Here is a 55,234-nt window from a genome sequence, read left to right as displayed (position 1 = left end):
CGATCGCGGTGCCGCAGTCCGGCGTCTGGTTCCGTCGCCTGTTCGCCTTCATGGGACCGGGCTACATGGTCTCGGTCGGCTATATGGATCCGGGCAACTGGGCCACCGACCTCGCCGGCGGCGCCCAGTTCGGCTACACGCTATTGTTCATCATCATGCTGTCCAACCTGATGGCGATCCTGCTGCAGGCGCTTGCCGCCCGGCTTGGCATCGCCACCGGCCGCGACCTCGCCCAGGCCTGCCGCGCCTATTATCCGCGTCCCGTCAGTTTCGTGCTGTGGATCGCCTGCGAACTCGCCATCATCGCCTGCGACCTCGCCGAGGTGATCGGCACGGCGATCGCGCTGCAGCTTCTGTTCGGCATTCCGCTGATCGGCGGCGCGTTGCTGACGGCGCTCGACGCCTTCATCGTGCTGCTCTTGATGAACAAGGGTTTCCGCTATCTCGAAGCCTTCGTCATCGCGCTTTTGATCATCATCTTCGGCTGTTTCGCCATCCAGATCTTTGCCGCTGCCCCTCCGGTCGGCTCGATCCTGCATTCGATGTTCGTGCCGTCGACGGAGATCGTCACCAATCCGGCGATGCTCTACATCGCCATCGGCATCATCGGCGCCACGGTGATGCCGCACAATCTCTACCTGCACTCCTCGATCGTACAGACACGCGCCTATGAACGGACCGAAAAAGGCAAGCGCGACGCCATTAAATGGGCGACGACGGACTCGACCATCGCGCTCGTCCTGGCGCTGTTCGTCAACGCCTCGATCCTGATCGTCTCGGCGGTGGCCTTCCATGGCACCGGCCATCAGGATGTCGCCGAGATCGGCCAAGCCTTCGAGCTCTTGTCGCCACTGCTCGGCCTCGGCATCGCCTCCATCCTGTTTGCGGTGGCGCTGCTGGCCTCCGGCCTCAACTCGACGGTTACGGCTACGCTTGCCGGCCAGATCGTCATGGAAGGCTTTTTGCGCCTGCGCATTCCGCAATGGGCGCGCCGGCTGCTGACGCGCGGCATCGCCATCGTCCCGGTGGTGGTCGTGACCGCGCTCTATGGTGAAAAGGGCACCGGCCAGTTGCTGGTCTTCAGCCAGGTGGTGCTGTCGATGCAGCTGCCCTTCGCGGTCATCCCGCTGGTGCAGTTCGTCTCCGACAAGAAGAAGATGGGCGACCTTGCCATTCCCCGTGGCGTGGCGGCCCTCGCCTGGGTGGTCGCGGCGGTCATCCTGGTGCTCAACTTCAAGCTGCTCTACGACACCGTCTTCGGCGTCGGCTGATTCTCATTCCCGACCGCGACAAACCGGCGGCTTGCGCTATCTTGCTCGCCATCATGACAAGTGTCGAAGACGCCAGGAAATTTTACGCGCAGCTGATGGCGGCCAATGCCGGCTCGGCCGATCCGCGCCTCGAAGAGGCGTTCGCCACCGTTCCGCGCGAGGCCTTTCTCGGTCCCGGACCCTGGGCGGTAGTCGCCGGCAGGGCGCTCACCACCGGCAACGGCAAGATCATGACGCCGAGCGCCGATCCTGTTCACATCTATCAGGACGTGCTGGTGGCGCTCGATGCCGACAAGGGCATCAACAATGGCGAACCCTCCTTGCACGCGATGTGGATCGGCAGGATCGCCCCCAGACCGGACGAGGCCGTCACCCATATCGGCGCCGGCACCGGCTACTACACCGCCTTGCTGGCGCGGCTGGTTGCGCCCGGCCCGGTGACCGCCTTCGAAATAGAGGCAGATCTTGCTGCCAGAGCAACAAAGAATCTCGAAACCTACGGCAATGTAAGCGTCGTCCACGGCGATGCCGTCACCGGCGATCTGCCGCCGTCCGACATCATCTATGTCAATGCCGGTGTCGTCGCACCGCCGGCTGCCTGGCTGAGGGCGCTGAAACCCGGTGGCCGCATGATCTTTCCCTGGCGTCCGTCTCAGGGCGTCGGCCTGGCCGTGATGGTAACCCGCACCGACAAGGGCTTTGCCTGCGACCCCTTCATGCGCTCGTGGTTCATCCCCTGCGTCGGCGCCTCGGCGGCCGGTTCGGCGGCCAAAATCCCCGACCTCCAGAAGGCGGCGCGCAGCCGTTCGATCTGGCTGACGTCAGACAGGGCGCCGGACCGGACCGCCACCGCCATCATCGGCGACGTCTGGTTTTCGTCGCAGGCGCTTGGCGGCGGGCGACGGCGGTAGGTACCCTTGTCGGCCGGCAGCGTTTTTTTGCCAACGCCTGTCGGGCGGCCGCCGGCCTGTCCGTCCTTAGATCGAAATCCGGCCCTGACGGCGCGGATCCTGGAAAAGGAAAATCCAATGCGAAAGATCATCGCTTCCACCTTCGTCAGCCTCGACGGCGTCATGCAGGCGCCAGGCGGCCCGGAAGAAGACCCGGTTGGCGGCTTCGAATTCGGCGGCTGGACGTTCCACTACTTCGACGAGGTGGCGGGGGTGGCCATGGAGGAAATGTTCTCCAAACCCTTCGCCCTGCTGCTCGGCCGCAGAACCTACGACATCTTCGCCGCGTACTGGCCTTACCAGAAAGATCCGATCGGAGACGTCTTCAACCCTGCGACCAAATATGTGGCCACGCATCGGCCGGACAGCCTGACCTGGGAGAACACGCAATGGCTTGGGGACGATATCGTCGCCACGTTGCGCAACCTCAAAAAGGAAGATGGAGCTGACCTGCTCATCCAGGGTTCGAGCGAGCTGATCCAGACTTTGCTCGCCAACGGTCTGATCGACGAGATCCGGTTGATGATCTTCCCGCTGCTGCTGGGCAAGGGCAAGCGGCTGTTCGATGGTGGTGCGATGCCCGCCGCTTTCAAGCTGGTCAAGTCGCAGGCCACTACCACAGGCGTCATCATGGCGACCTACGAACGCGGGGGTGAGGTCAAGGTCGGGTCGTTCGCTACGCAGAAGCCGTCAGAGGCCGAGCTCGAGCGGCGTAAGAACTCGAAGTGACAGGGACAGGCTTGGCACCTTTCCTCTCCCCCGATCGACGGGGGGAGAGGAAATCCAAGTTCTGTCAAGCCGCCACAGCCCGCCGTGCCAACCCACCCCGGATATACCGCGCGAACTCCTGCGCTGCCGGCGCCGTGCCGTACTTCGGCAAATGCAGATTGATGGAAAAATTCGGCAGCGGCGGCAGCCCGGCATCGAAAGGCAGGATGTCGAGGTCGGCGGGCACGGTGGAGGCCAGCCAGGCGGTGACGGCAAGGTCGGAGCGCACCGTCGCGGTCGTGGCGTCGATGTTGCCGTTCTCGAACACGGTGCGCCATTCCAGCCCGTGCTCGTTCAGCGCCGACAGCACCACCGGGCGGAAGGCGCAGGTGTCGGCGACGATCGACACCGGCAGCGGCCGCTTGGCGCGGGCGACGCCGCCCTTGGCCCCCACCCAGACCAGCCGGTCAATGGCCAGGCACTCACCGGCCGACGGGCCGACCCGTTCCTCGATGACGGCAAGGTCGATGGTGCCGGCCGCGAGGGCCGCGGCAAGGTCCGGCGAAGCCGCACAGAGCAGTGAAATCTCGACCTGCGGATAGGTCTCGGCATAGGCCTTCAGCACCGGCGCCAGCAAAGTGCCGACAAGGTCATAGGGAACACCGAGCCGCACCTGGCCGGCGACCTCGGTGCCCGCCATCTCGGCCCAGATCTCGTCATTGAGGCCAAGCAACCGTTTGCCCTTGCCGAACAGCCGCTCGCCGGGCCGCGTCAGCCGCAAGCCACGCCGGTCGCGCTCGAACAGGCTGCAGCCGAGCGCTTCTTCCAGCCGCTTGATCTGCTGGCTTACGGCGCCTTGCGTCAGATGCAGCGCGTTCGCCGCCGCCGTCATGCTGGCCTTGTCGGCTACAGTGACGAAGGTGCGGATCAGCGCTGTGTCGAGGTTGCGGATCATGGTTGGCATTATATCTGCTAATGCCAACCATCGCAAACATTGCATTTACTGAAGTATGCAGAAGTCTACCGTAGGGCCTTCGATGGAGGACGCCTCATGTTGCAGCCCATCTTTCCGCTCATCCTGTTTGCCTTCGTGGCCACCGTCACGCCCGGCATCGCCACCACCCTGTCGACTGCCTCAGGTGCACAGTTCGGTTTTCGCCGTTCCGTTCCCCTATTGGTCGGCAGCGCCGCCGGTCTCGCCACCGTGACCGCTGCTGCCGCCGCCGGGCTCGCCGGTCTGCTGCTGGCCATGCCTTCGCTGCAACTGGCGATGAAAATCATCGGCTCGCTCTATCTCATCTGGCTGGCAATCAAGATCGGCCGCGCCGGGCCGCCCAATCTCGATGTGGCGATGGCAAAACCCAACAGCTTCTTCGGCGGCGCCGGCATTCAATGGATGAACCCGAAGGGCTGGGCGATGGGACTGGGGGCGGCGGCCTCGTTCGCGGCCCTTGCCGACGGGCCGGGACAACTCGCGCTGCTGCTCGGCTCGACCTTCGGCCTCACTGCAGCCGTCTCGCTGTCGATCTGGTGCGTGGCGGGCATGGTGCTGGCACGGCTGCTCGAGACCGAATGGCAATGGCGCGCGCTCAACATCGTGCTGGCGCTGGTGCTGGCTGCATCGATCATACCGATGTGGCGGGGAGCGTAAACGCAGAGGTTGGCGCCAGTACCCCCACCCGGACCTGCGGTCCGACCTCCCCACAAAGGGGAGGTAGGGGAGCGCGCACTTTACCCTCCCCCTTGTGGGGAGGGCCGCGAACGAAGTGAGCGGGGTGGGGGTCCTGGTTAGCGAAGCGAACCAGCTCTCTCCTCAGGCCGCGTAGCGGGCAGCCGGCTTGTCGGCGTGCAGGTTGCCGTAGAAGACTTGCCTTGCCCCGAGGAACGTGTCCAGCTTGGCTGTGTCGGCAAGTGCCGGCACGGTGACGGCTTCGCCCCTGGATAGGCCCACAAGCGCGGCATCGACCATATCGTCGGCGGACATGATGATCTCCTTCGGCAGATTGTCGATGTCGCCGCCGGCAAGCTCCCAGAAATCGGTGCGGGTCGCACCCGGCAGCACCGCCTGCACCTTCACATTGGTGCCGGCGACTTCGCGGTGCAGCGCCTCGGTGAAGTTGACGACGTAGGCCTTGGTGCCGCTGTAGATGCCGCCGAACGAGGTATCATAGGCGAGCACGGAGGCGATGTTGACGATGGCGCCGCGGTTGCGCGCAAGAAGCCCCGGCAGAACGGCGCGGGTCAGGCGGGTCAAGGCGATGACGTTGACCTTGATCATGCGCTCGGCCTCGTCGGCGTCGGCCGTTGCCACCACGGCCTGGCCACCAATGCCGGCATTGTTGACCAGCAGCGTGACGCTGTCGTCGGCTGCGATCGCCTGCTCGACGCGGCGCACATCATTGTCGTCGGCAAGATCGGCTGATATCACGCTGACCTTGCGCTTGTAGGCATAACGCAGCTTTTCAGCCAGTTCCTCCAGCCGGTCGGCGCGCCGCGCCACCAGCACCAGATCGTAGCCCTGCCCGGCCAGCCGGTCGGCATAGACAGCACCTATGCCGGCCGATGCGCCGGTGACGACTGCGGTACCCTTGTTGTCCTGTCCACTCATTGTCCTGTTCCTTTTTTGCCCGGCGAGACAGGTCGATGACCCTCGCCTCGCCCTGATTTCAATTAGTGGCATGTACCACTTTCCGGAAGTAGGCTTATACCACTATCTTGTCAACGGAGGCGGCAGAAACTATTTCTGCGACAGGCCGGCAGCGGTTTTGCCGGCAAGGGGTCGTGATGAGCAAGACCGTGCTGCCGGGATTCAGCCTTTGCAACAACGCCACGCTGCGGCGCGCCGCGCGCAAGCTCGGCCGCTTCTATGACGATGTAATCTCGCCTTCGGGTCTGAAGGGCACGCAGTACGGCCTGCTCTACCAGATCCATGTCAGCAACGAGCCGGCGATGGGCACGATAGCCGAAGCGATGGTCATGGATCTCTCGGCGCTCGGCCACACGCTGAAGCCGCTGATCCGCGACGGCTATGTCGACACCTTCGCCGACAAGGACGATCGCCGCGTCAAGCGGGTGCGGCTGACGCCGCAAGGCCAGACCAAGCTCGAGGAGACGACGCAATTGTGGAGCACTGCTCAGCAGCGCTTCGAGACGCTGTTCGGCCCGCAACGAGCGGCAGATCTGCGCGCTATGCTGGATGAAGTCGCGGCGCTGGACTACGACGTGCCGGCGGCCGCCCCTTCAAGCTGAAAGAACGGCCGCCGGTCCTTTGCAAAGATCTATTCCGCCGGCATGGCGACCGGCCGGGCCGCCCAGCGGCCGGCCAGCACCACGCCAAGCCCGATCAGCGGGAAGATGGCGGCGACCAGGCCGAGGTCGGCCGGCACGCCGTAGCGAAGCACGGCGCCGCCGGCCACAGCGCCCAGCGCCACGCCGAGATAGAGGGCCGAAGCGTTGAGCGACAGCACGATCGGGGCGGCGTCGGGCGCCAGCTTGATGATGCGGCTGGCCTGCGCCGGCGGAAATGCCCAGCCGACCATGCCCCACGGCACCATCATGGCCATCAATGCCGGCCCGGCGAGATGCTGCGGCAGGAAGGTCGGGATGACCGAGAGCATCACCAGCATGACGGCGCTCAGCGCCAGCGACCAGCCGACGGTGCGCGTCGCACCAAAACGGTCGGCCGCTTGGCCGCCGGCTATGTTGCCGATGACGGCGCCCACACCGAAGGCGAGCAGCATGCCGGGCAGCGCAATCGGGCTGAGGCCGCCGCTCTGGATGGCCAGCGGCGCGATATAGGAAAACACCGAGAAGGCGCCGATCAGGGCAAGAGCGGTGGTCAGCAGGATCGGCATGACGCCGGGGCGCAGCGCCGCAGCCAGCCGCCGCCTGAGCGGCAGCTTGGTGCCGACAATTCCGCGCGGCAGCCGGTACCACAGAATGGCGCCGACCAGCGCGCCGAGCCCGGCAATGGCAAAGAAGGTCCCGCGCCAGCCGGCTATCGTGGCAACCAGCGCGCCGAGCGGTGCACCCAGCGCAACCGCCACCGTGGTTCCGCCGACGACGACTGCAATGGCCCGCGCCCGGTGGTGGTCATCGACCAGCGCCACCGCCGTGCCTTGAGCGGTCGCGGCAAACAGGCCTGACGACAGCGCCATGATGATGCGGGCAATGAGCAGCAGCTCGAAGGACGAGCTCAGCGCCGCCACCACATTGCCGATGACGAAGAACGCCAGCGTCCACAAGATGACGCGGCGCCGGTCCCATTCGCCGGTCAGCGTTGCCAGGATCGGCGTGCCGATGGCGTAAGCCAGCGCGAAGGCGGTGATCAGCGTGCCGGCGAGCGGAATGGAAATGCGGGCGTCGGTGGCGATATCAGGCAGCAGGCTGGAGATGACGAAGCCTTCGGTCGAGATCGTGAACGATCCGAGCGCAAGCCAGAAGAGGCGCTTGTCCATAGGGCGTGTCCTTAGTTCAAAACTTATTGAACAATTGGACATAACAGGACATGATGTCAATGAAGCCAGGTGAAAATAGCTGAAGCCTGCTGACAGCCCTGTGTCAGGACAGCCATTGGGCCAATCGCGAAACGGACTGTGCATGCCCGCGAAAGATCGACGCGTTGAAATCGCCACCGACTGTGCTTAGTTTCGGGCCATGACTTTGCCGCACCCCAATACAGACCAGATCAGCCTGCCGGTCGTGCTCGGCGTGCTTGGCGACCCGACCCGGCTCGCCATCGTGCGCTATCTCGCCAGCAAGGAAGGCGTGCCGCTGAACTGCAGCCGGTTCCTCGACCTCGGCTCCAAGACCAATCTCAGCTATCACCTGGCCAAACTGCGCGAGGCCGGCGTCACCCGCGCCGAAGTGGCCGGCACCAACCGGATGATCACGCTGCGCCGCGCCGACCTCGACGCCCGCTTCCCCGGCCTGCTCGACAGCGTGATTGCGGCGGCCGGAGATGACCCGGCTCTACCCATCGTCGGCGGCCACGACATCGAAATGCCGGCGTAGCTGGTGCCGAAGTCAGGCCGCTCCTAGCGCTGCCAAAAACCGATATGCGGGGCGAGGAGTTCCTCGTCCATCTCGGGGAAAGGGCCGTGGACCTCGACCGGCTTCTGCCCGGAGCCGAGGACTGTGCGCGACGAGAGGTTCATCGTCGGGTTCTCTGCGTGATTGCCGGTCAGCGCGAGAAGCTTGGTTTCCTCGAAGCCGTAGACCAGCCGGCCGATATTCGCCCAGTACAGCGTTCCCGTGCACATCGCACAGGGCTCGCCGGTTGTGACCAGCGTGCAGGACCAGAGGAAATCCGGCGGATAGGTGTCGGCGGCACGCCGGGAGAGCTCGGTTTCGGCGTGGCGCACGGTGTTGATGTTGCCTTGCCGCATCAGGATGCGATCGTCGGGGCCGACGAGCACGCAGCCGAAAGGATGGTGCCCGTGCGCGGCAGTCTCGCGCGCGACGTCATTGGCGGCGCGAAGGTGGGCAACCATCTGGTCGCGGGTCATCGCCTGTCCTCCCCCGGATGAACTCTGGAGCGGCGTGGACGCTAGCAGATGGAGTGCTTCCGCGATAGGCGGGGCTCCCGGCTGTCTCGAACGATCTCAAGGGCTTGATAATGAAGGCAGGGGCTTGATAACGAAGACCGGCCGCAAGCCTCAACGGGCTGCACCAAGGAGCCCGCCGCATGCGCATTGCCGTTCTCGCCGACATCCATGGCAATGTGCTGGCGCTGGATGCCGTGCTCGCCGATCTGGCGCGGCGCGGCGGCGCCGATCTCACCGTCAACCTTGGCGACTGTGTCTCCGGCCCGCTCTGGCCGCGCGAGACGTTCGAGCGGCTCGAAGCGCTCGACCTGCCGACGGTGCGCGGCAACCATGACCGCCGGGTCGCGGTCGATCCGGCCGACGATGTGATGTGGGCTTCAGACCGCTATGCGCAGGAACGGCTGACATCAGCGCAGCGCGAAGCCCTGCTCGCCCTGCCCTTCACGCTGGAGATTGTTCCCGGCGTGGTCGCTTTCCATGCGCGGCCCGACCATGACGAGAAATACCTGCTCGACGCGATCGTCGATGGCCAACTGGTGCGCGCGCCGCTTGCCGCTATTCAGCGGCGGTTGCAGGCGCTGGACCCGGCCTGCCGCATCGTGCTGTGCGGCCACAGCCACCGCGCGGAACTGGTCCGTATCCCCGGCGGCCCCTTGCTCTTCAATCCCGGCAGCGTCGGCGCCTCCGCCTATGAAGATGACACGCCCCCGGCGCATGTTTCGGAGCAAGGCAGCCCGCATGCGCGCTACGGCATCCTCACCTTGGATGGCGAAGGACCCGACCGTTTCGAGACCATCGCCGTCGACTACGACCACGAAGCGGCGGCGAGACAGGCCGCACAGGCGGGCCGACCGGAATGGGCGCATGCGCTGAGGACCGGCTTCATGCCCAAACCCTCTTGGCAAGGCTCCGCTTGACCGCACGGCTGCGCCCTGCTTCCGCCTCGCGGCACCAAACATCGGACGCATTTTCAGACTTACATGGCCGCGTATCGTCCCTTATAAAACCGCCTTGGCATACGGCAGGACTGCTGCCGCAAGGGTAATCGGCGCACGGCCAAATGATGAGGCGCACAATCCGAACCATTTTGCATCGACTGACTGGCGCTCCGCTCCTGCGGGCAGCCCGGTTGTTGGCGGGTCCGTTGGTGGTGGGCCCGTTGTTGGTGAGCTTGCCGGCCAATGCCGAGGACGCGCCTGCCGACATCGTTTCCATAGTGACCGAGCTCGGCCCAGGCGATCTCCTCAACATCCGCGCCACGCCGTCGCCGGTCGGCAGAACCCAGGCGCGTCTGCCGATCGGCTCGAGCGTCAGGAATTTCGGCTGCAACGAAGTGGACGGCCACCGCTGGTGCAAGGTCGAGGAGATCGACAATCCACTGGTCAAAGGCTGGGCGCCCGCGCGCTATCTTATCCCCGACAATCCGACCGTGGTCGAAGTTGACGCCGTGCCGCCCCAGGTGACCGCCAGTGCTGAAGCCGGCGGCCCGGCGCTCGCGCCCGACATGCCGACGCAGCCGGCCAACGTGGCCGCAACACCCCCAGCAACTGCACCTGCCGCCTCTGCCGCTCCGCCTGTACCCACTCAGGCTCCACCCACCCCGGCTGCACCCGCGCCGGCTCCACTCGACCTGACGGAGCGCCTTGGCAGCACGGATCCGGGCGCGCCGAAGTCCGCCGCCGAGATCGGCAGGACCGCCATGCAGGATGCTTATGGCCTCGCCTTCGCAGCCAATGAAAGCCCGAGGACGGGCGAGATCCCCGCCACGGAGGCTCCGGCGACGGAGGCCACGGGGACGCCGGTACAGGATTCCGCCGCGTCTGCGGGAGCAGCGCCGGATACGGCGTCCGCGCCGGGGGTACCATCCCCGACGCCACGGCCAGACCAGGCCAAAGCTGCGACCGCTACGCAAACCGTTGCACGGCTGGAACCCCCGCCCGCCCTCGGCGCCACCGCCGAGATCCCCTGCGCCCGCTATGTCGGACAACCGATGACCCGCTGCGCCGTCAACATCGTCCACAATGGCGCCGACAAGGCAGACATCACCGTGACCTGGCCCGACGGCGGCACCCGCGTCATCTCCTTCTCTGCCGGCATGCCGGCCAACTCGGATTTGGGCAAGGACTTCCGCTTCACAAGGGAAGGCAGCCTCAACATGATCCGCGTCGGGGTATCAGAGCGGTTTGAGATTACGGATCAGCTCGCGCTGGGGGATTAGGTGTCAGGCAGTAGGGAATGGGCAATAGGCGCCTTAACCTCGCTCCTGCCTAATCCCCACTGCCTGATCCCTACTGCCTAATCCCTACTGCCTAGCCTCATTTTCGGGGTTACATCTCCCAAAACTCTTCCCTATAAGGCCCTCCTAGCCTGATACCAGAATCGCAAGCACAACCGGCCGGGTCTTCCCGTCCCGGTTTTTCGTGCAAGCCGCTCGCCGAACGGAACTCACAACGATGCCAAGACGCACCGACATCAAGTCGATCCTGATCATCGGGGCCGGCCCCATCGTCATCGGCCAGGCCTGTGAGTTCGATTATTCCGGCACACAGGCCTGCAAGGCGCTGAAGGAAGAGGGCTTTCGCGTCATCCTGGTCAATTCCAACCCGGCCACCATAATGACCGACCCGGAACTGGCCGACGCCACCTATATCGAGCCGATCACGCCTGAAGTCGTCGCCAAGATCATCGCCAAGGAGCGGCCCGACGCGCTGCTGCCGACCATGGGCGGCCAGACCGCGCTCAATACTGCTCTGTCGCTGCGCCGCATGGGCGTGCTCGAACGCTACAATGTCGAGATGATCGGCGCCGACGCCACGGCGATCGACAAGGCCGAGGACCGGGCGCTGTTTCGCGAGGCGATGAAGAAGATCGGCCTGGAAACGCCGAAGTCGATGCTTGCCAATGCCACCGATGTCAAGAACGCCGACCGCAAGACGCACGAGGCCGAGCGCGCCGCCGTAAAGGCCGAGGCGCCTGCCGACCTCGATGCCGCGCTCGACGCGCTGGAAACCCGCTGGAACCTCGGCGAAGGCGACCGCAAGCAGCGCTACATCAGCCATGGCATGGCGATTGCCGCCCAGGCGCTCGACCATGTCGGCCTGCCCGCCATCATCCGCCCGTCTTTCACCATGGGCGGCACCGGCGGCGGCATCGCCTACAACCGCGCCGAATTCTACGACATTGTCCAGTCCGGCCTCGACGCCTCGCCGACCACCGAAGTGCTGATCGAGGAAAGCGTGCTCGGCTGGAAGGAATATGAGATGGAGGTCGTCCGCGACAAGGCGGACAATTGCATCATCGTCTGCTCGATCGAGAATATCGACCCGATGGGCGTACACACCGGTGACTCGATCACCGTCGCGCCCGCGCTGACCTTGACCGACAAGGAATACCAGATGATGCGCAACGCCTCGATCGCGGTGCTGCGCGAGATCGGCGTCGAGACCGGCGGCTCCAACGTGCAGTTCGCCGTCAACCCGGCCGATGGCCGCCTCGTCGTCATCGAGATGAACCCGCGCGTCTCGCGCAGTTCCGCCTTGGCTTCGAAGGCGACCGGCTTCCCCATCGCCAAGATCGCGGCAAAACTCGCCGTCGGCTACACGCTGGACGAGCTGGAGAACGACATCACCGGCGGCGCCACGCCCGCCTCCTTCGAGCCGAGCATCGATTACGTCGTCACCAAAATCCCGCGCTTTGCCTTCGAGAAATTCCCCGGCGCCGAGCCGGTGCTGACCACCGCCATGAAGTCTGTCGGTGAAGTCATGGCCATCGGCCGCACCTTCCAGGAGTCCCTGCAGAAGGCTTTGCGTGGATTGGAAACCGGCCTCACCGGCCTAGACGAGATCGAGATCCCCGGCCTCGGCCACGGTGCCGTGGCTGCCAACCACGCCGACGACCGCAACGCCATCCGCGCCGCGCTCGGCACGCCGACGCCCGACCGGCTGCGCATGGTGGCGCAGGCGATCCGCATGGGCACCTCGCTGGAAGACGTGCACGCCATGTGCAAGATCGACCCGTGGTTCCTCGAACAGATCGCCGGCATCGTTTCCATGGAAGCCCGCATCCGCGAGCACGGCATTCCGCAAGACGCCGTCAATCTGCGCATGCTGAAGGCGATGGGCTTCTCCGATGCCCGCCTCGCCTCGCTGACGAAGACCGACGCCGAAGTGATTGCGAAGATTCGTGAAAAGCTCGACGTTCATCCGGTTTATAAGCGCATCGACACTTGCGCGGCCGAGTTCGCCTCGCCCACCGCCTACATGTACTCGACCTACGAAGTGCCCTTCGCCGGCGCGCTGGCCAATGAAGCGCAAGTGTCAGCGCGGAAAAAAGTCGTCATCCTTGGCGGCGGTCCGAACCGCATCGGCCAGGGCATCGAGTTCGACTATTGCTGCTGCCATGCCGCCTTCGCGCTGCGCGACGCCGGCTATGAAGCGATCATGATCAACTGCAACCCCGAGACCGTCTCGACCGACTACGACACCTCCGACCGGCTCTACTTCGAACCGCTGACGGCGGAGGACGTGCTGGAGATCCTGCGCGCCGAACAGGCCTCGGGCGAACTGGTCGGCGTTATCGTCCAGTTCGGCGGCCAGACGCCGCTGAAGTTGGCCGATGCGCTGGAGAAGGCCGGCATCCCGATCCTCGGTACGTCGCCCGACATGATCGATCTCGCCGAAGACCGCGACCGCTTCCAGAAGCTGCTTCATAAGCTCAACCTCAGCCAGCCGAAGAACGGCATCGCCTATTCGGTCGAGCAGGCGCGCCTAGTCGCCGGCGAGCTCGGCTTCCCGCTGGTGGTGCGCCCCTCCTATGTGCTCGGCGGCCGCGCCATGCAGATCATCCATGACGAAGGCATGCTGCAGAGCTACCTGCTCGACACCGTGCCCGGCCTGGTGCCGGAGGACATCAAGCAGAAATACCCCAACGACAAGACAGGCCAGATCAACACGCTGCTGGGCAAGAACCCGCTTCTGTTCGACACCTATCTCTCCGGCGCCATCGAGGTCGATGTCGACTGCCTCTGCGACGGCAAGTCGACATTCGTCTCAGGCATTCTGGAACACATCGAGGAGGCCGGCATCCACTCCGGCGACAGCGCCTGCTCGCTCCCCGTTCACTCGCTGCCTTCCGAGCTGGTCGACGAGCTGGAGCGCCAGACGGCGGCCCTTGCCCGCGCGCTCAATGTCGGCGGCCTGATGAACGTGCAGTATGCGATCAAGGACGGCACGGTCTATGTGCTGGAGGTCAATCCGCGGGCATCGCGCACCGTGCCCTTCGTCGCCAAGACCATCGGCCGTCCCATCGCCAAGATCGCCGCCCGCATCATGGCCGGCGAGACACTTGAAGATGCCTTCGCCCATTACGGCGCCATGCCCGACCCCAGGAACCCCGGCCACATAGCGGTCAAGGAAGCCGTCTTCCCCTTCGCCCGCTTCCCCGGCGTCGACATATTGCTTGGCCCGGAAATGCGCTCGACCGGCGAAGTCATGGGCCTCGACCGCGACTTCGCGCTCGCCTTCGCCAAGAGCCAGCTCGGCGCCGGCGTTGATCTCCCCCGCTCCGGTACGCTGTTCGTCTCGGTGCGCGACGAGGACAAGGCCGGCATCCTGCCGGCGGTCAAGCGCCTCGCCGGCCAGGGCTTCAAGGTGTTGGCGACATCCGGCACGGCCCGCTTCCTCGCCGAAAACGGCGTCGACGCCCAGAAGATCAACAAGGTGCTGGAGGGCCGCCCCCACATCGAAGACGCCATCCGCAACCGCCAGGTCCAGATCGTCTTCAACACGACGGACGGCCAGAAGGCGGTGTCGGACTCGAAATCGCTGCGCCGCGCCACGCTGATGCAGAAGGTGCCGTATTACACCACGCTGTCGGGGGCGGCGGCTGTGGCGGAGGCGATTGCAGCGCTAAAGGCGGGGAGCCTGGAGGTCAGGCCGCTGCAGGAGTATTTTGCCTGAGGGATTGTAACCAGCGATATTGAGCGATTTAGGCACTGCACGCCTAAATATACTATAAACCGGACATCAGTTTCGGATCATCTTTGTCGCGATTTTCGCCTGCCCATTCCATACAAGAACTCAAGCATAGACGCGCTAATTGTTCGGCACGTGCGGAATTGTTACTCCAATCCGTTCCAATTCTTTCATTGCTACCATGCATAGTACGGCTTCGTCCGTACCCATAAATCACCGACACTGCGCTCTTTAATGTCGTTCCGTCAGAAAACACCCGGGCGTCGCCTTTCAAGCCAAGACGGGCGCTAAATAGGCAAAGAATTCCATTCTCACCTCCGCCACAGGCAAGAGCGTCCATAGCCGCCGCGAATTTTACGATAGCAATGAGCGGTGAACGATCTCGGCAACCTTCGTGAAACCAGAGAATGGCGTGGAATAAAGCGCGAACTAGATTTGCACGCGGTACATCTGTGAGAGATAGGTTGTAGCCTATTATCTCTTGGGCGGTGGAAAAGTAATTCTCCCTTTCTTCGACCAAAGACCCCCATTTTTCTTCGCTGAAATTGCCATCAACCGTCAGATGAATTTTCGTACGGCTCGTAAGGATATGGCCTTCATGAAACGCCATCGCGGTTTGGAAATGAACTGTTCGATCGTAGGCAAGATTAAAGCCATCAAGCCGCTTGGAGGGTGTTTGCCACAAAAGCGCGATTGAGGTGAGGGCCAGCCGCGCAGCGATAAGTGCCTTCTCGCGCCCTAAACCTAGGCTATATCCATCTGTTGTGATGCTGCATACATATGGACAGTCGCTAATCGCATCGAGGACATCGCTTTCACCCATACTCTCGAAACTGCTTTTTCGAGCTCTGATCTTGCTTCCAGACCAAACCTTTTTAGTACGCCGATAGGTAGTCAGACTTATATCGCCCTCAGCCCTCTTTCTCTCTAGCCATCTCATGCGTGTCTCGAAACGCACTGCACCTATCGCAAAATCGGGGATCAACAACCTGCTGAACAGTGTGCAGCCAAAGCAATGTTCATATCTCAGTTTTTCGCGATTGATGGACTGTTCAACGAATAGTCTCACGTTGGAAAGTGCCGTCTTGGCATTTTCGGAGATACCGTGATCGAGGTCTATTGCAGCTAGTGCAGGCCCAAAGGCTCTTCGAACGATTGAATGCAATTCCGAAGTTCCGATACGCTTTCCCAATTCACTATCACTCGAATGTATCTGCAACGACACCAGATCGATTAAATCATCGATCTTCTTGGAGACGTACAGTGTCCGCTCCCCATCTACGGCGATCATCCGTGGAAGAGGAAAATCGTCATCCTCCCTCCACGGAGGAGCAGCTGCGCTTTGAATGCGCGTCAGCTCCACAATAATATTGGAGACTAGCTGTTTTAACTTCATGACACCCCTCGCCACTGTTTTAAATACAGCATCCTCATGGAACCGGGGAAAATCTCATGCGAAATAGATGTCCAACTCTCACGCCACCGCCACACACTCGATCTCGATATCGAATTCCATCGGCCATGACGCCACCGGCACGAAACTGCGCGCCGGCGGGTTGACGCTGAAGTATCTGGCATAGACCCGGTTGATGGCGTTGTAGAAGCCGGAATTGACGGCGTAGATGCGCACCATCACCACGTTTTCCAGCGAGGTGCCGGCCGCTTCCAGGCAGTGCTTCAACGCCTTCAGCGACGCCTCGGTCTGCACCTCGATGTCGCCGCACACCATCTCGCCGGTCACCATGTCCACCGGCGGTGTCGCCGAGATGAACACGAAGCCGTTGGCCCTCACCGCCGTCGAGCAGGGCAGCCCGAGCGCCCGCACCTTGGCCGACATGACGGGCACTTCGATGACTTCTTTTTTCATGGTGATGCTCCCTTTGTTTGCCAAGCTGGCGCCAAGGCCCCCTCACCAGCCTCCGCTTCGCTCGGCTGACCTCTCCCCGAGGGGAGAGGAGCCGGTCAGCGCCAGCGCTTCCCTCTTCTCCCCAGCGGGGAGAAGGTGGCCGCGAAGCGGTCGGATGAGGGGGCCTGCGCCACCTTTAATCGTGAGGAACTTATCCCCCCGCCCAGCGAACGCCAGCGCCGAACCATGGTCCAGCCCTCACCCCTGCCCCGGATACCGCGTCCCGTCCTTGTGCAGAAACCTGCCATCCGAACTCGGGCTCATCATGTCGATGTCGGAGCAAGTGATGAGATCATCCGGATTGCGCGAGCCGACTTCGAGATAGCGCGCCGTTGTGGACGAGCGGTTGATCATGTGGTGGCCGTTGCCGCTGTTCTTGGCAAAGGTCGCGCAGTCGCCGGCCTTGAGCAGCGTCTCGCCGCCATCCTCGACCAGCACCAGTTCGCCTTCCAGCACATAGACGAGCTCGTCCTCATGGCTGTGCCAGTGGCGCTGGCTGGACCAGCCGCCTGATGAATGTCATCAGGTTGACGCCGAAATCGGTGAGGCCGCCGGCATCGCCGAGGCGGTGGCGTGTGCGCTCGGCGCAAGGGGCGTCGAAGGGCGCGGGGTAGCCGGAGCCCTTGCGGACAGGCACGGTGGACAGGTCGATCTTGGGCATGGGAGCTCCATTGAATTGGTGGCGGCAGTGTATGTCACTGCCGGCGCAGCCACAGAGCCACTTTGCCGCAATGCCTTGCCAACGGCAGGCATCGGCCGTCGCACTCTACGGCGCCCCCCTCTGTCCTGCCGGACATCTCCCCCACAAGGAGGGAGATTGGCTGTCGCCTCAGCCTTCGCCAATTTTCACCGTCGCAAGAAAAGCACGGCGCCGACGCTGCTGATCTCCCCACTCGTGGGGGAGATGTCCGGCAGGACAGAGGGGGGCGCCGTAGAATGCTATTGCTGGCCAGTCACCACTCCTCAACCCTGATGCGCGGCCGCGAGTTCCTTCACGTGCTTCTCGTGCATCTGCAGCGTCGGCAGCGTCTTCTTGGCGAATTCCTTCATCGCCGGGTCGTCGCCCGAGTTGGCATAGCTGCTGAACAGGGCTACGGCCTCCTTGTGCGCGTCCGTCTGCATCTGGATGTACTTGGCGTCAAAATCCTTGCCGCTTGCGCTCTTCAACTCGTCGAGCATTGCCTGCTCCTTCGGCTGCAGGGCCGGCCCCGCGGCTTTGGTCGAACCGGTGGTCTGGCCCTGGCTCAGCGCCGCCTTGAACTCCTTGCCGGCTTTGGTGTGGTCCTTGACCATCTGCTTGGCGAATTTCCTGACGTCAGCCGCCTTGGATTTCTCCTCGGCGAGCTTGCTCGACTGGATTTCGAATTCGTTGGAGCTAGGCACGGTCTTGACGAAGGTTGGGGTATCGACCTTGCTGGCGGCCATGGCAGGCGCGACCGCAGTCGAGTTGGCCGCAAAGGCGGCAGGGGCACCGGCGAACAAGGCGACGGCGGCAATGGTGAGAAGCGTTTTCATCTGAGGTCTCCGATTTGAAAATTTCCCTCGGCTAATCAAACGCGGCATTGGCGGCAGGGTTGCGTCCGGAGAACTATTCGTCAGCGACCATCTGCCGAAGAGCCGTCCCGAGCCCCTGGCGGACAAACCTCAGGACAGCACGCCTCGCCATATTGCAGCTGTTCGTTCCAGTTCGGCCGACCCTCAGGCGTGAAATCCATAAGGTTCCACAGGATCTCGCAGATGCCGATGGCGCGCTGATCCTAATGGACGGCGCTGCATTGGGAGCCGGTTGCACTTCCCTGTATTGCGTCTGCAGGTTAGATTTCCGGAGCTGGGGAGACACATGCAAGAGGATGAAGAGATCGATCTGCGCTGCCCGCAAGTGGTGGCCGACAATGCCGCCAAGGGGTTGAGGCTGCGAAGAGAATTCGGCCGGGGCGGCACCGAGATCGGCGTGGCGCGGGCGACGGAACTCAAGAACCGCGAAAAGCTGGCGCCATCCACTATCCGCCGCATGGTCAGCTACTTCGCCCGCCACGAGGTCGACAAGCGCGGCAAGAATTACGGCAATGAAGACAATCCATCGGCCGGCCATATCGCCTGGCTGCTGTGGGGCGGCGACGAGGGCCGCGCCTGGGCGCTTGAGCTCAAAAAGAAGATCGGCAATGCGCCCGATATCTGAGGGCTGCCGTAAAACGACTGGCGGGCCCCAAACCCCCGCCTGGGACCCGCCAAGGAGTGGCTGAACACATGCCGGTGCAGCCCCTCCACATCTGCCAGTCGTCGATCCGCCATCGGTCGAAAGGCATGGATGGTGAGGTAGCATCCGGTTGCGGCGGCCTATGTGAAGCAGTTCACAATCCGAAGGATTTCAACAGCGCTCGAGCAATTCCAGGAAAAGTGGGAACCGGTTTTCCTGGGAAAAGCGCGTAGCGTTTTCCCCAGGGAATTGCGGCAAGAAAAAAGCCCTTACCCTTCCCAGGCGACAGGCACCATTCCCAGCCGCTCGTAGAGCCCGAGCGCGGCGGCGTTCTCGACCGTGTTGGTCTTGAGGTCGACATGGGCCGCGCCTCGATCGCGAAAGGCGTTGAAAGCCTGCCACATCAGCGCTTCGCCAATGCCTTTGCCGCGCGCTTCGGGATGGACCGCGAGGTCCTTGACGAAGGCCCTGGTCCAGCACAGCGCTGCCGCCGCCAGCCGTCCCTTGGCGTCGATGACCAGGAAACACAGCGCCGGGTCGAATTCGGCATCGCTGGATATGCGCGGCCACCATTCGTCGAACGGGCCGTCGGTGCCGTCGTCGAACACCTCGGTCAAAAGCGCATGCAAGGGCTGCGCGTCACCATGTTCGAAGCAGCGCATGGTAAAGCCGGCCGGCCAGTGCGGTGCAACGAGCGTCTCGTCGAGGATTTTGCGCAGCCGGATGTCGTTTGGAGCCGGCGGGCGCGGTTCAGGCATCGCGCTCAGGCGTCGGGCTGCAGCCGGCGGCGCTTGCGGTCGACACCGAGGCCGGTGGCCTCGAGCAGGCCTTTGCGCTTGGCGTCGAAATAATAGCCGGTCTGGTAGAGCCAATCGGCCTTCTTGGCGTTGCCACCCGCCACCAGCCAGGCGCCACGCAGATATTTGACCGCGTATTTCAGATTGGTTTCGGCGTCGAACAAGCCCTTGGCCGGCCCGTCATAGCCCATGCCGCGCGCCGTCGCGTGCTTGATCTGCATCAGCCCCCAATGGCCGTTATTGTAAGCCTTGGGATTGTAGGTGCTTTCGCGGTTGACGACGTGGCGCACCAGATCGACCGGCACCTCGTAGAGAGCAGCGTATTTCTGGATCAGCCGGTCGACATCGCCGCGCATGCCGGTCGCATGCTCTTCTTCCGGGAGACCGAGCGGCGCGGCGGGGAACTGGCCCAGGGAAGCCGGGTTCTGCGGCACGACATAGGCTACCTGCTGCACGCCGGGCATGGCGTTCTGGCCGCCCTTGGCGGTCGCCGGCATGACAAGGCTGGCGGTCGTATATTGCGCCGCGACCGGCTGTCCGGCGTTGGCGGGCGCAGGCGCCTGCCAGGCATTGGCTGCCATCACCGCAGGCACGGCCGGGGCCGTGGGCGTCGCGCCGGCAAAGGCCGCGGTCGCGCCAACCGGCTGCGCGGCGGCGGCAAGTGCTGGTGTGGCGAGAGTTACTTCGGCCGCCTGGGCGGGTGTTATGCCCGAGGATTGCGGCAGCACCGAAACCGTATCGGGCAGCGGCACGGTGAAGCCGGCATCGCTGCCGGCGGCGGTCGCGGTTTCGGTCAGCGCAGGCGTAGCCTTCATCTGCGAGGTCGATTGGCAGCCGCTGAGGGCAGCTGCGCCGACGATCACAGAGATCGCGAAAAGGTTGAATTTTGCTGGCAAGCCGCGCGGGTCCGATTTGTCGGTTGTTAAGAAGTCCTTACACCAGCGATTCCTGGTGGGCAATCGGGACCATCTGGTGGTTTTCGGGTGGCGAGAGCCGGGCTCAGATGCCATATTGTTCTGCATATGTACCGGTCGGTATCCCGGTTTTCGCCAGTTTGCGGAAAGGAGCGCATCATGGAAACGGCATCTTCGATCACAGCCGGCCACGCAGTGTTAGAAACAGTGATCGGCTTCATGGGCATCGCCTGGAGCGAAAAGGGCCTGATCCGGCTCTGCCTGCCCGAAAGGAGCCGCGAAGCGGTGGAACGCCGGCTGATGCGGCATGCCGGTGTTGCCGCCAATACGACTGCGAACATTGGGCAGCCGCAATGGGTGGTCGAGCTCATCGCCTCGATCAAGGCCTATGCCTCAGGCGAGGACGTCGATTTCTCCGGTGTGCCGGTCGATCTCGACGGCGTCGACGACTTCCGTCTCGCCATCTACGACGCGGCGCGAAAACTGCATTACGGCGAAACCACCACCTATGGCGAACTGGCCAAGCGCGCCGGCCAAGCCGGCCTGCCGCGCGAAACCGGGGCAGCGCTGGGCGCCAACCCGGTGCCGCTGGTCATCCCCTGCCATCGGATTCTAGCCGCGGGCGGCAAGATCGGCGGCTTCTCGGCGCCCGGCGGCTCGGCCACCAAGGAAAAGATGCTGGCCATGGAAGGCGTGCGCGTCGGCCCGCCGCCGGCGGCGCAGGTCTCGTTCGGGTTCTAAGAGCTTGGATGGTATGCCGGCTGGGTATGTTGAGATTCAGGTCAGGCCGCACCGAGAACTATGGTCTTCGAGAACCGGAGCGGAGCGTACTTAATGTACGTGGGCGCCGGAAGCGCAGAAGACCATCGTTCGCAGGCCGGCCTCACTTGAATATCAATATGCCTAATGACGGCGCAGGAAGCGGCGGTGAAAATGGTCGTTCTCGATCCGCTTGCAGAGATAGACCGGGCAGGATTCGGTATCGACGCTCGGCACATAGGCGCGCTTCCTGACCTCGCCGACATTGCAGAATTGCTGGCTCTGCACATAGCGGTCGAAGAGCGGCAGCCCCGGCACACGCCTGGACTGATAGCGCAGGATGACCGCGCCCTGGCGGGCGATCGTGCCTTGCACCCTGTCGCAGCTCATACGAGTGGGGTCGTAGCGCGAGATCGCCTGCGCCTCGGCGGCCGCCAGCGTCAGGCAGGCGGCAAGCAGAATGGTTTTCACAACGGTTTTCATGACAGTCTCCCAAAACCGGACTAACGCCGTCGGGCGTCCCGATCTTCCCGATTGCTCGACGCTTTCATGCGATTGGGGCGGCCTTTGGGCGGCGCCACCGCAACGCCATTTTTCGAGCCATCTTGTTTTTGGTGCGAAACCCGCCTATATCAGCTCCATTGATATTTCGGCCGATCGATCCGGGCCTCGCGATCTTCGCGTTTGCTGACGTCTATCTCCAAAATCTCGATACAAACCGGCTGAACCTCGGTTCGGTCAAACCAAAGCAAATGCGAGGACTATTCATATGGCAACTGGTACGGTCAAGTGGTTCAATGCCACCAAGGGCTTCGGCTTCATTCAGCCTGATTCGGGCGGTGCGGACGTTTTCGTTCACATCTCCGCTGTCGAGCGCGCTGGACTGTCGACCCTGGTCGAAGGCCAGAAAATCAACTTCGAGATCGAGCAGGACCGCCGCACAGGCAAGTCGTCCGCTGGTTCTCTGAGCAAGGCAGCCTGATTTTGCGATAGCGCGCGCCGGACGAGAGTTCGGGGCGCGCGGCAAGTCACGGATGTACTGACGGTCGCGCGAGAAGCGCGCTGGAGCAGAAAGACCCGACAAGCTGGATCAGCAGATAGCTGCCGGCCCGGACTTAAAGCTCCGATCAGGCTACCGAAAATGGGAAGGCGGGATTTATCCCGCCTTTTTGTTTGTCTGGAATTGGACGATGGCCATGCTATTAGTTTCGCCCCATGACCAAGCTCGAACAGATTGAAAGATCCATCGCAGCCCTGAACACCAAAGAACTAAAGGCCTTTGCCAAATGGTTCGCAGCGTATCAGGCAGAGGTGTGGGATATGCAGATCGAGGCTGACGCCAAGGCCGGTCGACTGGATAAGCTTGCCGAGCAGGCTTTGGCCGAACTTCGCGCGGGCCGAGTTCGCCCTCTCTGAATGCGCGCTACCGGCCGAAGGCCGCAAGCCCGACCGGGCGTCGCGCCCGTTGGCGCGCCCCGTCCGGAGCGAGCCGCGAAGCGGCGGCAAGCGCGAGGACAAAGTTAACGCCGCAGATGCAACGGCACCACCTTGTTGTCGGCGCCCAGCAGCGCCTCGATCGACAGTGGCTGTTGGTTGAAGATCGTGCCGGCAAGCGCCGGCCGGCCAAGGTGATACCCCTGCAGCAGGTCGACACCGCCATCCAGCGCGACGCGCAGATGCACGGATTGCTCGATGCCTTCGACCAGCACCTTGGCGCCGCGATCGTGCAGCGACGAGACAAGCGGCCGAAAGAAGCGCTCGGCGGCAGTGTGGCGGCAGAATTCGGCGAACCAGCCGCCGTCGATCTTCACGATATCCGGTTGCAGCAGGCTCATCCGCTCCGCGGTCGAATGGCCGGTGCCGAAATCGTCGATGGCGATGCGGATGCCGTGACGCCGCATCTCGCGCACCAGCGGGGCCAGCACATGATCGTCGGCCGCCTGTTCGGTGATCTCGCAGACCAGCATGGCGGCATGCAGGTCGAGATCGCCGAGATGCCGCGTCATCAGCCGGATCTCGGCCAGCGCCCGCCCGAGATGATCGTTGATCATCGGGTTGTAGTTGAAGAACAGGTCGAGCCCGTCGACGCCGATGTTGCGGAAGTTTCTCAGATGCAGCATCCGGCACATCGTCTCGACAAACAGCCGGTCGGCAGCCGTAATACTGTCGAAGAACACGGCCGGCGCAACCGGCATGGAAGCGCGGTGCGGTTCGATCAGCGCCTCGACGGCAACCGCGGCCAGCGCGCCGCCGCGTGGTGCAAAAATCGGCTGGTAGGCGCTCTTCAGCCGGAACGCGCCATAGACGCCGTATTCGATGCCGACCTCGTCGGCAAAGATCGCTTCGCCGACATCGCGCCGCCGCTCGCGCCGCCCGGTCATGGCCCGGTCCTGCGCCCGAACACCCTGCCCGGCCGCACTGACGGCGCTACGGTCGGGCCGGCCGGCGCCTTGCCAGGCTCGGCCGCCGCGGCAGACGGCTGCCCATCCTTGCCGAAAGCGCGAAAGCTGGTCGGCGCCAGTTCCGGCTTCGCCAGCACGAAGCCCTGCACCATCGATGCGCCGGATTTCTCGGCCAATTCAAGCTGCCAGCCTTCCTCGATGCCTTCGAACACCGTGCGGATGCCCTGTAGTTCGAAGTTCGTCACCATGGCAGTCAGCAGGGCAAAGCCGGCGCCGGATTCCATGAGCTGCGTGATCCAGTGCGCATCGAATTTGACGATGTCGGGCTTGAGTTCCTTGATGCGGTTGATGTCGGATTCATCGGCGCCGTAATCGTCGACGGCGATGCGAAAACCATTGGCCCGCAGCGCCTCGACAAAGCTGTAGAGCGTTTCCTGCGACGCTGACTTCTGCTCGGTGACCTCGCAGACGATGCGGCGCGGATCGATCCCGGCCTCGTGCAGCACCAGTCGCATGTCGCGCAGCGCATTGTCGGCGACGGAGCGCTCGGTAAACACCGACGGGTCGAAATTGACGAAGATCGAGGCTTCTTGCGGCAGGCAGGCGCCGGCGTTGAGCAAATGCAGCGTGCGCGTCAGCGCCTCGATATGCAGACGGTCGCCGGCCGGACAGGTGCGGAAGAAGTTCATCGGCGATTGCGGCTCGCCGTCGCGAAACGGCCGGATCAGCCCCTCGAATGCCGCCACGGACAATTTGCCCGCGTTGAAGGCGAAGATCGGCTGGAAGGCGCTCTGCAGCGTGTAGGGCCCCCAGACACCTGACGAGGTGCCGTCTTCGTGACGGATGATGTGGGCAAGCCCGATGCTGCGCGACAAGGGTCCCTCGCTCCGCGAGACAGGCGAAATGGCTGGCGATCCTGCCGCCAAAGGTTTTAACGGCCGTTGATGAATTTAGTCTTGCCGGGGATGCGCTCCATGGATTGCTTCACACAAACGGGGTGTAAACCCGGCGCAGGCGGTGTTCCAAAAGCCGATCTTCACAGGTCCTTGACCCCTGGCTCATCCGACGATGCTTGCACTTGCCGGGTCGATGCGACATGAGAAGCGCCGCAGCTGTTTACGGCTGCGCCGACCCCTCTGGAGATATCTGGTCATGGCCTTTCTTGCCGACGCCCTTGCCCGCGTAAAGCCTTCCGCCACCATCGCGGTGACGCAGAAAGCCCGCGAGCTGAAAAATGCCGGCCGCGACATTATCGGCCTCGGCGCCGGCGAACCGGATTTCGACACGCCCGACAACATCAAGAATGCGGCGATCGAGGCGATCCGCCGCGGCGAGACCAAGTACCCGCCGGTTTCGGGCATCGCGCCGCTGCGCGAGGCGATCGCGAAAAAATTCAAGCGCGAGAACAATCTCGACTACAAGCCCGAGCAGACCATTGTCGGCACCGGCGGCAAGCAGATCCTGTTCAACGCCTTCATGGCGACGCTGAACCCAGGCGACGAGGTCATCATCCCCCGCCCCTATTGGGTCAGCTATCCCGAAATGGTGGCGATCTGCGGCGGCACCTCGGTGTTCGCCGATACTTCGATCGACAATGGTTTCAAGCTGACTCCCGCCGTGCTGGAAAAGGCGATCACGCCGAAGACCAAATGGCTGTTGATGAACTCGCCGTCGAACCCGTCCGGCGCCGCATACACGGAAGCCGAGCTGCGCGCGCTGGCCGACGTGCTCTTGAAGCATCCGCATGTCTGGACACTGACCGACGACATGTACGAACACCTGACCTATGGCGACTTCGTCTTCAGGACGATCGCCGAGGTCGAGCCGAAACTCTACGAGCGCACGCTGACCATGAACGGCGTCTCGAAAGCCTACGCCATGACCGGCTGGCGCATCGGCTATGCCGCGGGTCCCGTCCAGCTGATCAAGGCGATGGACATGATCCAGGGCCAGCAGACCTCGGGCGCCTGCACCATCGCGCAATGGGCCTCGGTCGAGGCGCTCAACGGCCCGCAGGATTTCGTCGCCAGGAACAAGGCGATCTTTCAGGGCCGTCGCGACCTCGTCGTGTCGATGCTCAACCAGGCGCGCGGCATAACCTGCCCGTCGCCGGAAGGCGCTTTCTACGTCTATCCGTCCTGTGCCCAGCTGATCGGCAAGAGGACCAAGGCCGGCAAGGTCATCGACACAGACGAGACCTTCTGCTCGGAACTGCTCGAGGCCGAGGGTGTCGCGGTGGTGTTCGGCTCTGCCTTCGGCCTCGGCCCCAACTTCCGCATCTCCTACGCCACGTCGGAGACGCTGCTGGAGGAAGCCTGCACCCGCATCCAGCGATTCACTGCATCGCTGACCTGATCAGGCTCCGAGACATGAAACCCGGCCTTTCGAGCCGGGTTTTTTGTCAGGAGCAGACCTCAGCCGCCACACTGCTCGCTGGTGACCGCTTCCATCCAATCGGCATGGACGCCGTCCAGCGCTTCCTGCATGGCGACGTGGGTCATTGTCGTCTTTGGACCCGCGCCGTGCCAGTGCTTCTCGCCGGGCTCGAACGAGATCACGTCGCCCGCCTTGATCTGCTGGATCGGCCCGCCCCATGTCTGCGCAAGGCCGGCCCCCGCAGTGACATAAAGCGTCTGGCCGAGCGGATGCGTGTGCCAGTGGGTACGCGCACCGGGCTCGAAGCTGACCAGCGTGGCTCTGAGCCGGGCCGGCGCTTCCTTCTCGATGATGGGCGTCTGCAGCACGCGGCCGGTGAAATACTGGTCCGGCGCGATGATGGTCGGCACGCTGCCGCAGGCAATGATCTTCATCTCTGGTGATCCCTAAGTTTGGCAGAACCTACCCTGCCCCGGTGCCGGCTACCACCCCAGCCGGGGCCAGAACAGGCCGGCACGTACGCGATAGTCCGCGTAGGCTCCGGCCAGCGGCGTGCGCGAAAATTTCTTCTCTTCGTCCAGCGCCGCAAACACATAGAGGATAGCGATTCCGGCGATCGGCACCACCGCCCAGATCGACCAGGTCGCGATCCCCCACCCGATCCAGAAGACGATGTAGGACGTATAGAAGGGGTGGCGGACATGGCCGTAGGGGCCGTCGGTCAGCAGGCTGTGTGGATCGTCGGGTGCGAAGGCGAAGCGCAATCGCGCCTTGCGCGACGTGACAATCGCCCACCAGAACAGGGCAGAGCTCGCCAGTTCGACGGCAAGTCCGGTGAGCTTTGCCGAACCCGGCTGCGATTGGATCCAAAGGATGGCGAGAAGGAACAGCGCCGTGGCGATGACCGCCGCCGAAATCACCATGGCGCCTGGAGACATCGCCTGCGATTGGAAATGCGCCCGCATCGACCAGACATATTGGCCAAGCGTCGCGATGCTGCAGATCGAGACAAGAAGATCAAGGACTGGTTCCATTGTCGGGATTCCGCGCGTGATTGCCATGGAGCCAGCGATCGTGCCGGCTATCTCTTTAGAAATCCTTTCTTAACCACATGTTTAAAGAACATATAGAGCCAGCGATGCGATGTTGGCGGTCAGGCAAATCTCAAGGTCTAATCCAGCATGAGCATCACTCACCGCACCATCCGCACGCCGCAGGCCGACTTGCGCCTCAGCCAGTCGTCTGGGTCCGGCATGCCCATCGTCATGATCCATGGGTCGGGCAGTTCGCGCGCCGTGTTTGCCCGTCAGTTCGATAGCCCGCTTGCCGACGGCCATCGGCTGATCGCCTTCGACCTTCCCGGCCACGGCGAGTCCTCCGATGCCCGCGACCCGGCGACCGCCTATACGATTACCGGCCTTGCCCAGACCACAGCCCGGCTTCTCGACGCTTTGGGCATCGGCCACGCCATCATCTTCGGCTGGTCGCTCGGCGGCCATGTGGCGGTCGAACTGGCCAGCTTTCACCATGCGGTCAGCGGCCTGGTGCTGACCGGAGCGCCGCCGGTGTCGCGGGGGCCGCTTGGCATGCTGCGCGGCTTTCACGCCAACTGGGACATGCTGCTGGCCTCCAAGAAGGTCTACTCCGAACGCGACATCGAGCGCTTCGAGGCGCTTTGCTTCGGCGATACCGCCAGTCCGTCTTTCCGCGAAGCCATAAGGCGCACCGACGGCAGGCTTCGCGCCGGCGTGGCGCGCAGCATGTTTGCCGGCAAGGGCGCCGACCAGAAACAGGTGGTCGAGCACGCCCCGTTCCCGGTTGCGGTGATCAATGGAGAGCATGATCCGCTGGTGCGGCTGAGTTACTTCGAGACGGTGGCCTATGGCTTGCTGTGGGAACAATGCCATGTCATATCAGGCGCCGGCCATGCACCGTTCTGGGAACGCCCAGACCTGTTCAACCCGTTGCTGTCGCGCTACGCCGAGATGGTGGTGAAGCAGAGTGCAGCCGCCACGCCCACGCGCCGCACCCAGGCAAGCTGAAATCGCCGGACGGTTCTGATCCCGGGGTCTTGCCTCGGCCGCCTGACGGCGCACCGGATTCCTATTTTCCTTGCCCTGCCGGCTAACCCGTGGGACGATGGGCTTGGGCAGGTGGCTAAGAGAAACAACCCCGCCCCGCGACGGTCGAACAGGCCGGCCGCCGCTCACGACAGGGTGCGATCGGCGCAAAACCGTTTCCACTTTTGCTGATCGCACTCCAAGGGCCAAGCCTGAGTGGAGGTCAGCCATGGGTACTCGCGCCGGAGGACGACGCACGGGACCGAAATGCATTGCCATAGTCGGTCCCTTTGCAAGCGGTAAGACGACACTTCTCGAAGCCATCCTCGCCCGTACGGGCGCCATCCCCCGCCAAAATCCCGTTTCATCGGGAAGCACCGTTTCCGATCATTCGCCCGAGGCGCGGGCGCACGCCATGAGCGTCGAGGCGACCTTTGCCACCACCGAATTCATGGGCGAGCAGATCACCTTCGTCGACTGTCCCGGATCGATCGAATTCTCCTTCGAGGCCGAGCCGGTGCTGGCAGCCTGCGATCTCGCGGTGGTCGTCGCCGAGGCCGACGAGAAGAAGATCCCAGCCTTGCAGCTCATCATGCGCAAGCTCGACGATCTCGGCGTGCCGCGCATCCTGTTCCTCAACAAGGTCGACAAGGCAATCGCCGGCGTACGCGATACGCTGAAGATGCTGCAGCCGACGAGCGCGGCGCCGCTGTTGCTGCGCCAGATTCCGCTGCGCAAGGACAATGTGGTGATCGGTTCCATCGACCTGGCGCTAGAGCGCGCCTACATCTACCGCGAATATGCCGAAAGCCAGGTTGCCGAAATTCCAACTGACGACAAGGCGCGCGAACTGGAGGCTCGCTTCTCCATGCTGGAGACGCTTGCCGACCATGACGACCAGTTGATGGAGCAGTTGCTGGAGGAGATCGAGCCGCCGAAAGACGCGGTCTTCGACGATCTGTCCGCCGACCTGCGCGCCGGCGCCATAACGCCGGTGCTTATCGGCACCGCCGAAAAAGGCAACGGCGTGCTGCGCCTTTTGAAGGCGATCCGCCATGACGCACCGGATGTCGAGGCGACGCGCAAACGGCTCGGCGTCCCCGACGGCAATCACACCGTGGTCCAGGTGATGAAGACCATCCACACCGCGCATGGCGGCAAGCTGTCCGTGTCGCGCGTACTCTCCGGCCAGATCGCCGATGCAGCCGAACTCTATTTGTCGAATGGCGAGACGGCGAAGGTCTCCGGCATCTACAAGATGCTCGGCAAGGACCAGTCCAAGCTCACCGCTGCCAAGGCCGGCGACACGGTGGCGTTGGGCAAGCTGGACGAGGTCAAGACCGGCCAGACGTTGAGTTCCACGAAGGGCGGTATCAAGCCGCTGGTCACGCTTACGCCGCCGCAGCCGGTCTTTGCCTTTGCGCTACGGCCGAAGGAGCGCAAGGACGAGGTCAAAATGTCGGCGGCCATCCAGCGCCTGGCCGAGGAAGATCCCTCGCTCACCTTGCGCCACAACCAGGACTCGGCCGAGACCGTGCTGTCCGGCCATGGCGAGATGCATCTGCGGGTCGTGCGCGAGCGGCTGGAAGGCAAGAATCAGATTCCGGTCGAAGGCCATGCGCCTGCCGTCCCCTATCGCGAGACGATCCGAAAGACGGTGCAGCAGCGCGGCCGCCACAAGAAGCAGTCCGGCGGCCATGGCCAGTTCGGCGATGTGGTGATCGAGATCAAGCCGCTGCCGCGCGGCTCCGGCTTTCAGTTCTCGGACACCATCACCGGCGGCGTCGTGCCCAAGACCTACATCCAGTCGGTCGAAACCGGCGTGCGCGATTATCTGAAATCCGGCCCGCTCGGCTTCCCTGTCGTCGATGTCGCCGTCAACCTCTCCGACGGCTCCTACCACGCCGTCGATTCCTCCGACATGGCTTTCCAGATGGCGGCCAAGCTGGCCATGAAGGAAGGCATGGCGGCCTGCTCGCCGGTGCTGCTCGAGCCGGTCATGAAGGTCGAGATCGTCACGCCGTCCGAAGCCACTTCGAAGATCATCGCGCTGATCCCGCAACGGCGCGGCCAGATCCTTGGCTACGACGCGCGGCCTGACTGGCCGGGATGGGATGTCGTGGAGGCGACCATGCCGCAGGCCGAGATCGGCGACCTGATCATCGAACTGCGCTCGGCGACCTCCGGCGTCGCCAGCTATCGTTGCGCCTTCGATCACATGGCCGAGCTGACCGGTCGGTTGGCCGACGAGGCGATGAACGCCAACGGCAAGGCTGCCTGACAGGCCGAAGGATGATCCGCACAAAAAACGGCGCCCGGATGACCCGGACGCCGCTCTTATTGCGGACCGTCTTCTTGGGAGGAAAACGGCAGGTCCGCCGCACGTATCCGCCGCGCCATGCGGCACTGACAGACGAATAGGTTCGGACGCGGTAGCCGCCTGAGCCCGGATCTTCCGAGTGATGCCCCCATCTCCCGGTCGAACCACACCGCGTCCTATGATCTGCTTAAACGATGAATCGCGCCTGCGGCATGTTACCTGAGGTTACATGTCACTGTTACGCGGCGATTTTGCTCGATTTTTCGCTGGCTACGGCAGGCCCGGAAACAAAAAAGCCGGATCAATGAAGATCCGGCTGAGTTTGATTGGAAGTGCCTGTTAAGGCTAACCTCCAGAGGGGAACACTCGAGGGCGCTAATGGGAGGAGAACGCGCCCAGGAGATGATCTATATATGTGCTGTTCATGCCCAAGAAACAAGCATCTATTTTGCAACACACGCATGCAAAAAGGTACAGGCTGTGGTCTAACCCATGTCTAGGGGCCATAGGACCACGAAAAGTTGCCAAATGAATGGCGCGACCGTGCGGTTGCCTTCGCAGAACCGCAAGTCGGGCTGATTCTCGCGCTCGCGGGCAAAAAGCCGAATGACGTTGAATCGGGCAGCAGGCGTTTATTTTTGCGGCAGCGGGATGGGAAGGGTCGGCCGGAAGAAGGGAGACCTGACATGCGGACACCCCAGGCGATCGCCGGCAGCGCGGTCTTCTTCATCGCCGCACCTTGTGTCGTGGCCGGGCTGGTGCCCTGGCTGCTGACGGACCGCTACCGTCTGCCGCTGTCGACGGTGCCCGGCTTCGTGCCGGCTGGCTCCATCCTAATCGTCGCGGCCATCGCCCTGCTCGTCCATTCCTTTGCCCGCTTCGCGCTCGAAGGCATGGGCACGCCGGCGCCTGTAGCACCCACCGAGAGACTGGTGATCGGCGGCGTCTACCGCCATGTCCGCAACCCGATGTACGTCGCCGTGCTGTCGATCATCCTCGGCCAGGCGTTGCTGTTTTCAAGCTGGAGCGTCGCTGCCTATGCCGCCATCGGCGCGATCGTCATGGGCTCTTTCGTCAGGTTCTATGAGGAGCCGACTCTCGCCCGCCGCTACGGTGGCGAATACGAGACCTACCGCCGCAATGTTCCCGGCTGGCTGCCACGGCTGACGCCTTGGCGGGGGTGACCAGCACCTCCCAAGGGCATGTTTAAAATGACCAGCTGCGCGCTTTGGCGATGATGAAGTCGCGGAAGACGTGCAGCTTGGCCTGGTTCTTCATTGCATCGGGATAGGCGAAATAGGTGTCGAAGGACGGCACCTCGGTCTCCGGCAAAAGCTGCACCAAATCCGATTCCTTGGAGATCACGTAGTCGGGCAGCATGGCGATGCCGGCGCCGCCCTGCACGGCGCGCTTGATCGACAAGATGTCGTTGATCTGCAGCGTCGGCACCCTTTGCCCACCGTCGAAATCGCCGATCGTTTCCAGCCAGTTCAGCTCCGACAGATGCGACGGCACCGGCACACCGAAAGTGACGATGCGATGGTTCTTCAGATCGGCGACCGAGGTCGGCTTGCCGTGCTTGCCGACATAGGACGGCGAGGCATAGAGGTGGAAATGCACGGTGAACAGGCGGCGCTGGATAAGGTCGGGCTGCTGCGGCTGGCGCAGCCGTATCGCGCAGTCGGCCTGGCGCATGGTGAGGTCGAGTTCCTCATTGGCCAGGATCAGCTGCAGGCTGATTTCCGGATAGAGCTCGATGAATTCCTGCACCCGCTCGGTCAGCCAGCCGGCGCCGAGCCCGACCGTGGTCGTTACCCTCAGCACGCCTGAGGGACGGTCCTTGGCCTCGGTCAGCTTCGACTTGATGGTCTCCAGCTTCATCAGCACGTCATGCGCCGTGCGGAACAGCATTTCGCCCTGCTCGGTCAGCACCAGGCCGCGGGCATGGCGATTGAACAGCGGCACCCCGACATCATGTTCGAGCGCGCTGACCTGGCGTGAAATCGCCGATTGCGACAGGTGCAAAGTCTCGGCGGCATGGGTAAACGACCCAGCCTCCGCCGCTGCGTGAAACACGCGAAGCTTGTCCCAGTCCAACGCCATTGAGTTCCCCTCGTTCTGTTTTTGGCGTCTGAATGAAAAATCAGGCTTTTGAACGGCTTGCGACGCCGTCTTGATAGATTTTATTCCGCCGCTTCGCGGTGCACCTCGATGCCGGCCAGGTATTTTTCCGCCTCGAGCGCGGCCATGCAGCCGAGCCCGGCGGCGGTCACCGCCTGACGGTAGATATCGTCGGTCACGTCACCGGCGGCGAACACGCCGGGCACATCGGTGCGGGTCGAATTCGGCGCCGTCCACAGATAGCCGTTCGGCTTCTGCTTCAGCTTGCCGACAAACAATTCCACCGCCGGCGCATGGCCGATCGCCACGAACACGCCGTCCACCTGGAGATGGCTGACCTCGCCGGTCATCGCATTTCTGAGCTTCAGCCCTTCGACCGAAGGCGGCAGCGGCGTCTTGCCGGGCCGGCCGGTGATCTCGTCGACGATCGTGTCCCAGATGACTCGGACATTGTCCTTTTTCAACAGCCGCTCACGCAGGATGCGCTCGGCGCGGAAATCGTTGCGCCGGTGGATGACGGTCACGCTCTTCGCCAGATTGGAGAGATAGAGCGCCTCCTCCACCGCCGAATTGCCGCCGCCGATGACAGCGACATCCTTGCCGCGATAGAAAAAACCATCGCAGGTGGCGCAGGCCGACACGCCGAAGCCCATGAAGGTTTGTTCGGTGGGGATGCCCAGCCACTTCGCCTGCGCACCGGTGGCGATGATCAGCGCATCGGCCGTGTAAGTGGTGCCGGAATCGCCCGTGGCGCGGAACGGCCGCACATTGAGGTCGACCTCGGTGATGATGTCGTTGACGATGTCAGTGCCGACATGCTCGGCCTGCTTCAGCATCTGCTCCATCAGCCACGGGCCCTGGATCGGATCGGCGAAGCCCGGATAGTTTTCGACATCGGTGGTGATCATCAGCTGGCCGCCCTGCTGCAGGCCGGCGACGAGCATCGGCTTCAGCATGGCGCGCGCGGCGTAGACCGCCGCCGTATAGCCGGCCGGGCCGGAACCGATGATAAGGACAGGCGCGTGCTTGGTGGTCATCTAAAGCCTCTGCGGGGCGGACAATCGAGTGTGCCTTGGAAAAAGACGTGAAACGGTGCTGGTAATGTAAGGGTTGCCAACCACACCAGCAAGACGATCAGGCCGTCGTCCCCGGAAAGCTTCGGCCCACAGGCTTATTCGCGCAATGGCCGCTTCCGTTACGGTCGCAAAATCGCCCGACCAAGGGCTGGCATCGCCACAAAAGTCGTTTAATGACGAGATCGCGAAAGATTCTTGCGCTAAGCAGAGACCGCCATGCCCCTGAAAGCCGACCTCGACGCCATCGACTGGAAGATTCTGCGCGAGCTTCAGGCCGACGGGCGCATGACCAATGTCGAACTGTCGAGCCGCGTCGGCATTTCCGCGCCGCCCTGCCTGCGCCGTGTCCGGCGGCTGGAGGAAACCGGCATCATCAAAGGCTATCGCGCTTTGCTCAACGCGCCGGCGCTCGGCATGGATGTCGTCGCCTTCTGCCTGATCGGCCTGCATCACCAGGCCGACGCGGAACTCAAAACCTTCGCCGAGCGCACTCGCGGCTGGCCGATCGTGCGCGACGCCTGGATGGTCTCGGGCGAATCCGACTTCCTGCTGCATTGCGTGGCGAGTGATCTCGGCACCTTCCAGACCTTCGTCATCGAAGAACTGGCTTCGGCGCCGAATGTCGACACGGTGCGCACCGCGCTGACCATCCGCCGCGTCAAGGACGAAGGGCTGGTGGCGTTCAGCGCCTGATAAGCGAGATTAACTTCGAAAAAGCATGTGCGACGCCGACCAAGACATACCCCAACAGACACACTGCTACCTCTCCGACAACTGGCAAAAGAATGAAGCCGTCCCCAGGGCCGGGGCTCTCACCAGGGGACATCTCCGGCAAAGCTAAAAAGGCCAGCAAAATAGGTGAGCAAGCAAGCCAGACGAATGTGATGACATGCGGCAACCATTTGAGACGGAAAATGTTTTTTGACGTGAGAACGCCGCGCCGATCACAATCATGTTGACGACGAATATGAGCCAGAAAGCGAATTCTGGCGCCGAAATCGTAGGGTATTCCGGGTCAGATTGCGTGAACATGAGCGGCCAAGGTTGAATATGCCATCCGGTTTCAGCTACGGAATCGGGAGTACTTTGACCCACCCTGCCAAGGGCAGGATCTGCTACCTGCGCTCCACCGTGAGAACAACAGGCAATCCCCAGGGCACATCTAGCGATGCTTGAAGCAGTGAGACGTCGCCATCCGCGACCTGGGCTTCCCACTTGGCATAGTGTTTCAACCGGTAGTTCCCGGAGCGGACGCTGAGGCAGGCAACAGGCCCGCCATCGAGGTTTAGCGCCGTCTTGAGATCGAGGTCGGTCTGCAACAGGAAGTTTGCTAGCCGGTCCAGCGAGAAGAAAGCGTCCTTGGTCGAACCGACGATGATCCAGCCCTGACGATCTTCCGCGATAAAGGTGCGGTTGGCCAACCAGTTGCTCTTGGCGCGTACATTGTTGCGGCCGTCCTCACCGACAAGCAATGGATAGGAAACCATAGCGTTTTCGGCATTCTCCGTGACTGCGCGCCAGTCACGTGAATTGAGATCGACCACATGCGTGCCGGAGGCATTCACGAACCAGGCGCCGGCCTTCGCATCGTATTCATCCGGCCCGAGCCTCGCACCCATGCTGACAAAGGGCGTGTCGGCTTCGCCCTTCAGTCCGAAATAACTGCCATTGACGATCAGAACGGTGCCGCCTGTGCCTTGTGGATTGAGTGCCGCTTCCCACTGGTCGATGTCCTTGGCACCACTGGGCTCGTTACGGGCAACGAAACGGAATTTGGCTGGATCGAAACGGTTGAGATAGAGCCGGTCAATTTCACGGTCGCCCGCCATGACGGGGATTTCTCTGACCTGGAATCCAGGCTCGGTTTCATTCCATGAGCTGGCTCCACCGGTCACATCAGGAATTTCCGATTTCAACGCAAGCTGCATGGCAGGCGAGAGACGCGCATCGTCGGGTGCAACGGCGATCCAGTAGCTTCCGCCGCGGCGAAGAAGTGCATTGAGCCCATACACGCCGTGTTTTTGCCAGACATACCCCACGGCTGAAAGCACAGCCAATATCAACAAGACAACGGCAACAGAGATTGCTTTCTTCAATGAATTCCCCTCGTTCTTCGATGGAATGACATCTGCAAATTTCTTGCTTGAATGATGTCTGATCTCTGCAGTTTTTCCGCAAAAGAGCGTGGTGCTTTCCTGGGGAATAGCGTCAAAGCAAAGAAATGGATCGGCTCGCCGTTTCTGCGAAACGGTGAAACGCTCAAGCTAACCCATTGAGATTGCGTCGCAACAGATCCGGAAAGCTAAATCAGTCTCGATCCGAGCGACTCGACAGCTCTCAAAAGCCGTTCCAGATCATCGGGGTTGCGCAGCGGCAGAACCTCGAAGCCCGGCTCATTACTTCCCTCGCCATCCACCAGCCAGCCGCGCGGCAGGCCGGCACGTTGTCCGGCCTGCATATCCGCGGCCTTGTCGCCGACTATCAGCGAGCGCTTGAGATCGAGGCCGAGACGCTGCCGGGCCTGTAGCAGCATGCCCGGATTGGGCTTGCGCATTGGATGGTCGGCGACCGCCAGTGGCCCGCTGCCCGCCTCGTGGTAGGCGCAGGCCAGAACCATGTCGACGAAGGCATCGCCGGCGGCAAGCAGCTTGAGAACCCGGCCGTTGACCGCGGCAAATTCCTTCCAGCCGAAATAGCCGCGCGCGATGCCGGACTGGTTGGTGACGATGACCACCGGGATGTTGCCCCGGTTGGCCGCCGCGATGACCGGCACGATGCCGTCGCGCAGCGCCATTTTGGCTGGATCGTCGGGATAGCCGGTGTCGACATTGATGGTGCCGTCGCGGTCGAGGAACAGCGCCGGCGCGCTGGCTGGAAACACCCGCGAACCCACCCGCTCAACCCACAGGCCGGGCTCAGCCAGCGGGTATGGACCGTAGGCCCCGGTGTCAGCCATTCGACAGACGGTCTTCCACCACCTCGCAGAGATAGTGGTAGAGGCAGAGATGTCCCTGCTGGATGATCGGCGTCGAGGTCGAGGGCACGTTGAGCAGTATGTCGGTGAGCGGCTTGAGTTTGCCACCGCTGTCGCCGGTGAGGCTGACCACCGTCATGCCCATCATCCGAGCCTGTTCGGCGGCAGCCAGAATGCTCGGCGAATTGCCGCTGGTCGAGATGGCAAGCAGCACGCCGCCGGGCGCGCCATGCGCCTCGACCTGGCGCGAAAACACGGTGTCGAAGCCATAGTCATTGCCCCAGGCGGTCAGCATGCCCGCGTTGGCCGGCAGCGCAATCACATTGTAGGCCTTGCGCTCCTTAAGGAAGCGGCCGACCAGTTCGGTGGCAATGTGGATGGCGTCGCTGGCCGAGCCGCCATTGCCGCAGACCAGCAGCGCCTTGCCCGAGGAAAGCGCGGCGACGACCGCACTCACAGCACGTTCCATCTCGGCGGTCAGGTCACGCTCGACTGTCGCGGTGATCGCGGCCGCCGAGCGGACCAGATAGTCATTCAGTCCGGACATGAAATCCCTCAGTTAGTACCGCCGCCGGCGCGCAATTTGCCGATCGTGCCGGTGGTGCTCTTGCCGGCGACAAGGTCGACCAGGACGACGCGCCCGCCCGCCTTCTGCACCACATCGGCGCCGACAACGGTTTCGACCGTGTAGTCGGCGCCCTTGACCAGAATGTCGGGCAGAAGCGCCTCGATCAGCGCCAGCGGCGTATCCTCTTCGAACACCACGACCGCATCGACCGAGGCCAGGGCGGCGAGCACGCAGGCACGATCATGCTGATCGTTGACCGGGCGCCCTGCGCCTTTCAGCCGACGCACCGAGGCATCGCTGTTGAGGCCGAGCACCAGCCGGTCGCACTGGCTGCGCGCCGCGTGGAGAAGACTGACATGGCCGGCATGCAATATATCGAAGCAGCCATTGGTGAAGCCGACGCTCAGGCCCTCGTCCTTCCACGCCGCCACCATGCGCGCGGCCGATGCGGCATCGAGGATGGCGTCCTTATGGGCGGTGGGGCCGTGCGAGCGGAACAGCGCGCCGGTGAGTTCCTCCACGGTCAGCCGCGCGGTGCCGCGTTTGCCCACCACCACACCGCCGGCGGCATTGGCGATGGAGGCGGCCATGACGCGATCGGCGCCCGCGGCCAGAGCCAGCGCGAAGCTCGCGATTACCGTATCGCCGGCGCCCGAAACGTCGAACACTTCGCGCGCCTGGGTGGCGATGTGGCGCGCCTCATCCGCGCCGACGACGCTCATGCCCTTTTCGCTGCGGGTGGCGACGACGAAGTCGAAGCCATGTGCCGAAATCAGCTGGCGTGCCGCCGCGACGATCTCGTCGTCGGCGAAAACCGGGCGACCGACAGCTTCGCCAAGCTCCTTGCGGTTGGGCGTGATGGCGGTCGCGCCGGCATAGCGCGCATAGTCGCGGCCCTTGGGATCGACCAGCACCGGTTTTCCCGCCTCGCGGCAGATGGCGATCAGGTCGGCGGCGACGCCGTCGAGCAAGATGCCCTTGCCATAGTCGGACAGAATGACGATGTCGGCGCGCGTGAGTGCGGCGCGAAAATGCCGGACCAGGTCCGCCCGTTCCTTGTCGTCGAGCGGCTTGATCTCTTCCTCATCGAAGCGCAGCACCTGCTGATTGAGCGCGCTGAAGCGGCTCTTCGACGACGTCATGCGACCGCGCTCCTGCGCCATATCAGCCGTATCGGCGCCGAGTTCGCGCAGCATGCGCACCAGATTGTCGCCGGCCACATCGGTGCCGATCACCGATATGGGAATAGCGCTGGCACCCAGCGAGACGATGTTGGCGACAACGTTGCCTGCGCCGCCCATCGTCGAGGTCTCGCCGCGCCCGTGCAGCACCGGGATCGGCGCTTCCGGCGAGATGCGCTCGATGACGCCGTTGACGAAACGGTCGAGGATGAAGTCGCCGACCACCAGCACGGCAACGTCGCCAAAGCGGGCAATGGCGCGGTGCAAAGGTTCGGGCGAAGGCGGATTGTGCTTGATCATGTCACTGGCAATGCGAGGGAAAGGCCGACCTCAATCACGCTGAAAATTGTCAATTTACGGGCCGGATCGTTCATGGCGAAGCCGATATACCGCAAATCCGCGCAGCGCAACGTCAGGGCGGCCGTCAGCTCTTCTGCAACGCGACGTGGACGCCCAGTCCGACCAGCACCGCCCCGCCCGCCCGCTGCATGATGCGCTGCGCACGGCTGGAGCGCTTCAGCCGGGCGATCACCATGCCTGCCAGCAACACGCAGACAATATCTGCCGAAGAGAACATTAAATTGACGATGGTGCCCAGCACGACGAATTGCAGCCACACCGGGAAACCCGCCGAGGCATCGATGAACTGTGGCAGGAACGCCATGAAGAAGATCGCCGTCTTCGGATTGAGCACTTCGACGGTGATGCTCTCGAAAAATGCCCGGCGCGCCGATTTGCGCTCGATCGCCGGCAGCGCCGTGTCACCGTCCCCGCGCTTGCGGAACAAGGACACGCCAAGCCAGATCAGATAGAGCGCGCCGATGAGCTTGACCGCCATGTAGAGCGGCGGCACCGCATGGAAGAGCACCGACAGCCCGGCGGCAGCCGCAAAGACATGGAAATAACCGCCAAGATGGATGCCAAGTGCCGCCGTCAGCCCCGACCAGCGCCCGCGCGCCATGGTCTGCGCGGCGGCATAGAGCATCGCCGGTCCTGGAATATAGGCAAAGATCGCCGTGGTGGCGAAAAACGCAATGAGCAGTTCGGTCGACGGCATTTTTTGTCCCCTAGCTTGCGGGCCTCGAATAAAGCGGGCCGCTCCGCGGTCTCACTATGGCGTCGTGGTGCTTCATCGACAGCCCGGCTGCCCTCCCTTATAAGGACCGGAATCGCAAGCAACCAGAGGCCTTCATGATCATCGTCACGGGCGGGGCCGGCATGATCGGCTCCAACATCGTCGCCGCACTCAATGCCGAAGGCCATGATGACATCCTCGTCGTCGACGACCTCACCGACGGCCACAAGATCGCCAACCTGGCCGATTTGCAGATAGCCGACTATCTCGACAAGGACGAATTCTTGGCCACCTTGGAAGCCGGCGACCTAGGCCGCGTCGAGGCCGTCTTCCACCAGGGCGCCTGCTCGACCACCACGGAATGGAACGGCAAGTTCATGATGGACGTGAACTACGCCTTCTCAAAGCGCTTGCTGCATGGCTGTCTTTCGCTGCGCATACCGTTCCTCTATGCCTCCTCGGCTTCCGTCTACGGCGGCGGTTCGGAGTTTCGCGAGGATCCCGCACTTGAGCGGCCGCTCAACGTCTACGCCTATTCGAAGAAACTATTCGACGACTATGTCAGGCGCACCGTGTTCGACACCGATCATTCGCAGGTCGCGGGCCTGCGCTACTTCAACGTCTATGGCCCGCGCGAGGCGCACAAGGGCGCCATGGCCTCGGTCGCCTTCCATCTGTTCAATCAGGTCGGGCGCGGCGAAAACCCAAAGCTGTTCGGCGCCCATGACGGCTTCGGCCCCGGCGAACAAAGCCGCGACTTCATTCACGTCGGCGATGTCGCCGACGTCAATCTGTGGCTGTGGAAGCGCGGCTCGAGCGGCATCTTCAACTGCGGCACCGGCCGCGCCCAGCCGTTCCGCGCCATTGCCGAGACCGTGATCGATACGCTGGGCCAGGGCGAGATCGAGTTCATCGAATTCCCCGATCACCTCAAGGGCAGCTACCAGAGTTTTACCCAGGCTGATATGTCCCGCTTGCGCGCAGCCGGCTATAATGGGCAATTCCGCAGCGTGGAAACCGGCGTCAGAGACTATGTCGAATGGCTGAAAGCCCAACGATCCTCGTGATCGGCCCACGCTGGGTGGGCGATATGGTCATGGCTCAGTGCCTGTTCTCGGCATTGAAGGAGCTCCATCCCAACGCCGCCATCGACGTGCTTGCCCCGGCCTGGGCGGCCCCGCTGGTCAAGCGCATGCCCGAGATTCGCCAGCAGATCGATTTCCCGCTGCAACCCGGCGCGCTTGAATTCATCATTCGCCGCCGCTTCGGCCGCCTGCTGCGCGGCCGCTACGACATGGCCTACGTCCTGCCGGGTAGCTGGAAATCGGCGCTGATCCCGTTCTTTGCCCGCATTCCGCGCCGTTTCGGCAATTTGCGCGAAATGCGCTATGGCCTGCTGACCGACATCTTGCCGCTGCCCGATGCCGTCAAACGGCACACCGCGCAGGCCTATTTTGGCCTCGCCCAAGGCGGACATTTCCGGCCGCCGCGGCTCACCGTCGACGCCGGCAATCAGAAAGAGCTGCTCGCTCGTTTCGCACTTCAGCCGGGAAAATTCGTCGCCATGATGCCCGGCGCCGAATTCGGTCCGGCCAAACGCTGGCCTAGCGAAAGCTATGCCGGCCTCGCCGGAGAGATGATGGCGAAAGGATTCAAGGTCGCGTTGTTCGGCTCGAAGAACGATCGCGACGTCACCGCCGAGATCGCAGCACTCGCGCCCGGTGTCGTCGATCTGGCAGGAAAGACACGGCTGGAGGACGCCATCGACCTGATCGCCGCGGCCAGGCTGGCGGTGTCCAACGACAGCGGGCTGATGCATGTCGCGGCCGCCGTCGGCACGCCGGTCGTTGCCGTCTACGGTTCGACCTCGCCGGAAAACACGCCGCCGTTGGCTGAACAGCGCGAACTGATCTGGTTGCATCTGTCCTGTTCGCCCTGCCATCGGAAGATCTGTCCGCTCGGCCACCTCAACTGCCTGAAGACGCTGGACGTTGCCCGAGTGGCAGCGGCGGCGGACAGGTTGCTGGAACTCCCGGCCGCCGCATGAAGGTGTTGATCGTCAAGACCTCCTCGATGGGCGACGTCATCCACACCTTCCCCGCCGTCGAAGATGCACGCCGCAAGCGCCCCGATATCGCCTTCGACTGGTGCGTCGAAGAAGCCTTTGCCGGCATCGTCGCGCTGCATCCGGCGATAGCAAAGATCCATACCGTCGCCATCCGGCGCTGGCGCAAGCATCTGTTCAACGCCGGCACATGGCGGGAGGCGACAAGCTTGCGCCGCGCTCTGCAAGCAGGCGAGTACGACCTCGTCATCGATGCGCAGGGGCTGCTGAAATCGGCCCTGGTGGCGAAACAGGCAGCGGCACCAATCGCAGGTTTCGACCGCGCAAGCGCGCGGGAGCCCTCGGCAACGTTGTTTTACCAGCGCAAATACGCCGTGCCGCGCAACCTGCACGCCATCGAACGCACGCGCCGGCTGTTCGGGCTGGCGCTCGGCTACGAGCCCGATCTTTCGGCGCTCGCATCCGGGATTGTGCCGCCTCCCGGCGGCCTGGCCGGCATTGACGGCAAGACGGCCTTCCTGCTGCACGGCACCAGCCGCGAGGACAAGAAATGGCCCGCCGAAGACTGGATCGAAACCGCTCGCCTGCTGGTTGGTACCGGAATGACGCCGGTCACCACCTGGTCGAACGAGCGTGAGAAGGCGGTCGCCGAGGCAATCGCGAAAGCCGTGCCGTCAACGATCGTGGTGCCGAGATCGCCGCTGGGAGACATTGCCGCGATCCTTGGCCGCTCGACGCTGGTTATCGGCGCCGACACCGGTCTGACCCACCTCGCCAGCGCCTTCGGCCTGCCGACGGTAGCGGTGTTCCTGGCGACCGAGCCGGGTTTGACCGGCCCGCGCGGGCAATATGCCTCAACGTTGCTGGCCGCATCGGGGGAGCGCCTCGTGCCGGCACAAGTGGTGTCGGAAGCAGAAAAGCTATTAGCCCTTAAGCTCCAAGCTGCGGCATAGGACCTTCCAGCAATTCTGAGGCGCTAGATAAATTGCACCTGGACGATCTCGTAACCCCTGGCGCCGCCAGGTGCGTTGACCTCGATGGCGTCGCCGACTTCCTTGCCGATCAGCGCGCGCGCGATCGGCGAGGAGATCGAAATACGGCCCGATTTCACATCCGCTTCCTGGTCGCCGACAATCTGGTAGGTCTTCTTTTCCTCGGTGTCCTCGTCGACCAGCACCACCGTGGCGCCGAACTTGACCTTGTCGCCGCTAAGCTTGGTGACGTCGATCACCTCGGCCCGAGCAATATAGTCTTCCAGTTCGTTGACACGGCCCTCATTGAGGCTCTGCGCCTCTTTGGCGGCATGATATTCGGCATTTTCGGACAGGTCGCCATGCGAGCGCGCTTCGGAGATCGCCTCGATGATACGCGGCCGCTCTTGCTGCTGGCGCCAGCGCAGTTCTTCCTTCAATGACGCGAACCCCTCGCCTGTCATCGGGACCTTGTTCATGATGCCTGACCTTTCCTGCCGCCACCCCCGCATTTCGGGGAAAGCCTTGTCGATGGGTATAAAAAGAAAACGGGTCCGGCAGCCTCGGGCTAACGGAACCGTTTCACCGCAGTTTTCCCCAATATAGCGATCCTCGCGCGTTTTTCACGCTGAAAAAGCAGGCTTTTTGAAAAATCATGAACCGATTGTCCAATTGTCGTTACGGCACGTGCAGCGTGTTGCAGTTGCGACAACAAAAACCGGCTGCGATTGCTCGCAGCCGGCCCAGAGAAGCCGTTGGGGTGGGGTCAGCTTCTCATGAAATGGTAGATCTGTTCGGCCAGCATGCCGTATTCGCGCGAATCTTTGCCCGTCCGCTTCTCGATCTCGGCCAGTTGCGCCTGGGCGCCGGCCAGATCGCCGATTTGCAGATGGGCCTCGCCGAGATATTCGCGCACCAGCGTGTAATCCGGGTTGATGCGGAGCGCTTCCTCGTAATAGCCGAGGCCGACGGTGACACGGCCGGAATGGCGATGCGAATAGCCGAGATAGTTGAGGATGCGTGGATCCTGCTTGTTGGCGGCAAGGCTGAGCACGGCGATCGCCTCATCATAACGCCCGGCCATGGCCAGGTCGTGACCAGCATCGTAGATGTTGTCGTCGTCCAGCATGCCGTACTTCGGCGCGACGCATTTCTGCTTTTTCTTGTCCCAGACCTGCCCCTTCTTGCACTGGGTGGTGGTCTCGGTACCACCGCCACCGCCGCCGGCCGCAAACACCGGAACCGCAAAGAACTGCAGCGCCACAAGCGCCGCAGCCGCCTGGATCAACACTCTTTTATGCATCGAAGCCTCCTTGAGGGATAATGACGAGCTTGAGGGAAAATGACGATAATGAAAAGCTAACGCCGGGATGCAGACTTTTCATCCCGGAAACCCGCAGCCGCCGAAACTATTTGTGCGGCCGTGCCTGACCTGAATTCGGTCAAAGGCGGGAGCCAAGGATCAGAACATGACGTGACGCGCGCTGCAAATCCGCTATCATTCGGGAAACGATCAGCGGGGGTGCCCGAGAGTGCAACAGCGCCGTGAGCGGGAATGGGAGCTATCGATCGGCCCGGACACCGTGCGCCTGTTCATTCTCAAGGCAAAGGGACTGAGTGCTGCCGTCAACGAAGACTATGCCGACGGTGCCGAGCATGAGGTCGAGCTCGATGGTGAATCACATGCCAATCACCACCATGACGGTCTGGCGGAGGAAAGCGCGGAAGACCTCACCGAGGAAGAGCTGCGCGAGCTGATCAACGACCTCAACGTCGACGAAGCGGCCGAGTTGATCGCGCTGGCCTGGGTCGGCCGCGGCGACTATGACGCAGCGGAATGGTCCGATGCGGTTGCCGCCGCGCGCGACCGCGCCAACAAGCGCACGGCGAAATACCTGCTCGGCATGCCGCTTTTGGCCGACTGGCTGGAAGAAGGGCTGGAAGCGATTGGCGCGTAACGACGTCGTTACCGTTCGTGATGGGCCGCAGGCAACCTCCGGGCGTTCGCGCCGTTGAGGACGATGGGGTCTGTTGTACTTTCCCGAACATGCAGGGTTGCACTGGTCATGGTCGTCACGGCGCTGCTGCTGACGCAAGCCGACGCCAAACAGCGCAAGAAGCATTACACGCCGCTGTCACAGCGGTTGGAGCAGTTGTTTTCACCGCGGGTCGACTCGCATCCTAAGCCGCGCAGCAAACACCGCCAGAAGCCCAGGCCACAGCGGCACATCACGCCAAAGCAGGTGGAACAAAAGACCCCGGATAAAGAGCCCTCGCCCGCCGATGTTCCGGTGCAGCCCTCGCGCGTTGTCCCGCTGCCCGAGGCGCGTCCTTCAGAGGCGCCGAAGACCGGCGCGGCACCGATCGAAAAGCAAAAGGCCGAAGGTCCGAACCCCCTTGGCGCGCCCAACCGGTCCAATGACGATCGATTCAACGAAGAAAAGTCCCGTTTTAGAAAGCAGGCGCGGCCCGGACCGTCAGCCCCGAAGCCGTCGACCGATAAGCAAAGCGAGCCCGAGCCGCCGGCCGCGGTGCCGATTCCGACACAAAAGCCAGACACTCCGGAACCTGAAGCTCAGCCGCCGGCCGTTGCTCCGCAGCCACCTGAAAAACCCGATGCCGGCGACAAGAAGATGCTGCCTGATCCGCGCTCGGCCGATTTGCCCGATGCAAAAATGCCGGCGGCGGAAGTCGCCTGTCGCGAGCGGCTGACGGCCCTTGGTGTCGAATTCGAGGAGCATAAGGCGGAAAGCAATCCCGACATCGGCTGCTCGATCCCCTATCCCCTGCTGCTGAAGTCGCTCGGAAAATCCATCGCCATCGGCCCCGCGACCGAACTCAACTGCCCGATGGCCGAGGCGGCAGCCCGCTTTGCCGCCGAAATCATACAGCCGGCGGCGAAAGCCGAGTTCGGAGCCGACCTGAAATCGATCAACCAGGCATCGGCCTTTGTTTGCCGGCCGCGCAACGGCACGCGCCATCTGTCGGAACATGCCTTCGGCAACGCGCTCGATATTGCCAGCTTCACGTTGTCGGATGGCAGAAAGATCGAAGTCGGTCCAACGCCGCCCGAGAAAGACGGCAAATTCCTCAATGCGGTGCGCAAGGCCGCCTGCGGACCGTTCAAGACCGTGCTTGGACCGGGCGCGGACCCGGACCATTCCCTGCATTTCCATCTCGATCTCGAACTGCGCCGGAATGGTGGCACTTTCTGCCAATAATGGCCCTCCAGTGATCGTCATGCCGGTGATGGTCTGGCTGCCGCATTTCGGCCGCAGGCATGAACGGGAACGCTGAGTTTTCCTTTACCCTTGATCGTTAAAATCCCACCGATCAAGGACAGGATTCCGCCCATGGCCGCAATATTTCGCGCCGCGAAGGCAAAAAGCGCAGCGATACTGGCCGCCGGTCTTGCGCTGGCCGCCGTTTCGGCTTGCAACACTGGCAGCGTGCTGTCGCTGCAGCCGGCCGTCGATGTCGGCTCGCAGACCGCGGCCGTGCCGCAATATGAAGGCATGCAGAAGCTCGTCCCGTCCAATCCCTATATGACTGCCGCCTATCCGCACATGGACGAGCCGATGTCGGAGTCGGAGCCGCAGCAGATGCCGGCCAGCGAAACCGATTGCCGTGGCGAGCTGAAGCGGCTTCGCGTCGTCTACACCGATGTCCAGCCGATCCACGAGGGACAGTGCGGCATAGACTGGCCGGTCAAGGTCTCCGCCATCGGCGGCATCCAGATGAAGCCCGCCGCAACATTGACCTGCGACATGGCCGCAAGTTTCGCCGCCTGGACCAGCAACGAACTGGTTCCCTCCGCCCGCTGGCGCTATTTCTCGGGCGTCAAGACCATCCACCAGGGCTCAAGCTATTCCTGCCGCAACATCGCCGGCGAAGGTGTCCTGTCCGAGCACGGCAAGGGCAACGCCCTCGACGTCATGAGCATCGAGCTCAACAACGGCGACGACATCGACGTGCGCAAGCCCGGCCTGTTTGCCTTCCGCACCCGCGGCTTCCTCAACAATGTGCGTGCCGACGGCTGCCAGTATTTCACCACCGTGCTCGGTCCCGGCTACAATTACGATCACCGCAACCATTTCCATTTCGACATCAAGAACCGCAAAAGCGGCTACCGCGCCTGCCGCTAAGGCGTTTCACCGTTCAGAAATCAGTCGGGATTGGCGTTCCTGGTGGAAGCGATGATTTGCTGGGCCACCAGATCCTGGATGCGCCAAAGGTTCCTGTCGCGGATACCGCTCTCTTCCAACTTGCTGACGGTTCGGAACAGGTATTGAGCCGACGAGCCCCAATGCCCGGCAGCCCGCGCCAGCGTGTCGGCAACCTGCTCCAATGGCAGCCGGCCCGCATAGGCCCTGCCGTCTGGCGCGGCGACGAAAGCCAAGGCCCGCAACGGCCCATCCTTGGTCTTGACCTTGATCCAGCATGGCACGTTAGTCGGCGGATTGGCATCGATCTCGCGGCGCATCAACTGGCCAAGTTGCCCGACATGGTCTTCCGCGGGCAGCCGATAGACGATGCCGTTGCAGCTGCCGCCTCGATCGAGCGCCAGCATCAGCGCCGGCAAATCACGGGTTCCGCGCCAACGGGTCAGCGTCAGGCAGAACGAGCGGTGCCATCCTGGCGCCGTGGCCGGGCGCTGCTCGACATGGGCAAATTCGGGGTTCCAGATCAGCGACCCGTAGGCAAAGACCCATAGCGCTTCAGGCCGATGCTCCGACAGAAGTTGCTCGACAAGACTATCGAACTCCGCGTCTGTATGCTCGGTTGTTCCGGGCTCGGGACCCGGATCCGGTTCGACACGCTCGACCCTTGCGACAAGGTCCGCGGTCAATGCCATCGAGCTGCGACCCACCGGCTTCTTATCCATTCCTGCTCACCCCCCGCAAAAACGATGGCCGACGATAGAACGGCTGCTCGCCGCTGGCCATTGATTTCCAGGGTCCGTCAGGCACAGATACCGCACGGATCGAGCCGCTTTCATGAGCCGACGAAGCCTGCAACGACGCGCATTGACCTGGCTCGCCGCTCTTCTGGCGGTCTGGCTGGCCCTCGCCTATGTCGCTGCGCCGGAATTCTGGACGGTTCGCGACCGCGGCTTTCGCACGCAGACTTTCGAGATGGTGACACACACGCCGCAAGGCATTCCCGGCGACCCGATCAATATCGGCCTTGTCGGTACCGAAAAAGAGATGGTCCATGCCTTCGCCATGACCGGATGGGATACGGCCGATGGCGTGACGCTAAAGACCGCGATCGAAATCGGTGAGAGCGTGCTGTTCGACCATCCCTATCCTGACGCCCCGGTCAGCCGGCTGCTGTTCGAAGGCCGCGCCCAGGATCTCGCCTTCGAAAAGCCGGTCGGCGGGAGCGCCGACCGGCGCCATCATGTCCGCTTCTGGCGCAGCGATGCGACCGGCGACGACGGCCGAACGCTCTGGATGGGCTCGGCCAGCTTCGACCGCGGCGTTGGTCTCAGCCACGATACCGGCGCCATCACCCACCATATCGCCCCTGACATCGACGCCGAGCGCGATCTCGTGATCCACGACCTGTCGGCGGCCGGCATGGTGACCTCGGCGAGCGACATCCCGGGCATCGGCGCCACCAGGACCGGACGCAACGGCGGCGGCGATCCCTATTTCACCGACGGCAAGACTCTTGTCGGGGTGCTCAGGCAATTCCCCTGAACCACCGTCATTTCCCAAAAATCATCGCGGACTATTTTCCTGCGGCCCGCCGCAATGCTATTGAGCCCTGATGCTATACGTCGAAATCGCCACCGTGGTCGTCCTCATCTGTGTGAACGGCCTTCTGTCGATGTCCGAGCTCGCCATCGTGTCGTCGCGCCCGGCGCGGCTCAAGGCGATGATCGACCGCGGCGTCAATGGCGCCGGGCGTGCGCTGACGCTCGGCTCCAATCCCGGCAAATTCCTGTCGTCGGTGCAGATCGGCATCACTCTGGTCGGCGTGCTGTCGGGCGCCTTCTCCGGCGCCACGCTGGGCGACAGGCTTTCGGTGTACCTGGCCACGACCGGCATGCGCGAAAACATCGCCGACCCGCTCGGCGTCGGCATTGTCGTTGCGATCATTACCTATTTCTCGCTGATCGTCGGCGAGCTGGTGCCCAAGCAGATCGCGCTGCGCGATCCCGAGCGTGTTGCGGCCCGCGCGGCGCCTGCGATGACCATCCTAGCCACCGTCTCGGCGCCGCTGGTGTTCATGCTCGACATTTCCGGCCGCGCCATATTGTGGCTGCTTGGCCAGCGCGGCGAGAGCGAGGAGAAAGTCACCGACGAAGAGATCAAGATGCTGGTCGCCGAGGCCGAGCACCACGGCACCATCGAATCCGACGAGCGGCGCATGATCGCCGGCGTCATGCGGCTCGGCGATCGCGCCGTGCGCGCCGTGATGACGCCGCGCACCGAGGTCGACTGGATCAATTTGCAGTCCGATGAGGGTGCCATCCGCAAGCTCTTGATGGAGACCCAGCATTCGCGCCTGCCGGCCGGCGATGGCGGCGTCGACGTCATGGTTGGCGTTGTTCAGACGCGCGACGTGCTGGCCGCCCTGCTCGCCGGCCGCGCACTCGATCCGCGCAAGCATGTGCGCGCCGCCCCCATCGTCTACGATCAGGCCGACGCGCTGGATGTGCTGCAGAAGCTGAAGGAATCCGACGTGCCGATGGCGCTGGTGCATGACGAATACGGCCATTTCGAAGGGATCGTCACACCTGCCGACATTCTCGAGGCCATCACCGGCGTCTTCCGCGCCGACCTTGATGCCGGCGACGAGGAAAACGCCGTCAAGCGCGAGGACGGCTCATGGCTGCTCGCGGGATACATGCAAGCCGACGAGATGGCTGACGTTCTCGGTATCGACCTGCCGGAAAATCGCGATTACGAGACCGTCGCCGGTTATGTGCTGTCGCACATGCACCATCTGCCGGCGACCGGCGAATGCGTCGACGCGCAAGGCTGGCGTTTCGAGGTCGTCGACCTCGACGGCCGCCGCATCGACAAGCTGATCGCCACCCGGCTGCCCAGCGGCCATCGCGAAGTGGTGCGTTGACGCTCTGCCGTCAAAGCGAATAGCGCGCTCAGACCGCGGCTTCGATCGGTTCGGCAAGCTTCGGATTGGAGCGCGAGGCGATCAGGCAACTGGCCACGATCAGGGCCGCTCCAGCCAGCGTGGTCCAGGTCGCCGCCTCGTCGAAGAACAGCCAGCCAAACACGATCGCCCAGATGAAGGCAGAATACTCCGTCGGGATCAGATATTGCGCTTCGGCCCGCGCGTAGGACCAGCTCATCAGGAACTGGCCGGAGAGCGACAGCGCCGTCACCCCGGCCAGCGGAAGCCAGAGATTGCCCGGCAGGGCAACCGCGAGCCAGGGAGCGGCGGGGAGAAGGACGGCGGCAACGCACAGGTTCTGGAACAGCATGATCTCGACTGGCTTGGCCACCAGCGCCTGCCGCCGCGAGAGGATCAGATTGTAGGCGTAGAACACCGTCGATGCGAGCACCGCCACCGTGCCAAGCAGGGCATCCCCGGTATAATTCCCTTGCCCGAACTGTCCGGCCATGATGATGACGACGCCGGCGATGCCCGCCAGCGACGCCCAGATCGCCTGGCGCTGTATGCGTTCGCCCAAAAGCAGCGCCGCCAGCAGGAGAGCGAACAGCGGCGCGACGAAACTAAGCCCGATCCCATCCGCTAGCGGCAATCTGGCAAGGCCCCAGAAGAACGACAGCAGAACGATGCCCACGATCACGGCGCGCAGCGCGTGTAGCCGCAGCACGGAAGGCGTGGGAAGGGAACGCGGCCCCGCCGCCCAGGCCGTGCCCGCGACCACGCTCGCAAGCATGCTTCGCCACAGCACCGTGTTGTAGACACCGACGGCGATGACCAGGATTTTCATCGCCGCATCCATGGCGGACAGAAGGAAGATCGCAAGTGCACAGACCAGCACCGGGGTCATGGGGGAAACGACGCCTGACAGGCTGGGTGACTTCACGGGGCATGCTCATGTGATGGATCGCAGCCGGATATATCAGGGGAGGACGGCCAGGCCAGATGGCAGGGCCGTGCATATGGCGGTCCAACCGATCTTCGCAGCCCCTCGATTTGAATTCGGTGCGTCGGCAGCGCCTTTCGCTATCGGCCCCAGCCTGCCCTCACCCATGATTGATCCGCTGGGCGAATGGCAAAAGCAGCCAAAGCCTCTATATCGATTGTCATGGATGCATCGAACGAACACGCGCTAAACGACGAGCTTCTCCAAGATATCCAGCGCCTGTCCTTCGAGTATTTTCTCAACGAGGCCAACCCTGCCAACGGCCTGGTCGCCGACCGCAACACGCAGGCGTCGCCTGCCAGCATAGCCGCCGTCGGGCTCGCTTTGTCGTCCTATCCCGTCGGTGTCGAGCGCGGTTTCATGACGCGCGATGCCGCAATCGAGCGGACGCTCGCCACGCTTCGCTTCTTCTGGAACGCCCGGCACGGGCCGGAGCCCGATGCCACCGGCTACAAAGGTTTCTACTATCATTTCCTCGACATGAAGACCGGCCGCCGCGTCTGGAATTGCGAACTGTCCACGATCGATACCGCCCTTTTGCTTGCCGGTGTTCTGGCCGCCGGCGCTTATTTCGACGAGGACGATGAGCTCGAACTGGAAATCCGCCAGCTTGCCGATGCGCTCTACCGCCGTGCCGACTGGCGCTGGGCGCAGAACGGCGGCGCCACCGTCACCCATGGCTGGCGGCCTGGAAAAGGCTTTCTCCGCTACCGCTGGGAAGGATTTGACGAGGCGCTGATCCTGTACGTCCTGGGTCTCGGTTCGCCGACCCACTCGCTAACTCCCGAGAGCTACGCGGCCTGGCTGTCCACTTACAAATGGAAGACCATCTACGGCCGCGAGATGGTCTATGCCGGCCCGCTTTTCATCCACCAGTTCTCGCATATCTGGATCGATTTTCGCGACATCCGCGATGCCTTCATGCGCGATCACGACCGGGACTATTTCGAAAACAGCCGCCAGGCGACGTATCTGCAGCGCGATTACGCAATCCGCAATCCGAGGGGGTTCGCGGGCTATGGCGAGAATTGCTGGGGCGTCACCGCCAGCGACGGCCCAGGTCCGATCGCGCGGCGAGCCGATGGACGCCGCTTCTTCGGTTATCTCGCCCGCGGCGCACCGTTTGGCCCCGATGACGGCACGCTGTCGCCATGGGCGGCAATCGCCTCCTTGCCTTTTGCGCCGGAAATCGTGCTGCCGGCGCTGCGCCATTTCCACGAGATGGACCTGCGCGACGGCAACCCTTACGGCTTCACCGCGAGCTTCAACCCGACGATCGCTGCCGACGACGGCCGCGCCTGCGGTTGGGTATCGCCGGACCATGTCGGCATCAACCAGGGGCCGATCGCCCTGATGATCGAGAACTACCGGTCCGACTTCCTGTGGCGATTGATGCGCCGCGTGCCGGCCATCACCACAGGACTGCGCCGGGCCGGGTTTTCCGGCGGTTGGCTGTGACAGGCGGCGATCCTTCGCGCGGGATCGTCAAGGCATCAGCGCGACCTTGCCGGTCCGACTCCACCATCCGGCCAAGGGAGCCGAGAGCGCCTCTTCACGTGAATGAAAAAGGGCGGCGCAAACGCCGCCCTTTGGAAAAATCATCGGTCCTTGGGAGGATAAGGCTCAGGCCGCCTGGGCTTCGCCGGCAATCGCGTCGGCCTGACGCGCTGCCTTGAGCACGCGGGCCCACCAGGCAACGTCGTTGACCAGCGCCGTGGCAGCCTGGTTCAGATGCTCGATCTCCTCGAGCTTCTTCTCGCCCTGGCGCACCGCCAGGAAATCGCTCCAGGCAATGTGAACGGCGGATTTGACCGGCGCCATCTGCAATTCGACCGCGGCAAGACGCAAATGTTCGACAGCGCGCGAGCCGCCGACGCTGCCATAGCCGACGAAACCGGCCGGCTTCTTGTTCCATTCATTGGCGGCGTAATCGATGGCGTTCTTCAGCACGGCCGTCGGGCCATGATTGTATTCGGCGGCGGTGAAGATGAAGCCGTCGAATTCGGCGACCTTCTTTTGCCAGCGCTGGGCAACTTCGTTCTGCGACGGCGCCCAGGCGGACGAGGCGACCTCGTCGAAGAAGGGCAGCGGCCAGTCGCGCAGGTCGACGGTCTCGACGTCGATGTCGGCATGAGATTTCGCGATCTTGGCGATCCACTGGGCGGGCACATCGGCGAAACGCGCGGCGCGTGTCGAACCGACGACGATGGCGATTTTGGGCTTGGACATGGGGCTCTCCATATATGCAAAAGCTGGTATCGTTTGGATACCGGCGCTATATGAGATACTGACAAATGGCAGCGCAAGGAGGCACCGTTATGTTACTGAGGCACCCGCACAACACCGAAGACTGCCGCGCCGTCTCGGAAATCCTGCAGCGCGTCGGCGACAAATGGACCGTTCTGGTCGTCGGCAAGCTGGGCGGCGGACCGCTGCGTTTCAATGAGTTGCGCGCCGCTGTCGGCGGCATTTCGCAGAAGATGCTGACCACCACCTTGCGCGGTCTTGAGCGCGACGGCTTCGTCACCCGAACCGTGTTCCCGACCATCCCGCCACGCGTCGACTATGAGCTGACGGAGCTCGGCCATGAGCTGCTGGTGCCGGTCGGCGCGCTCGGCGAATGGGCGCGGAAGAACACCTCGCGGGTCCAGGCGGCGCGTGAAAGATTCGATGGCGTGCACGCCTGAAAACCGTTGCCCAGCAATAGTTTACGGATTTTGCCGTCGACGACGCGTACCCGGGTTTAACTGGATCCGCCCTGGCATCGTTGGTCGCGCCATCGCGACATAGCTGCAGCGTTTCGTTCGCCGGCGCATGATCATTTTGAGGCTGACGAGGTCTTCCGCTGACGGGCCCTCAGGCCTTTGACGCAGGGTTGCTGCAACACACTGCGCCGCACGTCTCTACCCTTGCAGACCGCTGGGCAGTCCGCTCGTTGCCAACGGTCCGGTCGTGCGTGCAGGCAACGCTTGGAAGCTCTTTCCTGATCTCGGTATAAGCGGTCGTGCCAAGCAGGCAGATCACCGCGACGAGGGCCGCCACGAGCCAGCCGTTCAGCATGTGTTGACGCATTGTCTTCCCTCCGCCGCCCGCAGAATCGGATGTGAAGGCAACCATTGGATGTCGCGCAGCGCATCGCCCGCGCGGGGGATGTTACATAAGCGCAAGCTTGGCAGAATCGACGATGTCAACTTTCGGTTGGAATCGGCTTCGGCTTGCCGTCGCTATCCAGCGCCACCATGACGAAATCGGCGTGGGTGACCTTCTCCATCAGGTCGGAGAGGTAGCGTTGCGCCCAGGCCTCGACCTTGAGCGTCATGGAGGTGCGGCCGACGCGCTCGACATGGGTGTAGATGCACAGCGTGTCGCCGATCTTCATCGCCTTGGCGAAGGACATTTCCTTGACCGCCGCCGTCACCACGCGGCCCTTGGCCCGCTCGGCCGCACGGATGCCGCAGGCAAGATCCATCTGCGCCATCACCCAGCCGCCAAAGATGTCGCCGGCCGCATTTGCATCGGCCGGCATGGCGAGCGTACGCAAGGTCAGATCGCCGATCGGCCGTCCGTCCGCGTAATGCACCATCCGAGATTCCCCTAAAGCGATAGCCCTTGATCCCGTAGCGTCACGGGCCCAAGAGGTCAACGCGACGGGCGAGGCTCCCGGCGCAATGTCGGTTCCATGGTGGCTTTTCCGACCAGGCGTCTCACGGTCGCTTTTTTCACAAGCCATGCCGGAAGCCGCAGGGGCGCGGCCAAGCCGTCGCGGATAGGCTGCGCTCAGTTTTGCGGAGCCGCCAACACCAATCATGCAGACTTATGACTTCATCATCGTCGGCTCCGGCTCGGCCGGCTCGGTTCTGGCCGACAGGCTGTCGATTTCGGGCCGCTTCTCCGTGCTGGTGCTGGAGGCCGGCGGCAGCGACCGCCGCTTTTATGTCCAGATGCCGCTCGGCTACGGCAAGACCTTCTTCGATCCGGCGGTCAACTGGAACTACAAGCCCGAGCCGGACCCCGGCCTTGCCGGCAATGTCGACCATTGGCCGCGCGGCAAGCTGCTTGGCGGCTCCAGCTCGATCAACGCCATGGTCTGGATCCGTGGCGCGCGCGAGGACTTTGACGACTGGCGCGATGCCGGAAATCCCGGTTGGGGCTATGACGATCTGTTGCCGGGCTTCAAGGCGCTTGAGGACAATGAGGCCGGCGCCGACAGATGGCGCGGCACCGGCGGGCCGCTGCATATCACCGACACGACGAACGCCGTCCATCCGCTGACCAGGCGCTACCTCGCAGCCGGCCAGCAGGCTGGGCTGCCGCTCAACCCTGACTTCAACGGCGCCGCCCAGGAAGGCGTCGGCGTCTACCAGATCTCGACCAGGAATGGCCGCCGCATGTCGGCCGCGCGCGCCTTCCTGCGCCCGGCGATGAAGCGCGCGAATGTGCGCGTCGAAGCCAATGCGCTGGCGACCAGAATCCTGTTCGAGGGCAAGCGAGCCGTCGGCATCGAATATCTGCAGAACGGCGAGACCAAGACGGCGCGGGCCGGCCGCGAGGTGATCCTGTCCGCCGGTTCGATCAACTCGCCGCAGCTGCTGCAACTGTCCGGCGTCGGCCCCTCGTCACTGCTCAAGGGGTTTGGCATCCCGGTCGTCCACGGCAACGAAAATGTCGGCGCGCATCTGCAGGACCATGTCGGCATCAACTATACCTTCAAGGGAAACGTGCCGACGCTCAACCAAATCCTGCGGCCCTGGTGGGGCAAGCTGCTGGTCGGCATGCGGTACATCCTCACCCGCTCCGGCCCGCTGTCGCTGTCGATGAACCATGGCGGCGGCTTCTTCCGAACCGACCTGGCGTTTTCGCGCCCCAACATGCAGCTTTATTTCCAGGCTTTCTCGACCGTCATTCCGAAGAGCGGCGAGCGGCCGATCCTGACGCC

At 63.2% G+C, this 55,234-nt stretch carries 56 protein-coding genes and 1 pseudogene (2 of these 57 cut by a window edge); 29 read left to right on the top strand and 28 right to left on the bottom strand.

What is annotated here, in order from left to right:
• From NKI64_RS07435 to NKI64_RS07425, 3 genes are all read left to right on the top strand, one after another.
• Nucleotides 1–1,271: the 3' portion of an Nramp family divalent metal transporter gene (locus tag NKI64_RS07435; RefSeq protein ID WP_023691522.1), read on the top strand. The gene continues 88 nt to the left of window position 1, outside the view; only the last 1,271 of its 1,359 coding nucleotides appear in the window; its start codon lies beyond the left edge, outside the window; its stop codon occupies nt 1,269–1,271.
• Nucleotides 1,272–1,324: 53 nt separating this feature from the next.
• On the top strand, nt 1,325–2,182 hold the full coding sequence (locus NKI64_RS07430; protein ID WP_352497549.1) for a protein-L-isoaspartate O-methyltransferase family protein: 858 nt from the start codon (nt 1,325–1,327) through the stop codon (nt 2,180–2,182).
• 117 nt (nt 2,183–2,299) lie between these two features.
• A complete protein-coding gene (locus tag NKI64_RS07425; RefSeq protein WP_023751206.1) occupies nt 2,300–2,950 on the top strand; it encodes a dihydrofolate reductase family protein in 651 nt (216 codons plus the stop codon).
• A gap of 64 nt (nt 2,951–3,014) precedes the next feature.
• On the opposite strand, the gene NKI64_RS07420 is transcribed toward NKI64_RS07425, so the two are convergent.
• On the bottom strand, nt 3,015–3,893 hold the full coding sequence (locus tag NKI64_RS07420; RefSeq protein WP_460222886.1) for a LysR family transcriptional regulator: 879 nt from the start codon (nt 3,891–3,893) through the stop codon (nt 3,015–3,017).
• Between the two features lie 87 nt (nt 3,894–3,980).
• Here NKI64_RS07420 and NKI64_RS07415 point away from each other — a divergent pair, with 87 nt between their 5' ends.
• Complete coding sequence (locus tag NKI64_RS07415; protein ID WP_023689744.1) at nt 3,981–4,580, top strand: LysE family translocator; 600 nt, start codon at nt 3,981–3,983, stop codon at nt 4,578–4,580.
• A 162-nt stretch (nt 4,581–4,742) separates the two neighbouring features.
• Here NKI64_RS07415 and NKI64_RS07410 read toward each other — a convergent pair whose 3' ends face one another.
• Nucleotides 4,743–5,537: an SDR family NAD(P)-dependent oxidoreductase gene (locus tag NKI64_RS07410; RefSeq protein ID WP_023751208.1), complete on the bottom strand. Its 795-nt coding sequence runs from the start codon at nt 5,535–5,537 to the stop codon at nt 4,743–4,745.
• A gap of 176 nt (nt 5,538–5,713) precedes the next feature.
• Between NKI64_RS07410 and NKI64_RS07405 the strand changes: the two genes are divergently transcribed.
• Nucleotides 5,714–6,178 carry a MarR family winged helix-turn-helix transcriptional regulator gene (locus NKI64_RS07405; protein ID WP_352667249.1) on the top strand — a complete coding sequence of 155 codons (465 nt, stop codon included), beginning with the start codon at nt 5,714–5,716 and terminating at the stop codon, nt 6,176–6,178.
• Between the two features lie 29 nt (nt 6,179–6,207).
• Here NKI64_RS07405 and NKI64_RS07400 read toward each other — a convergent pair whose 3' ends face one another.
• Nucleotides 6,208–7,386 carry an MFS transporter gene (locus tag NKI64_RS07400; RefSeq protein WP_023744337.1) on the bottom strand — a complete coding sequence of 393 codons (1,179 nt, stop codon included), beginning with the start codon at nt 7,384–7,386 and terminating at the stop codon, nt 6,208–6,210.
• 199 nt (nt 7,387–7,585) lie between these two features.
• Between NKI64_RS07400 and NKI64_RS07395 the strand changes: the two genes are divergently transcribed.
• Complete coding sequence (locus tag NKI64_RS07395; protein ID WP_023683780.1) at nt 7,586–7,942, top strand: ArsR/SmtB family transcription factor; 357 nt, start codon at nt 7,586–7,588, stop codon at nt 7,940–7,942.
• 23 nt (nt 7,943–7,965) lie between these two features.
• Here the strand turns inward: NKI64_RS07395 and NKI64_RS07390 are convergent, their stop codons facing one another.
• Nucleotides 7,966–8,436 carry a nucleoside deaminase gene (locus tag NKI64_RS07390; RefSeq protein ID WP_023672423.1) on the bottom strand — a complete coding sequence of 157 codons (471 nt, stop codon included), beginning with the start codon at nt 8,434–8,436 and terminating at the stop codon, nt 7,966–7,968.
• A 179-nt stretch (nt 8,437–8,615) separates the two neighbouring features.
• On the opposite strand from NKI64_RS07390, the gene NKI64_RS07385 reads away from it, so the two are divergent.
• From NKI64_RS07385 to carB, 3 genes are all read left to right on the top strand, one after another.
• Entirely contained in the window at nt 8,616–9,392 is a 777-nt protein-coding gene (locus tag NKI64_RS07385) for a metallophosphoesterase family protein (RefSeq protein WP_352667246.1), read from the top strand.
• A 248-nt stretch (nt 9,393–9,640) separates the two neighbouring features.
• Entirely contained in the window at nt 9,641–10,693 is a 1,053-nt protein-coding gene (locus tag NKI64_RS07380) for an SH3 domain-containing protein (protein ID WP_352667416.1), read from the top strand.
• Nucleotides 10,694–10,928: 235 nt separating this feature from the next.
• Nucleotides 10,929–14,432 (top strand): carbamoyl-phosphate synthase large subunit, encoded by a 3,504-nt coding sequence (gene carB, locus NKI64_RS07375; protein WP_023705856.1) that lies wholly within the window; start codon nt 10,929–10,931, stop codon nt 14,430–14,432.
• Nucleotides 14,433–14,484: 52 nt separating this feature from the next.
• Here carB and NKI64_RS07370 read toward each other — a convergent pair whose 3' ends face one another.
• The 4 genes and pseudogenes from NKI64_RS07370 to NKI64_RS07355 form a co-directional block, all read right to left on the bottom strand.
• Nucleotides 14,485–15,843 carry a hypothetical protein gene (locus NKI64_RS07370; RefSeq protein WP_023713912.1) on the bottom strand — a complete coding sequence of 453 codons (1,359 nt, stop codon included), beginning with the start codon at nt 15,841–15,843 and terminating at the stop codon, nt 14,485–14,487.
• Nucleotides 15,844–15,921: 78 nt separating this feature from the next.
• On the bottom strand, nt 15,922–16,314 hold the full coding sequence (locus NKI64_RS07365) for a RidA family protein (protein ID WP_023713913.1): 393 nt from the start codon (nt 16,312–16,314) through the stop codon (nt 15,922–15,924).
• Nucleotides 16,315–16,551: 237 nt separating this feature from the next.
• Nucleotides 16,552–17,014, bottom strand: a pseudogene (locus NKI64_RS07360) (cupin domain-containing protein).
• Nucleotides 17,015–17,316: 302 nt separating this feature from the next.
• A complete protein-coding gene (locus NKI64_RS07355) occupies nt 17,317–17,868 on the bottom strand; it encodes a DUF4142 domain-containing protein (RefSeq protein ID WP_023672417.1) in 552 nt (183 codons plus the stop codon).
• Between the two features lie 325 nt (nt 17,869–18,193).
• Between NKI64_RS07355 and NKI64_RS07350 the strand changes: the two genes are divergently transcribed.
• Complete coding sequence (locus NKI64_RS07350; RefSeq protein ID WP_023697061.1) at nt 18,194–18,532, top strand: hypothetical protein; 339 nt, start codon at nt 18,194–18,196, stop codon at nt 18,530–18,532.
• A gap of 287 nt (nt 18,533–18,819) precedes the next feature.
• On the opposite strand, the gene NKI64_RS07345 is transcribed toward NKI64_RS07350, so the two are convergent.
• Nucleotides 18,820–19,308 carry a GNAT family N-acetyltransferase gene (locus NKI64_RS07345; RefSeq protein WP_023740207.1) on the bottom strand — a complete coding sequence of 163 codons (489 nt, stop codon included), beginning with the start codon at nt 19,306–19,308 and terminating at the stop codon, nt 18,820–18,822.
• Between the two features lie 5 nt (nt 19,309–19,313).
• A complete protein-coding gene (locus NKI64_RS07340; RefSeq protein ID WP_352667241.1) occupies nt 19,314–20,243 on the bottom strand; it encodes a transglycosylase SLT domain-containing protein in 930 nt (309 codons plus the stop codon).
• A 177-nt stretch (nt 20,244–20,420) separates the two neighbouring features.
• Between NKI64_RS07340 and NKI64_RS07335 the strand changes: the two genes are divergently transcribed.
• Entirely contained in the window at nt 20,421–21,002 is a 582-nt protein-coding gene (locus NKI64_RS07335) for a methylated-DNA--[protein]-cysteine S-methyltransferase (RefSeq protein WP_023671959.1), read from the top strand.
• A gap of 162 nt (nt 21,003–21,164) precedes the next feature.
• Here the strand turns inward: NKI64_RS07335 and NKI64_RS07330 are convergent, their stop codons facing one another.
• Nucleotides 21,165–21,491 carry a hypothetical protein gene (locus tag NKI64_RS07330; RefSeq protein WP_023683768.1) on the bottom strand — a complete coding sequence of 109 codons (327 nt, stop codon included), beginning with the start codon at nt 21,489–21,491 and terminating at the stop codon, nt 21,165–21,167.
• A gap of 298 nt (nt 21,492–21,789) precedes the next feature.
• Between NKI64_RS07330 and NKI64_RS07325 the strand changes: the two genes are divergently transcribed.
• Entirely contained in the window at nt 21,790–22,002 is a 213-nt protein-coding gene (locus NKI64_RS07325; RefSeq protein WP_015316174.1) for a cold-shock protein, read from the top strand.
• Nucleotides 22,003–22,235: 233 nt separating this feature from the next.
• Complete coding sequence (locus NKI64_RS07320) at nt 22,236–22,436, top strand: hypothetical protein (protein WP_352667238.1); 201 nt, start codon at nt 22,236–22,238, stop codon at nt 22,434–22,436.
• A 104-nt stretch (nt 22,437–22,540) separates the two neighbouring features.
• Here NKI64_RS07320 and NKI64_RS07315 read toward each other — a convergent pair whose 3' ends face one another.
• Together NKI64_RS07315 and NKI64_RS07310 are read right to left on the bottom strand one after the other, a co-directional pair.
• Nucleotides 22,541–23,401: an EAL domain-containing protein gene (locus tag NKI64_RS07315; protein ID WP_352667235.1), complete on the bottom strand. Its 861-nt coding sequence runs from the start codon at nt 23,399–23,401 to the stop codon at nt 22,541–22,543.
• A complete protein-coding gene (locus NKI64_RS07310) occupies nt 23,398–24,297 on the bottom strand; it encodes an EAL domain-containing protein (protein ID WP_352667232.1) in 900 nt (299 codons plus the stop codon). The genes NKI64_RS07315 and NKI64_RS07310 overlap by 4 nt, the downstream gene beginning before the upstream one ends.
• A 277-nt stretch (nt 24,298–24,574) precedes the next feature.
• Between NKI64_RS07310 and NKI64_RS07305 the strand changes: the two genes are divergently transcribed.
• Nucleotides 24,575–25,777: a pyridoxal phosphate-dependent aminotransferase gene (locus NKI64_RS07305; RefSeq protein ID WP_023821575.1), complete on the top strand. Its 1,203-nt coding sequence runs from the start codon at nt 24,575–24,577 to the stop codon at nt 25,775–25,777.
• 59 nt (nt 25,778–25,836) lie between these two features.
• Here the strand turns inward: NKI64_RS07305 and NKI64_RS07300 are convergent, their stop codons facing one another.
• Nucleotides 25,837–26,232, bottom strand: coding sequence for a (R)-mandelonitrile lyase (locus NKI64_RS07300; protein WP_023833500.1), 396 nt, complete (start codon nt 26,230–26,232; stop codon nt 25,837–25,839).
• 48 nt (nt 26,233–26,280) lie between these two features.
• Nucleotides 26,281–26,832: a methyltransferase family protein gene (locus NKI64_RS07295; protein WP_023833501.1), complete on the bottom strand. Its 552-nt coding sequence runs from the start codon at nt 26,830–26,832 to the stop codon at nt 26,281–26,283.
• A gap of 147 nt (nt 26,833–26,979) precedes the next feature.
• On the opposite strand from NKI64_RS07295, the gene NKI64_RS07290 reads away from it, so the two are divergent.
• The 3 genes from NKI64_RS07290 (at nt 26,980) to NKI64_RS07280 (ending at nt 31,362) form a co-directional block, all read left to right on the top strand.
• A complete protein-coding gene (locus tag NKI64_RS07290) occupies nt 26,980–27,840 on the top strand; it encodes an alpha/beta fold hydrolase (protein ID WP_023671967.1) in 861 nt (286 codons plus the stop codon).
• A gap of 247 nt (nt 27,841–28,087) precedes the next feature.
• Nucleotides 28,088–30,139 (top strand): elongation factor G, encoded by a 2,052-nt coding sequence (locus tag NKI64_RS07285; protein WP_023683761.1) that lies wholly within the window; start codon nt 28,088–28,090, stop codon nt 30,137–30,139.
• Between the two features lie 725 nt (nt 30,140–30,864).
• A complete protein-coding gene (locus NKI64_RS07280) occupies nt 30,865–31,362 on the top strand; it encodes a methyltransferase family protein (protein WP_023671969.1) in 498 nt (165 codons plus the stop codon).
• Between the two features lie 22 nt (nt 31,363–31,384).
• Here NKI64_RS07280 and NKI64_RS07275 read toward each other — a convergent pair whose 3' ends face one another.
• Nucleotides 31,385–32,281 (bottom strand): LysR family transcriptional regulator, encoded by an 897-nt coding sequence (locus NKI64_RS07275; protein ID WP_023671970.1) that lies wholly within the window; start codon nt 32,279–32,281, stop codon nt 31,385–31,387.
• 80 nt (nt 32,282–32,361) lie between these two features.
• Complete coding sequence (gene trxB / locus NKI64_RS07270) at nt 32,362–33,336, bottom strand: thioredoxin-disulfide reductase (protein ID WP_023671971.1); 975 nt, start codon at nt 33,334–33,336, stop codon at nt 32,362–32,364.
• Nucleotides 33,337–33,591: 255 nt separating this feature from the next.
• Between trxB and NKI64_RS07265 the strand changes: the two genes are divergently transcribed.
• On the top strand, nt 33,592–34,068 hold the full coding sequence (locus NKI64_RS07265) for an Lrp/AsnC family transcriptional regulator (RefSeq protein ID WP_023671972.1): 477 nt from the start codon (nt 33,592–33,594) through the stop codon (nt 34,066–34,068).
• Nucleotides 34,069–34,490: 422 nt separating this feature from the next.
• On the opposite strand, the gene NKI64_RS07260 is transcribed toward NKI64_RS07265, so the two are convergent.
• The 5 genes from NKI64_RS07260 to NKI64_RS07240 form a co-directional block, all read right to left on the bottom strand.
• On the bottom strand, nt 34,491–35,471 hold the full coding sequence (locus tag NKI64_RS07260) for a phosphodiester glycosidase family protein (RefSeq protein WP_245260365.1): 981 nt from the start codon (nt 35,469–35,471) through the stop codon (nt 34,491–34,493).
• A 206-nt stretch (nt 35,472–35,677) separates the two neighbouring features.
• Complete coding sequence (locus tag NKI64_RS07255) at nt 35,678–36,331, bottom strand: D-glycero-alpha-D-manno-heptose-1,7-bisphosphate 7-phosphatase (RefSeq protein ID WP_023724926.1); 654 nt, start codon at nt 36,329–36,331, stop codon at nt 35,678–35,680.
• The gene (locus tag NKI64_RS07250; protein ID WP_023671975.1) at nt 36,324–36,896 is read right to left on the bottom strand and encodes a D-sedoheptulose-7-phosphate isomerase; all 573 of its coding nucleotides are present in this window, start codon (nt 36,894–36,896) and stop codon (nt 36,324–36,326) included. The genes NKI64_RS07255 and NKI64_RS07250 overlap by 8 nt, the downstream gene beginning before the upstream one ends.
• 8 nt (nt 36,897–36,904) lie before the next feature.
• Nucleotides 36,905–38,398 (bottom strand): D-glycero-beta-D-manno-heptose-7-phosphate kinase, encoded by a 1,494-nt coding sequence (gene rfaE1 / locus NKI64_RS07245; protein ID WP_023671976.1) that lies wholly within the window; start codon nt 38,396–38,398, stop codon nt 36,905–36,907.
• A gap of 124 nt (nt 38,399–38,522) precedes the next feature.
• On the bottom strand, nt 38,523–39,155 hold the full coding sequence (locus NKI64_RS07240) for a LysE family translocator (RefSeq protein ID WP_023671977.1): 633 nt from the start codon (nt 39,153–39,155) through the stop codon (nt 38,523–38,525).
• Between the two features lie 134 nt (nt 39,156–39,289).
• On the opposite strand from NKI64_RS07240, the gene rfaD reads away from it, so the two are divergent.
• The 3 genes from rfaD to waaC are packed head-to-tail and all read left to right on the top strand — an operon-like array spanning nt 39,290 to nt 42,191.
• Entirely contained in the window at nt 39,290–40,240 is a 951-nt protein-coding gene (gene rfaD / locus NKI64_RS07235; RefSeq protein ID WP_023683756.1) for an ADP-glyceromanno-heptose 6-epimerase, read from the top strand.
• Nucleotides 40,213–41,220, top strand: coding sequence for a lipopolysaccharide heptosyltransferase II (gene waaF / locus NKI64_RS07230; protein ID WP_352667221.1), 1,008 nt, complete (start codon nt 40,213–40,215; stop codon nt 41,218–41,220). The genes rfaD and waaF overlap by 28 nt, the downstream gene beginning before the upstream one ends.
• Complete coding sequence (gene waaC / locus NKI64_RS07225; RefSeq protein ID WP_352667218.1) at nt 41,217–42,191, top strand: lipopolysaccharide heptosyltransferase I; 975 nt, start codon at nt 41,217–41,219, stop codon at nt 42,189–42,191. Before waaF ends, waaC begins: the two co-directional genes overlap by 4 nt.
• Before the next feature lie 23 nt (nt 42,192–42,214).
• Here the strand turns inward: waaC and greA are convergent, their stop codons facing one another.
• Both greA and NKI64_RS07215 read right to left on the bottom strand, forming a co-directional pair.
• On the bottom strand, nt 42,215–42,688 hold the full coding sequence (gene greA, locus NKI64_RS07220; RefSeq protein WP_023683753.1) for a transcription elongation factor GreA: 474 nt from the start codon (nt 42,686–42,688) through the stop codon (nt 42,215–42,217).
• 287 nt (nt 42,689–42,975) lie between these two features.
• Nucleotides 42,976–43,512: a tetratricopeptide repeat protein gene (locus NKI64_RS07215; RefSeq protein WP_023683752.1), complete on the bottom strand. Its 537-nt coding sequence runs from the start codon at nt 43,510–43,512 to the stop codon at nt 42,976–42,978.
• 229 nt (nt 43,513–43,741) lie between these two features.
• Between NKI64_RS07215 and NKI64_RS07210 the strand changes: the two genes are divergently transcribed.
• The 3 genes from NKI64_RS07210 to NKI64_RS07200 all read left to right on the top strand — a co-directional run bounded on the left by NKI64_RS07210 (nt 43,742) and on the right by NKI64_RS07200 (nt 46,354).
• A complete protein-coding gene (locus NKI64_RS07210; RefSeq protein WP_023683751.1) occupies nt 43,742–44,167 on the top strand; it encodes a DUF3775 domain-containing protein in 426 nt (141 codons plus the stop codon).
• 186 nt (nt 44,168–44,353) lie between these two features.
• Nucleotides 44,354–45,430: an extensin family protein gene (locus NKI64_RS07205; RefSeq protein ID WP_352667413.1), complete on the top strand. Its 1,077-nt coding sequence runs from the start codon at nt 44,354–44,356 to the stop codon at nt 45,428–45,430.
• A 132-nt stretch (nt 45,431–45,562) separates the two neighbouring features.
• The gene (locus NKI64_RS07200; RefSeq protein ID WP_023695766.1) at nt 45,563–46,354 is read left to right on the top strand and encodes an extensin-like domain-containing protein; all 792 of its coding nucleotides are present in this window, start codon (nt 45,563–45,565) and stop codon (nt 46,352–46,354) included.
• Between the two features lie 20 nt (nt 46,355–46,374).
• Here NKI64_RS07200 and NKI64_RS07195 read toward each other — a convergent pair whose 3' ends face one another.
• Complete coding sequence (locus NKI64_RS07195; RefSeq protein ID WP_023705875.1) at nt 46,375–47,094, bottom strand: gamma-glutamylcyclotransferase; 720 nt, start codon at nt 47,092–47,094, stop codon at nt 46,375–46,377.
• A gap of 112 nt (nt 47,095–47,206) precedes the next feature.
• On the opposite strand from NKI64_RS07195, the gene NKI64_RS07190 reads away from it, so the two are divergent.
• Together NKI64_RS07190 and NKI64_RS07185 are read left to right on the top strand one after the other, a co-directional pair.
• Nucleotides 47,207–47,914, top strand: a complete 708-nt coding sequence (locus tag NKI64_RS07190; RefSeq protein ID WP_352443337.1) for an LssY C-terminal domain-containing protein — start codon at nt 47,207–47,209, stop codon at nt 47,912–47,914.
• 70 nt (nt 47,915–47,984) lie between these two features.
• A complete protein-coding gene (locus NKI64_RS07185; RefSeq protein ID WP_352667213.1) occupies nt 47,985–49,295 on the top strand; it encodes a hemolysin family protein in 1,311 nt (436 codons plus the stop codon).
• A gap of 28 nt (nt 49,296–49,323) precedes the next feature.
• Here NKI64_RS07185 and NKI64_RS07180 read toward each other — a convergent pair whose 3' ends face one another.
• Complete coding sequence (locus NKI64_RS07180) at nt 49,324–50,202, bottom strand: DMT family transporter (protein ID WP_023701605.1); 879 nt, start codon at nt 50,200–50,202, stop codon at nt 49,324–49,326.
• Between the two features lie 258 nt (nt 50,203–50,460).
• Between NKI64_RS07180 and NKI64_RS07175 the strand changes: the two genes are divergently transcribed.
• A complete protein-coding gene (locus NKI64_RS07175; protein WP_352667211.1) occupies nt 50,461–51,756 on the top strand; it encodes a glucoamylase family protein in 1,296 nt (431 codons plus the stop codon).
• Between the two features lie 165 nt (nt 51,757–51,921).
• Here the strand turns inward: NKI64_RS07175 and NKI64_RS07170 are convergent, their stop codons facing one another.
• Nucleotides 51,922–52,527, bottom strand: coding sequence for an NADPH-dependent FMN reductase (locus NKI64_RS07170; protein WP_023671992.1), 606 nt, complete (start codon nt 52,525–52,527; stop codon nt 51,922–51,924).
• Nucleotides 52,528–52,616: 89 nt separating this feature from the next.
• On the opposite strand from NKI64_RS07170, the gene NKI64_RS07165 reads away from it, so the two are divergent.
• Nucleotides 52,617–52,985, top strand: a complete 369-nt coding sequence (locus NKI64_RS07165) for a winged helix-turn-helix transcriptional regulator (protein ID WP_023683744.1) — start codon at nt 52,617–52,619, stop codon at nt 52,983–52,985.
• 500 nt (nt 52,986–53,485) lie between these two features.
• Here the strand turns inward: NKI64_RS07165 and NKI64_RS07160 are convergent, their stop codons facing one another.
• Nucleotides 53,486–53,881, bottom strand: coding sequence for an acyl-CoA thioesterase (locus tag NKI64_RS07160; protein WP_023671995.1), 396 nt, complete (start codon nt 53,879–53,881; stop codon nt 53,486–53,488).
• A 223-nt stretch (nt 53,882–54,104) separates the two neighbouring features.
• Between NKI64_RS07160 and NKI64_RS07155 the strand changes: the two genes are divergently transcribed.
• Nucleotides 54,105–55,234, top strand: the 5' portion of a protein-coding gene (locus tag NKI64_RS07155) for a GMC family oxidoreductase (RefSeq protein WP_352667208.1). The gene runs 487 nt beyond the window's last position; only the first 1,130 of its 1,617 coding nucleotides appear in the window; its start codon is at nt 54,105–54,107; the stop codon falls past the right edge of the window.

The organism is Mesorhizobium sp. M0478 (assembly GCF_040321305.1).
In the GTDB taxonomy this organism is placed as follows: Bacteria; Pseudomonadota; Alphaproteobacteria; order Rhizobiales; family Rhizobiaceae; genus Mesorhizobium.
The sequence above is the reverse complement of the archived record's forward strand: the minus strand, read 5'-3'. Positions and strand labels throughout refer to the sequence as shown.

Excerpts from the sequence above, each read along its gene's own strand:
- NKI64_RS07430 (WP_352497549.1), top strand. The coding sequence starts at position 1,325 with ATGACAAGTGTCGAAGACGCCAGGAAATTTTACGCGCAGCTGATGGCG.
- NKI64_RS07425 (WP_023751206.1), top strand. The coding sequence starts at position 2,300 with ATGCGAAAGATCATCGCTTCCACCTTCGTCAGCCTCGACGGCGTCATG.
- NKI64_RS07420 (WP_460222886.1), bottom strand. The coding sequence starts at position 3,893 with ATGCCAACCATGATCCGCAACCTCGACACAGCGCTGATCCGCACCTTC.
- NKI64_RS07415 (WP_023689744.1), top strand. The coding sequence starts at position 3,981 with ATGTTGCAGCCCATCTTTCCGCTCATCCTGTTTGCCTTCGTGGCCACC.
- NKI64_RS07410 (WP_023751208.1), bottom strand. The coding sequence starts at position 5,537 with ATGAGTGGACAGGACAACAAGGGTACCGCAGTCGTCACCGGCGCATCG.
- NKI64_RS07405 (WP_352667249.1), top strand. The coding sequence starts at position 5,714 with ATGAGCAAGACCGTGCTGCCGGGATTCAGCCTTTGCAACAACGCCACG.
- NKI64_RS07400 (WP_023744337.1), bottom strand. The coding sequence starts at position 7,386 with ATGGACAAGCGCCTCTTCTGGCTTGCGCTCGGATCGTTCACGATCTCG.
- NKI64_RS07395 (WP_023683780.1), top strand. The coding sequence starts at position 7,586 with ATGACTTTGCCGCACCCCAATACAGACCAGATCAGCCTGCCGGTCGTG.
- NKI64_RS07390 (WP_023672423.1), bottom strand. The coding sequence starts at position 8,436 with ATGACCCGCGACCAGATGGTTGCCCACCTTCGCGCCGCCAATGACGTC.
- NKI64_RS07385 (WP_352667246.1), top strand. The coding sequence starts at position 8,616 with ATGCGCATTGCCGTTCTCGCCGACATCCATGGCAATGTGCTGGCGCTG.
- carB (WP_023705856.1), top strand. The coding sequence starts at position 10,929 with ATGCCAAGACGCACCGACATCAAGTCGATCCTGATCATCGGGGCCGGC.
- NKI64_RS07370 (WP_023713912.1), bottom strand. The coding sequence starts at position 15,843 with ATGAAGTTAAAACAGCTAGTCTCCAATATTATTGTGGAGCTGACGCGC.
- NKI64_RS07365 (WP_023713913.1), bottom strand. The coding sequence starts at position 16,314 with ATGAAAAAAGAAGTCATCGAAGTGCCCGTCATGTCGGCCAAGGTGCGG.
- NKI64_RS07355 (WP_023672417.1), bottom strand. The coding sequence starts at position 17,868 with ATGAAAACGCTTCTCACCATTGCCGCCGTCGCCTTGTTCGCCGGTGCC.
- NKI64_RS07350 (WP_023697061.1), top strand. The coding sequence starts at position 18,194 with ATGCAAGAGGATGAAGAGATCGATCTGCGCTGCCCGCAAGTGGTGGCC.
- NKI64_RS07345 (WP_023740207.1), bottom strand. The coding sequence starts at position 19,308 with ATGCCTGAACCGCGCCCGCCGGCTCCAAACGACATCCGGCTGCGCAAA.
- NKI64_RS07335 (WP_023671959.1), top strand. The coding sequence starts at position 20,421 with ATGGAAACGGCATCTTCGATCACAGCCGGCCACGCAGTGTTAGAAACA.
- NKI64_RS07325 (WP_015316174.1), top strand. The coding sequence starts at position 21,790 with ATGGCAACTGGTACGGTCAAGTGGTTCAATGCCACCAAGGGCTTCGGC.
- NKI64_RS07320 (WP_352667238.1), top strand. The coding sequence starts at position 22,236 with ATGACCAAGCTCGAACAGATTGAAAGATCCATCGCAGCCCTGAACACC.
- NKI64_RS07315 (WP_352667235.1), bottom strand. The coding sequence starts at position 23,401 with ATGACCGGGCGGCGCGAGCGGCGGCGCGATGTCGGCGAAGCGATCTTT.
- NKI64_RS07305 (WP_023821575.1), top strand. The coding sequence starts at position 24,575 with ATGGCCTTTCTTGCCGACGCCCTTGCCCGCGTAAAGCCTTCCGCCACC.
- NKI64_RS07300 (WP_023833500.1), bottom strand. The coding sequence starts at position 26,232 with ATGAAGATCATTGCCTGCGGCAGCGTGCCGACCATCATCGCGCCGGAC.
- NKI64_RS07295 (WP_023833501.1), bottom strand. The coding sequence starts at position 26,832 with ATGGAACCAGTCCTTGATCTTCTTGTCTCGATCTGCAGCATCGCGACG.
- NKI64_RS07290 (WP_023671967.1), top strand. The coding sequence starts at position 26,980 with ATGAGCATCACTCACCGCACCATCCGCACGCCGCAGGCCGACTTGCGC.
- NKI64_RS07285 (WP_023683761.1), top strand. The coding sequence starts at position 28,088 with ATGGGTACTCGCGCCGGAGGACGACGCACGGGACCGAAATGCATTGCC.
- NKI64_RS07280 (WP_023671969.1), top strand. The coding sequence starts at position 30,865 with ATGCGGACACCCCAGGCGATCGCCGGCAGCGCGGTCTTCTTCATCGCC.
- NKI64_RS07275 (WP_023671970.1), bottom strand. The coding sequence starts at position 32,281 with ATGGCGTTGGACTGGGACAAGCTTCGCGTGTTTCACGCAGCGGCGGAG.
- trxB (WP_023671971.1), bottom strand. The coding sequence starts at position 33,336 with ATGACCACCAAGCACGCGCCTGTCCTTATCATCGGTTCCGGCCCGGCC.
- NKI64_RS07265 (WP_023671972.1), top strand. The coding sequence starts at position 33,592 with ATGCCCCTGAAAGCCGACCTCGACGCCATCGACTGGAAGATTCTGCGC.
- NKI64_RS07255 (WP_023724926.1), bottom strand. The coding sequence starts at position 36,331 with ATGGCTGACACCGGGGCCTACGGTCCATACCCGCTGGCTGAGCCCGGC.
- NKI64_RS07250 (WP_023671975.1), bottom strand. The coding sequence starts at position 36,896 with ATGTCCGGACTGAATGACTATCTGGTCCGCTCGGCGGCCGCGATCACC.
- rfaE1 (WP_023671976.1), bottom strand. The coding sequence starts at position 38,398 with ATGATCAAGCACAATCCGCCTTCGCCCGAACCTTTGCACCGCGCCATT.
- NKI64_RS07240 (WP_023671977.1), bottom strand. The coding sequence starts at position 39,155 with ATGCCGTCGACCGAACTGCTCATTGCGTTTTTCGCCACCACGGCGATC.
- rfaD (WP_023683756.1), top strand. The coding sequence starts at position 39,290 with ATGATCATCGTCACGGGCGGGGCCGGCATGATCGGCTCCAACATCGTC.
- waaF (WP_352667221.1), top strand. The coding sequence starts at position 40,213 with ATGGCTGAAAGCCCAACGATCCTCGTGATCGGCCCACGCTGGGTGGGC.
- waaC (WP_352667218.1), top strand. The coding sequence starts at position 41,217 with ATGAAGGTGTTGATCGTCAAGACCTCCTCGATGGGCGACGTCATCCAC.
- greA (WP_023683753.1), bottom strand. The coding sequence starts at position 42,688 with ATGAACAAGGTCCCGATGACAGGCGAGGGGTTCGCGTCATTGAAGGAA.
- NKI64_RS07215 (WP_023683752.1), bottom strand. The coding sequence starts at position 43,512 with ATGCATAAAAGAGTGTTGATCCAGGCGGCTGCGGCGCTTGTGGCGCTG.
- NKI64_RS07200 (WP_023695766.1), top strand. The coding sequence starts at position 45,563 with ATGGCCGCAATATTTCGCGCCGCGAAGGCAAAAAGCGCAGCGATACTG.
- NKI64_RS07195 (WP_023705875.1), bottom strand. The coding sequence starts at position 47,094 with ATGGATAAGAAGCCGGTGGGTCGCAGCTCGATGGCATTGACCGCGGAC.
- NKI64_RS07190 (WP_352443337.1), top strand. The coding sequence starts at position 47,207 with ATGAGCCGACGAAGCCTGCAACGACGCGCATTGACCTGGCTCGCCGCT.
- NKI64_RS07185 (WP_352667213.1), top strand. The coding sequence starts at position 47,985 with ATGCTATACGTCGAAATCGCCACCGTGGTCGTCCTCATCTGTGTGAAC.
- NKI64_RS07180 (WP_023701605.1), bottom strand. The coding sequence starts at position 50,202 with ATGACCCCGGTGCTGGTCTGTGCACTTGCGATCTTCCTTCTGTCCGCC.
- NKI64_RS07175 (WP_352667211.1), top strand. The coding sequence starts at position 50,461 with ATGGATGCATCGAACGAACACGCGCTAAACGACGAGCTTCTCCAAGAT.
- NKI64_RS07170 (WP_023671992.1), bottom strand. The coding sequence starts at position 52,527 with ATGTCCAAGCCCAAAATCGCCATCGTCGTCGGTTCGACACGCGCCGCG.
- NKI64_RS07165 (WP_023683744.1), top strand. The coding sequence starts at position 52,617 with ATGTTACTGAGGCACCCGCACAACACCGAAGACTGCCGCGCCGTCTCG.
- NKI64_RS07160 (WP_023671995.1), bottom strand. The coding sequence starts at position 53,881 with ATGGTGCATTACGCGGACGGACGGCCGATCGGCGATCTGACCTTGCGT.